We start from the raw sequence: 57,671 nt of genomic DNA on the forward strand, positions 1-57,671 counted from the left end.
CTATAGTCTCGCACAAGCGGCTCACACGGAAGACCACCGCTACTACGTCTATGCCGAAGACGTGCAAGGCTCGGAAGTGTACCGGATTCAGGTCAAAGACCTCTCCACTGGCACGCTCTGCGCCCCCGCCGTGGAAAGCAGCACAGGCAGCTTCACCCTCTCACCGGATAGCCAGTATCTGTTCTGGATCTACCGAGACGATAATGGCCGCCCCTCCCGCATCTATCGCCGCCCACTTCTGGGTGGGGAAGACACACTCATTTTTGACGAGACAAACCCCGGCTTCTTCCTCAGCATTGGCGTTAGTGCCTCCCGGAAGTGGATTGCCATTGAGCGAGGCGACCACGACACGAACGAGACCCTGCTCATCCCGGCTTCCAATCCGACAGCTCCGCCAAAAGTCGCCGCACCACTGGTGCGAGGGGAACGCTATAGCCTGACCCACTGGAACGACCGCTTCATCATCCTCACCAATGCGGGGGGTGCTGTGGACTTCAAGCTGATGACAGCCCCAGAAGCCACACCCGACCGTGCCCACTGGCAGGAGTTTCTCCCTTATGAGGATGGGCACTTCCTGCTTGGCGTCAGCACTGGAAAAGACCATCTGGCATGGATGGAACGGCGCAACGGCAATACGGAAATCTTCACCCTTAGCCGCAAAGATGCCGACAAGGGCGACATCCGCCATCACGCTCGCCATATCAGCATGGATGAGCCCGCCTATACGCTCAGCCTACTGGGTGTTCTGGAATATGAACAACCTGTTCTGCGTTATATCTACCAGTCCCCCACCACACCGGCCCACTGGTACGATTACGATATGCAGACCGGTGAGAAGATGCTTCGCAAAATCCGCGAGGTTCCTTCAGGGCATGATCCTGCCGCTTATGAGACACGCCGCCTCTTTGCGCAGGCCGATGATGGTGCCTTGGTACCTATCACCGTCCTCATGAAAAAAGGCACGAAGCTGGACGGAAGCAACCCCATGTTGCTCTACGGCTACGGCTCTTACGGCATCTCCATGGAAGCCAACTTCTCCACCACGGCCCTCAGCCTCGTGGATCGCGGCGTGATTTACGCTACGGCCCATGTACGGGGTGGCAGTGAAAAAGGCTGGAACTGGTTTCTTGAGGGGCGGGCCACCAAAAAAACCAATAGCTTTACCGACTTCATCAGCTGTGCCCGGCATTTGATTACCGAAGGCTACACCGCCCCCCGCCGCATCGTGGCGCATGGAGGCTCTGCTGGTGGGTTGCTGATGGGTGCCATCGCCAACATGGCCCCGGAGCTATTTGCCGGTATCGCTGCGCAAGTGCCGTTCGTGGATATGCTCAACACCATGTCGGACACGTCCCTGCCACTCACACCACCGGAATGGCCGGAATGGGGGAACCCGCTGACGGACCCGGAGGCTTATGACCTCATCGCCAGCTATTCTCCCTATGACAACATCCGTCCGGTTGCTTATCCGGCGATTCTGGCCATGGGGGGACTATCCGACCCACGGGTAACTTACTGGGAACCTGCCAAATGGATTGCCCGCCTGCGTGAAGAAGCTCGAGGCGGCCCCTTCCTCTGTCAGATCAATATGGAGGCAGGGCATGGCGGGTCTTCAGGACGCTTTGCCCGCCTGAAGGAAGTTGCCCTCGTGCAGGCTTTTGCCCTCTGGAGCCTTAAACGCGCTGAAGGCTAAGACTCCATTATAAAAAAAAGCCCCCTGCTCACCTCATGGAGCAGGGGGCTTTTTCATAACCGCCTCATCAATTCACTGAAGATCGTCACTCTGCTCATCCGAATCGAGTTCGGAAAGCTGGGAACATATTTTGCTTACCCGTGCATTCTGCTCAGCAGCCCCTCCCTCACAGGCCGTACGAGCATCTTTGCCGCAGCTAGAAATGACGCTCTCCATGTCCGATTCCAGCACATCCCGTACCAGACCAATATCAACACTGCGCTGGGCTGTTTCTTCTACATCAAGCTGCTTCTGCACCTTGTGCATCTCATCCAGATTCTTCAGGCAGGACTGGCCGGCTGAGTTTGGACTAACCCGCAGAACAGCGAGGATATTGTTCACGACAACACCTTTGGCGTTCACTGATGGATCATCATCATCCGTCCGGGCAGAACCACCCGCCCATGCCGGGCTGGCAAGACAAACAGCCCCCAACACCAGGACAGACACAAGGTGACGAAAGGACGAAAGAGAAAAGGATGGACACTGGCTCATGCCCGCTACCATAATCCGAAATCGATCAGGAAGAAAATGGGGTTTTAGGCCACATAACCTTGACTCGCCCCCTTCTGACAGGGTATGCGGACCCCAAGTTTCGCGGGCGTTTTAGCCCTGCACTGTAAGAGCCGCCAACCGCAAGGCTGGCTGGCCTGTCTTTTCTGTCGGGGAGCCTGAACATCATGAAGATCCGTAACAGCCTGAAATCCGCCAAGGTTCGTGACAAAAACTGCCGTGTCGTGCGTCGTCGTGGCCGCGTGTACGTCATCAACAAGCAGAACCCGCGCATGAAGGCCCGTCAGGGCTGAGCTGACAGACTGATGGGATGGTGCGGCATGTCCATGGCTCCGCTGCACCGCTCTGTCTGTAACGCTCTGCAGCGTACAGCCTCTTTCGAGAGGCTGAAGCCTCCTGCCCTATGGCTGGGGGCTTTTTTTATGGTTCTCATCAGCATAGCCCCTAGGGTCACGGCTGCCTCTCCAGCGCATGAGCAGGCAAAAAACCATGTGACGCCCCACGCTACGTCTACTCCCCCGCATGATAAGCCTGCTGCAACGCCCCCTAAGCCGCACAGTCTGAGCTTACAAGAAAAGCTTGAGCAGACTGAACAGGCCATCGCCAGCGAGCAAGATGACCAGAAAGCGCAAAGCCTGATGAAAAAGGCTGATACTCTGCGACTCTATAGCGTGAAGAACAGCGGCCGCATCCTGCTCAATGAAGCACAGGACAACCTAAAACAGGGCCATATAACTGAAGCTGAGAAGACCCTCTCTGCTGCCCTGACACTTCAGCCAGATAATGCATTTCTCCGCCGTCAACGGGCCGCCATACGTTTTCTCGGTAACGACCTGACAGGAGCCGTGCAGGACCTACAGGTTGCTCTCGTCCATGATCCCGGCGATGCCCAAAGCTGGGATATACTGGCCCACACGCAAGAGCATCTCCACCACCCCCATCAGGCTCTCCACGCCTATACCGAGGCCCTAACACACGCCCCTCTGCTCCCTAACGGGCAAAAACGCTACAGACAGCTAGAACAACAGGCCAACGGCACCCCGGACTGATCGATCCATCCTCATTTACATGAAGGATACCGGGTCCACATCCACATCAATGCGAGCATCATTCTTACGGGGTGCGCCATCCAGCCAACGCCGTAGCAGAGGCTGCAAGGCAATGTCGCGCCGAGTTCGCAGTAAGAGGCGGAAACGGTAGCGATCCCGCAGCAGGGCTAACGGAGCGGGAGCTGGCCCCAGAACCTGAATCCCCTCCCCCCGTGGGGCGTGCATGGCCAGCAAACGGGCCAATTCCTCGGCCTGCCGCTCCTTCGGGGCACTGACAATCACCGCCGCCAGCCGCCCATAAGGTGGCCAGAAACCGGGGCGTCTCTGGGCGGCTTCCTGTTCCATGAAGCTAATGAAGTCGTTAGCCAAAAGGGCCTTCATCACCGGATGATCGCCCGCATAGCTCTGCAACATAACCTGCCCCGGCTTGGTGCCACGCCCTGCACGCCCCGCCACCTGATGCAGCAGCTGCATGGTCCGTTCCGCCGCCCGCAGATCACCCCCTCCTAGCCCAAGGTCAGCATCCACAACACCAACGAGGGTCAAATCTGGGAAATGCCATCCCTTGGCCACAACCTGCGTACCAATGATCAGGTCCACCTCCTTATTGGAGATTTTCCGCACCGCTTCTTCCATCGCCGTGGGAGAGGTTAGCGTATCAGATGCCATACTCAGCAACCGGGCATCCGGGAAGCGGGCCTGCGCCTCCTCATGGATCCGCTCCACCCCCGGCCCAATCGGCACCAAACTGTCCTGCGCCCCACAGGCCGAACAAGAGCTGATAAGCGGCTGGGTATATTCGCAATGATGACAGGCCAGAATCCGCCGCCGCCTGTGTTCCACCATCCATGCTGAGCAATGGGGACATTGCAAACGATGCCCACACGCCCGGCATATCGTCATCGGCGCATAACCACGCCGGTTGAGGAACAGCATACTCTGCTCCCCGGCCTTCATACGCTCTTCGATACTTTCACACAGCAAAGGCGACAGAAACTGCCCCCGCTCCGGGCCATTCTCCTTCATGTCAATCAGGCTGATCTCCGGCATCTGCGCCGCCCCATGCCGGGCCTCCAACACTTCGTGACGAAAGCGGCCTTTCTGCACATTCACCAATGTTTCCATGGAGGGCGTAGCAGAAGCGAGAATTACCGCCCCTTGCACCAAACGGGCCCGCACAATGGCCATATCCCGCCCGTGATAGAGAACACCCTCCTCTTGCTTATAGGTGTTCTCATGCTCCTCATCGACCACCACAAGCCCAAGGTGAGCAAAGGGAAGGAACAGGGCAGAGCGTGCCCCTACAACAACCTGCTGCCGCCCTTCTGCAATGGCGCACCATGTTTCACGCCGTGTCTTCTGCCCTAGCTCGGAATGCCAGATAGCGGGCCGGATACCAAAACGCCGCTCAAACCGGTCTGTCCACTGGGCTGTCAAAACAATCTCCGGCAAAAGTACCAACACCTGCCGCCCTTGCCTCAGACACGCCGCCACAGCCTCGAAATAAACTTCCGTTTTGCCAGACCCAGTCACCCCCTCCAGCAGCGTGACATTAAAGGCCCGTTCCTCCACCCCAGCCACCAGAGCCTCGGCAGCTTCGGCCTGCTCATCGGACAAAGTCGGGGGGGCATGGTCTGGGTCAGCCCGCTCGGTAAGGGTAGGTGCCTCCATGAGACATTCTTCCAGAACCCCCGCATTAGCCAGACCACGAATCACCGCTGCACTGGCCCCACTCTCCTCGCTCAACATGGCCGTACTGCTAGGGCTTCGACTCTCCAAAGCCGCCAGTACTGCCTTGCGGGCTGGTGTCAAACGCAGTGACTCTGGCAAGGGACCAGCTTTTCGTACCCACCCCATAGCGGGCTTCATGTTGCCTGCTTGTGCTGGAGCACGCAGGGCAATTGCCAAAACCATGCCCGGCGCACTCAGCCCATAAGCCGCCACCCAGTCGATGAACCGACGCAAATCTTCCGGCAGGGGCGGTACATGCTCTAGCACTCCCGTAATGAAACGCAGCTTCTCAAAGGCAATCACTCGTCCTTTAGAAGGAGGCCTAAAATCCGCAGGAAGGTGGGAAGGCTGGCTATCCCAGACACAGCCCGTCAGCTCCTGCCGCCCCAGCGGCACACGCACCAACGTACCCGGTGCTAAAGGCCTATCCGACCGGTAATCCAGCGGACCATCAAAAGGGCGGGGCACTAGAACGGAAAGACGATGACCGGCTCCCATTCTCCTGCTATGGGGAGGAAGGCTGTTTTCTGCCATGTCTTCATCCTAACCTCTCCGGCAGGGAAATACCATGAGCCTTCCATCAGGAAGCCCCTCCTCCCACTCTATGACCGTTCATACAGCCCATGATGCCCTTATGGCCTGGCAAGATTGGCTGACCTACGAGAAACGGGCCAGCAAAGCGACACGGGCAGCCTATCTGCATGATGTCTCACTCGCTCTTGGGTTCTTTAGTCGTCATTTTGGGGGGGACCTACCACTGAAATCACTCGGCAGCCTGACCCTGTCTGATTTCCGCTCATGGTTGGCCTATGAGACAAACCGGGCTGAACAGGAGGCCCGCCTCCACCCGGGGAGCCGCCATACAACTGATGGTCACGCCCGTAGCCGTGCCCGCCGCATCTCCGCCTTACGAGCCTTTTACCGCTATCTGGAAAAAGAACACCACATCACCAATCCGGCTCTTACCCTCCTCCGCAGCCCCCGCCTGAAAACCCGGCTCCCCCGCCCTCTAACACCAGAAACTGCCCAGATGGCACCGGATGGCATTGCCGACCAGACGATCAATAACGGCTTTGCCTTGCGGGATGCCGCCCTCTTCACCCTGCTTTACGGAGCTGGCCTTCGCATCAGTGAAGGGCTGTCTCTCAATGTCGGGGACATTGAGCGCATCAGCGATGATATTCTGTTCGTCACTGGAAAGGGTGGGAAGGAACGAGCCGTGCCTGTTCTGCCACAAGTTCGGCAAGCTCTGGAGAGCTGGCTGGCTGTCCATCCATCACCTCATGCCAGTGCACCACTTTTCTGCGGTGTACGGGGGGGACGTCTCAACCCGGCAGTAGCCCAGCGGGCAATGAGGCAATGGCGCATGTCCGAAGGGCTACCCGACTCCGCTACACCCCATGCGCTGCGCCATGCCTTTGCGTCCCACCTGTTACAAAATGGGGCAGACCTTCGTACAATTCAGGAACTTCTGGGCCATGCCAGCCTGTCCAGCACGCAGATATATACGCTGGCAGACGAACAACACCTCATGGAAGTCTGGCAAAAGGCGCACCCCCGTGCCGACCGCTGACAGCTCCTTTCCGATCAAACCTCATACATCTTCAGTCCCCGCCAGCTCTGGGCAACCCCATCATCATACTATGACAATTTCTTTCCCCCGCTTTCTCCCTCTTCTCGCTAGCCTCGTACTGGCAGCAAGCAGTCTTGCCATATCCACGGCCAAAGCCTCCGGACCAGAAACAACCTGCCGTCAGACGCACATCACCACGCTATCCCTCAAGGAAACAGGCTATTACCTGACCACCGTGGCACAGATTCATGGCCGGTCCCTTTCCATGATTGTTGATACTGGTTCGGAAGGCAGCCTGCTGACACCTGATGCTATCGGCCGACTCCACCTCACGCCTAATGAGGAAGATGCCACCATCATCTCCGGGCCAGACGGGCGGGGGCATGTCGTACCGACCATTCAGCTAGCGGCCATCACGCTTGGCCAGCTCACCTACCGTCATCCTATCCTGCCACTGGGTGCCCTACCGGGGTTCCCCGCCATACAACCGCCCGTGCTGGGGCTGATCGGTATGGACCTACTCGGTCATTATGATCTGGACCTCGACCTGCCCCATCATAAACTTAGCCTGTGGGACATCCACAGCTCTTCCATACTCTGCCGTCAGCCGCCCTTCTGGTCCACACCGGGGCAGCGTCTCACCTCCCAGCGAATCCGTAATCGCTTCTTCATCCCCTTCACGCTGGATGGCCAGAAAGGACTTGCGCTAATCGACAGTGGTGCTCGGTCCCACATCATAAGCCGGGATTTTGTTCATAAGCTCGGCATTACTAAGGAAGAACTGGACCGAGACCCCGGCGGAACCAGCGCAGGCATTGGCGACAGGGAACACCGCTACCACTGGCACCGTTTTAACCGCCTCACCCTTGGTGGTCAGACCCAGCTTCACCCGGTGCTGACTGTAACCTCCCTGCATGAACAAGCCGATATGCTGCTGGGGGCTGATTGGCTGATCCACCACCAACTCTGGCTTTCGGCAGGACCGGAAGGAGCTGTTTTCATACAAAAACCCTAAAAAATGATCTTCATGAAGAAAAACGTAAAAAAGTGATATTTCTCTATTGCCAAGGCCCCCGTATCCCGCTAGATAGACGCCATCCCAAGGGAACAACGCTTTTACAAAAAAGCGAAAGACTGCGGGTGTAGCTCAGTTGGTTAGAGCGCCGGCCTGTCACGCCGGAGGTCGCGGGTTCGAGCCCCGTCACTCGCGCCACTCCTTCTTTAGAAGGGTGGCGTTTTTTTTATCCCTTATCCCCCAAATTACAATCTGCACCTACTCGCAGGTGAGTGTTTCCGCTTCTTCACGCAAGAAAACCCTTGCATCCTGAACGAAGCTGCCCGACATCTCTGCCCATGCCTTATATCGTCAAGGAACTATTCGCCACATTACAAGGTGAAGGTGCTCACTCCGGCCGCGCCGCCATATTTTGCCGTTTCACCGGCTGCAACCTATGGTCCGGCCGGGAGGAAGATCGCTACAAAGCCCAATGCACCTTCTGCGATACGGACTTCATCGGGACAGACGGCCCCGGCGGAGGCCGCTTTGCCACGGCCGAAGCTCTAGCCGCCGCGCTGGATGACTGCTGGCAGGCCCACACCGCAGATGGGACACATCGTTATGTGGTCTTCACCGGTGGGGAACCGCTGCTCCAGCTTGATGCAGCACTAATCGCCGCTGTAAAGGCCCGTGGCTTTACCATCGCCGTAGAAACCAATGGCAGCCTCCTCGCCCCTGAAGGAATCGACTGGGTCTGCGTCAGCCCCAAACCTGGCCAGCCGCTGAAACAGACACATGGCCATGAGCTAAAGCTCGTCTACCCTCAACAGACCCTATCTCCAGAACAATTCGCTGCGCTCGATTTCCAGCATTTCTGGCTCCAGCCCATGGATGGGCCAGAACGCCTTGCCAATACAGAAAAAGCCGTGCGCTATTGCCAGAGCCATCCACAATGGCGGCTAAGCCTGCAAACCCATAAACTGATCGGGATTCCCTGATGACGACATCCTCCTCCCCTTCCGCCAGCCATCAGGCCGCTCAGAATCGCCGTGCGCTTGTCCTGTTCTCCGGGGGGCAGGATTCCGCCACTTGTCTGGCGTGGGCCCTGCACCATTTCGACCATGTGGAAACGGTTGGCTTTGCCTATGGGCAACGCCACGCTGTGGAACTGGACTGCCGCACCACCCTCCGGCAGAGCATCAGTGCCCAGAATCCCCACTGGGCCAAAAAACTGGGGGAGGATCATACAATCGACCTTGCCAGCCTCGGTGCCCTCTCCGACACCGCCCTCACACGGGATGCAGAAATCAGCATGGGGGAGAACGGCCTACCCAACACCTTCGTGCCCGGCCGGAATCTGATCTTCCTGACATTTGCCGCTGCCCTCGCCTTCCGCCGCAGTATACGGCACATCATCACCGGCGTGTGTGAAACGGATTACTCCGGCTATCCGGACTGCCGAGATGATACCATCAAGGCCCTACAGGTGGCTCTTAATCTGGGTATGGAACAACGTTTCGTCCTCCACACGCCGCTCATGTGGATCAACAAAGCACAGACATGGCAGCTTTGCCACGATCTGGGGGGCAGTGCACTGACAGAAACCATCCGCCATGAAAGCCATTCCTGTTATAAGGGAGACCGCACCCATGAACATGCGTGGGGATTCGGCTGTGGAGACTGTCCCGCCTGTACCCTGCGTGCCGAGGGGTGGCGGCAGTATCAGGAGGGGGCATGAGCGACATCACCCGGACAGAACTGATTTTCACACGGCGTTTCTGCATGGGGCACAGGCTCATTTCAGGCTGTAGCGAGCGTTGTGCGATTCCACATGGGCATAATGAATACGTCACCGTCACACTGGTTCCCGGCCCCAATGCACCGCAGCAGAACCAACGGTTGGATGGACACAGCAACATGCTGCTGCCCTTTGCCGAGGCCAAAGGCCGCTGGCACCGCTTTATTGACGAGCGGATGGATCACAGTTTTCAGCTATCCGAGTCCGACCCGTTACTGAATTGGTTTGCCGAGCATGAACCCCAGCGGCTGGACCGCCTTGTCGTCACGCCCGGCGACCCGACAACGGAACTGCTCGCTGCCCTGCTGATGAGCAAACTTCAGGCCTTTCTAACCGCACAGGGCGGGCTGTTAGCTCCTGCCTCGCTCGAGATTAAGGAGACACCCACCAACACAGTGCGCCTGCATGGCGATCCGGCCCTCTACCTCCCACTGGTGGACCGGCCGGAAGATCAGTGCTGGTGGCACCGAGCAGACGATACCACCCGGGACTGACGCCAGAATCAGTCCCGCATCAGGGCCATGATTTCCTGACGGGCCTGTGCATCCTCAGCCCAAAGACCGTAAGACCCCGTTGTTACGGTCGTGGCACCGGGACTACGCACACCCCGCAAACTCATGCACATATGTTCAGCTTCCACCACGACCAAAACGGCCTTAGGGGCTAGCACTTCTACCATCGCCTGCACGATCTGGTCTGTCAGACGCTCCTGAAGCTGCGGACGGCGGGCGTAACCCTCCACAACACGGGCCAGTTTGCTTAGCCCTGTTAGACGGCCACCTTCGGGCAGATAGGCCACATGAGCCCGCCCCATAACCGGCAAAAGATGATGCTCACAGGTGGACTGAAAGCGAATGTCCTTCACCAACACCATGCCGCCATGCTGGTCGGCACTGAACTGCTTTTTCAGATGATCCCGCGGGTCCTCATACAAGCCGGAGAAAATCTCCAGATACATCTTTGCCACACGCTCTGGCGTGTCCCGTAGTCCCTCACGGGATGGGTCTTCCCCTATGGCGAGCAGAAGCTCCCGCACACCGCTGGCAATGCGGCTGATGGCATTCTCTGGTCGGGTTATGGCACCTGCGGCTCCCTCCGGTGTTGGAGCCTGCGCCTTTGGCGTCCCTGTTTTACTGGCTGACATTCAGCATCCCCTCAACTTCATCCACCCTGCCCCGGCATACGCCGTGTGACATCCCCAGCTATACGATCCAACTCTGCTAACGCTTCCGTAACGGAACGTCCAGCGATCTCAAGGTTCGGCTCTAGCTCAGCAAGTGGCTCCAACACGAAGGCCCGATCAAAAAGATGGGCGTGAGGAAGAGTCAGGAGCGGATGTTTCACCGGTCTCTCCCCATGAAAGAGCAGGTCAATATCCACAGCCCGCTCTCCCCAACGCCGCCCCGGCACACGACCCAACGACCGTTCAATCTCCTTGCAGAGACCCAGTACGGCTTGTGGGGGCAAGATCGTCCGCCCGAGGGCAGCGATATTCACAAAGGGTGGCTGGTCTTCCACACCCCACGGGGCACTATCATAGAAGGACGATACCACATCAATCTCCACCCCCGGTTGATGGCCCAGAGCCCCCACAGCGGCCCGTAAAACGGCCTCACGTTCACCCAGATTCGCCCCTAGTGAGAACCCGACCCGATGCACCCGCTGCTGCGTCACCGTGACAGACACATCCTCCACCACATGCGGCACAGGTGCTGAAGGTTTCCGCACCGTAACGGACACATCTTCCACTGCAGGACAGTCCACCAACACAGCCGCACAAATACGCCCTGCCAATGTTTCAATCAGCTTGCAGGGTTCAGCCTGAAAGACCCGTTCAGCACTCTGGCAAAGCTGCCCATAGCAAACGGCCTGCGTGTAATCATCTCCAGCAATCGCCGCCGAAAGATCAGCCTGTACCTCCAGCGAAATATAAAAACGCTGGCCAAGGCGGGTTTCTTCCTCATGCACGCCATGATGGCCGAACAGGCAGAGATCATGCACCCGAACATGGGTCAAAGCTGGCGTTATCACTCTGCTTCTCCCCTCAGTATCCCATTCACGGATAACAGGGCGGTCATATCCATCATGTCCCGATGCGCCTGCACGTCATGCACCCGTACCATGCAGACCCCCTGCGTGGCCCCATAAAGATTAACCGCAAGGGTTGCAGGGAGACGGTCACCTACTTCCCGCCCCAGAAGCTTTCCAAACATAGATTTCCGGGAAGCCCCGAGCAAAATAGGCAGGCCGTAATAAGCCTCTAGGCGGCGCATATTCTGCACAGCCCAAAGATTTTGCATCACTGTCTTACCAAACCCAATGCCGGGGTCCAGTAGAATAGCCTCCCGGGCAATACCGGCCCGATCAGCAATCTTCAGGGAGCGGTCAAAAAAACGCCGCCAGTCATCCCACAAGTCAAGACTGACATCGACCACTTCCCGATTATGCATCACCGCCACGACCGCCCCAGCAGATGCCACGACAGAGGCCATATCAGGGTCGGCTTGTAACCCCCATACATCGTTAATCATCTGCACCCCGGCCACCAGTGCCCGCCGGGCTACAGAAGCCTTTGTTGTATCCACAGACAGGGCCACCCCTTCCCGGGCCAGAGGGATAAGGACCGGCTCTAGACGATGCCATTCCTCATCAGCCTCCACGGGGGTAAATCCCGGCCTCGTGGATTCTGCACCAATATCCAACAGGTCCGCCCCTTCGGCTAGAAGGGTGTGTGCCTGCTTCAGGGCAGCTTCCTGCGTGAAGAACTGCCCACCATCCGAAAAAGAATCCGGCGTAACGTTCACAATCCCCATCAAGAGGGGATGTCTCCATTCTGGAGAAGGGCGCGCCGTCTGCCAAACAGCTAGCTGCTCTGCAAGGGTCTTCATGTCAATCCTCCACCCGCAGGTGAGGGTCAGCCTTTCCGGGCTGCCTCAAGAAACTGCTCCATCTGCTCCATACCCAACGCACCCGGAGCAACAGCAGCCTGACCAAACAGGAAGGTCGGCGTACCCTGCACACCCACGCTCTGCGCCTGACCGAGATTCGCTGCCAGAAGGGCCATAACGGCCGGTCCCTTCATGTCCTTCTCAAAGCGGGCAACATCCAGCTTCAGGCTCTTTGCGACATCACGGAGATGCGCCATGCCGGGTTTAGCTGTCTCTTCCATCAGGCGGCGGCGCATAGCGTCATACTGCCCCTGAAACGCCGCCGCATAGATGGCTTGGGCATCCAACAGGCTAGCATCCCCCAGAACAGGAATGACCTTCTCCACCAAACGGACATCCGTATGCTTGGCAAGGAACTGATCCACCACCGGAGCCATATGACGGCAATACGTGCAGCGAGGGTCTAAAAATTCCACAACCGTAACCTGCCCCTGCGGATTACCACGCACCGCATAGGATGGTGCCGTGGACAGTGCCTGCCAGTTGGCCCGTACAGCCGCCTTTACATGAGCTTCCTGCTGGGAACTGGCCTGCTGACGGATGGACTGGATGGCATCGGACAGGATGCTCGGGTCTGTCTTCAGTGCCTCACGGACGATCTGCACGATCGCCGCCCGCTGTTTTTCGTTAAAAACTGCCTCATCTGCGGCATGAGACGTCCCCACGAAGGACAACCCCATGACAGGAAGGCCGGCCAGCACCGCCAGAGAAAATGACTTTACACGCTGTTTCATGGTCGTGCCCTCCGTGGGATCGAAATTATGGTAGCAAAACTGCCTATTTTTAAAGAGCCCGGCAGCCCTCCCTCCCGCATTACTCATGCAGAAAGACGGCCCCATGACCAGCACCGTTAAACAGCAAACCAGCCTTTTTTTGAAGCCCCACTAGCCCGGACAAGGGAGCAACGCCCCGCTCCCAGGCTTACAGCCCCAATATGAAGGAGCCGTTAAAACCACCAGATGCAGACTTGCCCTCCCATCCCCGGCAGTTTAACGCTATGATGCTTCATTATGGGGCATATCTACGGCATAACGCCACCCCCATCATATCGCCTTGTTGTGACCCGAAACACTGGAGAGCTGCCACCGTGGTAAAGCATGACAGCCGGACCCCTCATACCCCCTGCCTGTCTGACAGACCCGCCCCCCGGTGGGCACGCAGGCTCTGCCTGCTGGCTTCTCTTAGCCTTCTAGGGAGCAATCTTGCTGCGTGTTCTGGTGGCAGAAGCCTCAAACATCACCTGTTCGGCCATACAACGCCCGCTGCTAAGACAAATACAGGCATTGTCGTAGCGGATGAGCCACAGGCCGCCCTGATTGGCCGTGACGTTCTGGCCCGTGGGGGCAATGCTGCGGACGCCGCCACGGCAACCGCCTTTGCCCTGTCTGTCACGCTGCCTTCCCGTGCGTCTCTGGGAGGTGGGGGTGCCTGTCTAGTCTCCCGCCCCGGACAGCCCGCTGAAAGCATCTCCTTCCTACCTGTCGATGGGACCGGCCCCAGTGGGGACCGACCCGCTACCGTACCCATGGTGGCCCGTGGGCTGTTCCTGCTCAATCTCCGTTACGGCTCTGTTCAGCTTGGCGACACAATCGACCCGGCCATCACTCTTGGGCAGCAGGGCATTACCGTCAGCCGCCAGCTGGCCGAGGACATCGCCGCTGTTCAGGGGCCGCTCCTCTCCAATGAGGGCATGAAGTCTCTCTTCAGCAAGGGAGATTCCGAGGTAGCTGTCCGGGAAGGGGACCAGCTAACCCAGCCCCGCCTAACCTCTTTCCTCTCCCGCCTAAAGCTGGTCGGAGTGGGAGACCTCTATACTGGTGCCTTGTCTGATGTTTTCGTCACACAGGCCAACAAGGCTGGTGCTGCCCTAACACGGGATGACCTGCGCCGCTCCCTGCCCGGCGAGACATCCGCCCTGCACTTTACAAGTGGCCCGTACCAGCTCAACTTCCTTGCGCCTCCTGCTGATGGCGGGCTGGGTAGTGCTGTGGCCTTCCGCCAGAACCTACGGGCCGAAAATGTCGTCAGCGCATGGCGGCGCACGGGTCGGACGACCCTTCAGGAAGGGCAAATCTTCATGGCTTCTGGCCAGAGCGATGCCACTGGGTTGCCCCCTCTGCCCGCCTCCACCTCTTTTGTCGTGCGGGATGGCCGTGGCCTGAGTGTTGCCTGCACTCTGACAGAGAACAACCTCTTCGGCACCGGGCGGCTGGCAGGCAACACGGGCGTCATTCTGGCAGGGTCTTCCCGCTATTACCCCCGCCCGCTCCTCAGTGCTGCCATTCTGGATGCACCGCACAAACGGATGCAGGCTGTGCTTGCTGCCTCCGGGCAGAATGATGCAGCACAGGCTGTTGCTGATGCGCTGCGCCAGCTCACACAGGGGCAAGACATCCCCGCTGCTACGGGCACGGGGCAGCTCAACAGCATTATCTGCTCTGGTAACGCCTGTACTGGTCGGGCCGCCCCTAATGGCAAAGGGCTAAGTGCCCAGACTACCACCGCACGATAACCGGCATAAAAAACCCCAGACAGGTCATGAGGGCTTGTCCGGGGCCTTTCTGAACGCCATCTGATGGGGCAGGCACATGCCCCGCACGTCTTCTCTGCCCCGAGGTCCGGGGCCTGTCAGTCACGAGGTCTTCATGTCAGCAGACAAGAACGCAGAAAAAAGCAAAGCACTAGAGGGCGCACTCAGCCAAATTGAACGTTCCTTCGGTAAAGGGTCCATCATGCGCCTGGGCCAACGGCCCAAGGAACAGGTAGATGTCATTTCCACCGGGTCACTGGGGCTGGATATTGGGCTAGGCATCGGTGGGCTACCACGAGGCCGCATCATCGAGATTTATGGGCCGGAAAGTTCCGGTAAGACCACGCTGGCCCTCCACGCTGTAGCAGAAGCGCAGAAGAAAGGGGGCACGGCCGCCTTTATTGATGCTGAACATGCGTTGGACCCCATTTATGCCCGCAAGCTGGGTGTGGACATCGACAATCTGCTGCTCAGCCAGCCAGATGCTGGTGAGCAGGCTCTGGAAATCGCCGATACGCTCGTCCGCTCCGGGGCGATCGACATTCTAGTCGTGGACTCTGTCGCTGCCCTTGTGCCTAAAGCCGAGCTGGAAGGGGAAATGGGCGATAGCCACGTTGGCCTCCATGCTCGCCTGATGAGCCAAGCCCTGCGGAAGCTGACAGGCTCCGTTTCCCGCTCCAACACCACCATCATCTTCCTGAACCAGATCCGCATGAAGATTGGTGTGATGTTCGGCAACCCGGAAACCACAACAGGAGGTAACGCCCTAAAGTTCTATGCCTCCGTCCGTATGGATATACGCCGCATCGGCTCCGTGAAGGACAAGGATGAGGTTGTGGGCAACCAGACACGGGTGAAGATCGTTAAAAACAAGATGGCCCCGCCCTTCCGGCAGGTCGAGTTCGACATCATGTATGGCGAAGGTGTCAGCAAGATGGGCGAGCTGCTGGACCTTGGTGTAAAGGCTAATGTAGTGGAGAAATCCGGTGCATGGTTCTCCTACGATAGCACCCGCATTGGTCAGGGCCGGGAAAATGCCAAACAGTATCTGCGCGAACACCCGGAAATGGCCGCCGAGATTGAAAAGCGAGTCCGGCAGGGTGCGGGCATCATTGCTGAGGACATGATGGTTGGTGAATCCTCGGAGAATGGTGCTGATTCAGCCAGTGAGCTGCCGTTGGATAGCAACCCCACCCCCGCTAGCAGCGGCGGTAGCCGGCGCAACAAAGATAAGAGCTAAAAGGGCTATCTCCCCTTTCTCCTGTAGTGGGGAGAGGGGCAGGTCATAAAAAACCCCGCTCTCGGGAAACCGGAGCGGGGTTTTTTATATCAAGCCAGAGGCCGAAAAGAGACCTCAAGCGGCCTGCTGTGCATCGGTACCTTTCTGACCACGCAGGCGGCGCCAGAGCTTGACACCACGCAACGCCAGACGGGCCGCAAACGGTGCCATCTGCGGACGCAGCAAACGGGGATCGTACCCAGCAAAGCGGCGTTCATTCTCCTTGAGGCACAGCTCCATCAGCTCAACAAAATCAACCTGCTTATCCGTCATGCTCTGCGCACCGGTCACAGTGAAGTTGTTGTCCTGAGTATGTTCCACACCGTTATCATCAAAGCTGCGCACGAGGCTCAGACGTTCATAAAGCAGGAAGAACAGCACGCCGATTACACGCATCTCGAACCACGGACGACGCCAGAGCGGCATAACGGCACGATGATAGGCCAGCCAGTTGGCAAATAGCAGAATGTGACGACACTCCTCCTGCATCACCGGCTCGAATGTTTCGATCAGCTCCATCGGGAACAGACCTGCCTTCTCTGCAAGAGAGAACAGCCCGAATGCAAAGAAGCTATCCCAACATTCGGAGAAACCCGTCACCAGATAGGCCCATTCCGTATCCCGTGGCTCGATATACGGGTCTTCTGGGGCCAGCGGAATACCATAATGCTCCACCATGCGGGCCAGAACTTCCTTATGGCGGTTCTCTTCCCACGCATTGCGAGCGATAGCATCCTTCACATCCGGGTCGTCCAGCATGTCGGCATAAGCAGCCATACGCAGGCGAGCTTTACCCTCGGTCTGCACAGCGATATCCCAGATTGGCAGGGATGTGATGCGGTGCAGTGTCTCCGGGTCCAGCTCCGGCCAGGGGATAACAGACGGCTTATACGGGTTAAACGTCTCCCGGAACATATCGGCCATAGCCTTCTTATGTTCTGGCGTGCCCGGCTTCAGCGGTCCTTTTACGGGGCTGCTCCAGTGGCGGGCATCATAGTCCACCTGCTCCAGAGTTTTCTCTGATGGGCTATCCGGCAGATGAGAATAAATATCTGCCAGAGAGCTCTTCCCGGCTGCTTTATATGCCTCGCTCACGACAAAGCTCCTTTCCTTGCTGGGCCTCAGGCCTGTTCGAGGTCGGATGCCGAAGAAATGATACGGCCAACAAGCCCGTACTCAACCGCTTCCTTCGCCGACATCCAGTAGTTGCGGTCCGTATCCCGGGCCACTTTCTCGTAAGGCTGCCCTGTTTCACGCGCGAAAAGCCTGTTCAGACGTTCACGCATTTTGATGATCTCGCGGGCTTCGATATCAATATCTGTCGCCGGTCCACGCACGCCACCCATCGGCTGGTGCAGCAAAAACCGGGTATTAGGAAGACACAGGCGCCGCTCCGGGCGCCCCGCTGCAAAGATCAGCGCACCAGCGGAGGCCACCCAGCCCGTACCGATAATGTTGACTGGGGCAACGGAATCCACAAAGCGGATCATATCGTGGATGGTGTCGCCACTTTCCACATGGCCACCGGGAGAATTGACGTAAATATCAATTGGCTTGTTCGATTCCCCAGCGAGAGCCAACAACCTGCCCGTTATGTCCCGGGCCATACGGTCATTCACCCCACCGAAGATCAGCACCTTGCGCTGCTCAAAAAGGTGGCGTTCCACCTCCGGAGCGGCACCGGCCTTTTTCTCTTCTTCCGTGGTTTCTTCCGGCTCATCCTCCATGACGGGATGCATCATAGCGGCATCATACTGGGCATCTTCTCCAGCAGAGGCAGAAGCCCGCAGGCGGGCAGCGTTATGGGTGTGGCGTTCATCATGTGTCATCATGCCGCTATCCTGCCCCTCCCTGCACGCTCTGCCAAGCCTTAAAAAGACGCTTTCGGGCAGCTTTTTCATCGTTTTTCATGATCAAATCAGGACCTTTTTTCTCCCTTTCTCTACCTGTGAGGAATTGCGTCCGAAGAAAGAGATACATATTCTGCCCCTCATCCTTCCATTCTGGGGCTTTCCTGTTTTGGCCCTGCCCCTCCCCGCTCTGTTGCACGCCGGACCATGACACCCAGCCTTTTCATCCGCTCTTTCCGTTCCGTTTCCACCGCCATCATGCGTGGTAGCAACCTGTTCCAACTTGGGGCCTGCCTATTGGCCCTCCCTGCCCTGACAGCAGGCTGCCAGCACCGTGATGCCATCGACACCACACGGGATGTTGCACACGACATCATGGGCGGTGAGATCAAACGGCTGCGTCCACCGACCCCGGGCTACGATCAGCCTGCCCCCAATATTGCCCTTATCCCCACCACCAGTCCCGAATTTCCAAGCAGTGATGCTCGAGCGATGATCACGAATCGGTTAGAGCGGGACCGTAATTACTCCCAGCGTGTTTCCGCTGCGGGAGGGGCTCTTCCCATCGGCATGATGAATCCACCACCACCCCAGCCGCAAAATGGCGGGGCTATGACATTGGGCAGCCAAAGCAGTGGACCAGCCGCCGACAGCCACCCGGCGATCATCAGGCAAGAACGTAACCCCGGCTCGACAGACAGCAACAGCCTGATCTATCAGCCCATTGCCCATACGCTACCCGTCCATCTTCCGGACCCCGGCCAGCCGCCGCAGCCTCTGCTCTTCTCCGGCTTTAGCCTCCCAAGTACGGCTCTGCCCATCATCCCAGATTTCGACACACGCACACCGGCGGGGGCGTTAATCCGCTTCCAAGCTGACAGCGACCATTTGGATGGGGACCAAAAAGACACATTCAACCAGATTGTCGCCCAGCGTCACCGCCACCTCCTGCTCATCCGGGGATTTGGCACGACCTTGAGTGCCCAAAGCGGCCTCTCTCCTGATGAACAGACACATGAAATTGGTCTGGCCCTACTCCGAGCTCGCGCCACAGCCCAGCGTCTGGCCCGCCTTGGTGTCCCGCAAGAAGATATGCGTTTAACGGGTGAGGCCATTGGTGATGGTGTGCGTGTCACCTACGAGAAAAACATCGGGGCTAAAACGACACCATCCCATTAGGACCAAGACCTGTCCGCTGGCCCTACTCAGCACCAATGGAAAAAGGGGGAATAGGAAAAGATAGGTAAAATTTCTGTCTTTATCTCCCAAACCCCCTTGTCGGACCGACCTGCCTCATGAAACATGGGCTGCCCCTTTTCCGGGGAGCCCTGCAAGGCTCCCCTCCTATTGATTGATTGAGTGTCATGACTGAAGAGTTCCACAAAATTCGCCGCCTGCCGCCTTATGTCTTTGCAGAAGTCAATAAAGCCAAGGCCGCCGCACGAGCTGCGGGGGAGGATATTGTGGACCTCGGCATGGGCAACCCAGACAGCCCCCCGCCGCAGCATGTCATCGACAAGCTGGCTGAAACGCTGCGTAACCCTCGTGTGCATGGCTATTCCGTCAGCCGAGGGATTCCTGGCCTCCGCAAGGCACAAGCTGCCTATTATGAACGCCGCTTCGGCGTGAAGCTGGACCCAGAAACAGAAATCATCGCTACGCTCGGCTCTAAGGAAGGGCTGGCCAATCTGGCCTCAGCCATTACAAGCCCCGGCGATACTATTCTGGTTCCCAACCCCTCCTACCCTATCCATCAGTTCGGCTTTATCATCGCAGGGGCCTCTGTCCGCTCCGTCCCGGCTGCGCCAGATGATACCATGCTGGAGGCCCTGTACCGGGCCGTGCGTCATTCCGTCCCCAAGCCGACAGCCCTCATTATCAATTTCCCATCCAATCCGACTGCCTATCTGGCCTCGAAGGAATTCTATAAGGAAATTGTCAAATTCGCCCGGAAGGAAAATATCTGGGTTCTGTCCGACCTTGCCTATTCGGAAATCTATTTCGGTAATGAACCCCCTCCCTCTATCCTCTCCATCGAAGGAGCCAAGGATATTGCGGTGGAGTTCACTTCCATGTCCAAGACCTACTCCATGGCGGGGTGGCGTATCGGATTTGCCGCAGGGAACCCTCGTCTCATTCAGGCCCTGACACGCATCAAATCCTATTTGGATTACGGGGCCTTCACCCCGGTGCAGGTTGCTGCCACCGCCGCCCTAAACGGCCCGCAAGATTATGTCGAGAACATGCGCCTGCTTTATAAGGACCGGCGAGATGTTCTCATCCGTGGTCTCCATGCGGCCGGGTGGGATGTACCTACGCCGGAAGGTTCCATGTTTGCATGGGCACCGATTCCGCCTCAGTTTGCCCATCTGGGCAGTGTCGGCTTCTCCAAGCTCTTGCTGAAGGAAGCCAAAGTCGCCGTGGCACCGGGGTTAGGCTTCGGTGAACATGGGGACGGGTTTGTCCGCATCGGCCTAGTGGAGAACAACCAGCGTCTCCGGCAGGCCACACGCTCCATCAAAACCTTCATGAACCAGCATAACGCCTCCAAACCGTAATGACCCCGGCCCCATTCCTATGGGGCCTTCAGCCTGACAGGAAACGACTTCATCATGACTTCCGTGCATCACAACACTGTATCATCCTCCGCCACATCCCCGCTCCGGCTGGGCATTGCCGGCCTCGGGACAGTGGGCACAGGGGTTATTCGGCTCATCCGCCAACATGACGGCCTGCTGCGCAACCGCACGGGCCGCCAGATTGAAGTCGTAGCTGTCAGTGCCCGCAACCGCACACGGGATCGTGGGATCGACCTTTCCGGCCTGCGCTGGCATGACGACCCTACCGCCCTGGCGAATGACCCGGATGTGGACGTTGTGGTGGAATTGATGGGCGGCGCAGAAGGTGCTGCCCGTACACTGGTGACTGAAGCGCTGAAAGCAGGCAAGGCAGTCGTGACAGCCAACAAGGCTCTAGTGGCCCGTCATGCTCAAGAGCTTGCCCATCTCAGCCATGAACATAAGGCCCCCTTGCTGTTTGAAGCCGCCGTGGCTGGGGGCATCCCTGCCATCAAGATGGTTCGGGAAGGTGTAGCTGCTGATGCCCTCACCCGTCTGGGCGGCATCCTCAACGGGACCAGCAACTTCATCCTCACAGAAATGGCCGAGACAGGCCGTGCCTTTGAGGACGTGCTCAAAGAAGCACAAGACAAAGGCTATGCCGAAGCGGACCCCTCCGCCGATATTGATGGATGGGACGCTGCCCACAAACTCAGCATTCTGACGGCTATTGCCTTCCGCCCGATCGTGTTCGACAGTCTAGCCGTCAGTGGGATGCGCCGCATCACAACCGATGACATCCATCAGGCCCGCAAGCTGGGCTATGCCATCAAGATGCTGGGCGTAGCACGCCGCTTGCCAGAAGACCGTGTGGAAGCATGGGTACAGCCGTGCCTCATTCCAGCCCGCTCCGGTCTGGCGCAGGTCAATGGGGTCTATAATGCCCTGACGACCGAAGGCCCCTTCAGCGGTCCCATCACCATCTCCGGCCAAGGTGCTGGGGAAGGCCCCACGGCCGATGCTGTCATGGCTGATGTGATCGACCTTGCCCGTGGCCACGGTCTCCCCCTCTGGGGCCGGGTGGACGAGCAAGCCCCCATCCCCTGCGAACCAGTGGGCAATCTAGCCAGCCGCTTCTATCTTCGCATCACACTCACAAACAACGTGAATGCAGAAACAACCCTAGGCGAACTCCGTACCATCCTTGGCAATGAAGATATCGCCGTGGAGCAAGGGCACCACCACACATCACAGGGCGGGGCCACACAGATTATCCTGCTGACCAAGCCTGTTACACTAAACGACATCGACCGTATCCTGCCTATCCTTGAGGAAATGCCTATTGTGCAGGGCACGCCGCTGGCTCTGAAAGTAGAAGACCTGCCATGACAGCGAAACAGACCCAGCATGTCCCCCATGAGTACCGTGTCACGGGCCGCAATCTGGGGCTGGACCTTGCCCGTGTGACTGAGGCTGCCGCCATCGCCTCTGCCCGCTGGACGGGCCGGGGCGACAAGAACGCCGCAGACGGTGCCGCCGTCGAAGCCATGCGCAAAGCCTTTGATACGGTGGCCATCAATGGCACCGTCACCATTGGCGAGGGGGAAATGGATGAAGCCCCCATGCTCTATATTGGCGAAAAAGTAGGCTGCGGCGGGCCGGAGATGGATATCGCCGTAGACCCGCTGGAAGGCACCAACCTCTGCGCCCGCAGCCTGCCCAATGCCATCACAGTTGTGGCCTTGGCACAAAAAGGCTGTTTCCTCCACGCTCCTGACATCTACATGCAAAAGATTGCCGTAGGCCCCGGTTTACCGGAAGGTGTGGTGGATATTGATGCCTCCATAGGCCAGAATCTGGCCAGTCTCGCACAAGCCAAAAAATGTGACGTCAGCGACCTGACCCTCTGCGCACTAGAGAGGGAACGCCATAATGAACTTGTCGCCAAGGCACGGGAGGCCGGGGCCCGTGTCCGGTTGCTCAGCGATGGTGATGTAGCTGCTGTGATTGCTACCTGCCTTCCCGGTAGTGGTGTCGACATTTATGCTGGGAGTGGCGGTGCCCCGGAAGGCGTACTGGCCGCTGCTGCCATACGCTGCATGAACGGGCAGATGCAAGGACGCCTTCTTTTTGAAAATGAAGAGCAGATTACCCGGACCCGCAGCATGATCCGCCCCGACCTCGACCCGACGCAGGCCCTCAGCCTGACAGACATGGCCGCTGGGCCGGTCTTCTTCTGCGCCACCGGCGTAACCACAGGGGACCTACTGCGGGGGATTGAATATCCCTCCAGCAATTATATCCGCACCCATTCCGTCATGATGCGCTCAGAGAGTGGTACCATCCGCTATATGGAGACCTATCACCTCCTCGACCCCCACGCCGCCTGATCTCGCCACATCCGATGCATCCAGCCGTTCCCTCACAGCCGCTTCCTGCCCTTGTTCTGAATGTCCAACATAGTGCGGGGCTACGGCGATGGATCTGGCGGCATCCCATTTTGGCAGAAACAGATAACCGGCTCGCACTAGCCCTTGCCCAGAAGATGGACATATCCGAGCTAGCGGCCCGTATTCTGGCCGGGCGGGGTATTTCTGCCGAGACAGTAGAAACTTACCTTCAACCCCGGCTACGGGATGCCCTTCCTAATCCCTCCACACTGAAGGACATGGACGCTACGGCACTACGACTGGCGGCTGCCGTAAAGACCGGCGAAACAGTTGGGATTCTCGGGGATTATGACGTGGACGGAGCCTGCGGTACGGCTCTGCTCAGCTCTACCCTCACCGCTCTGGGCTGCACAGTTCTCACCCATATTCCTGATCGCTTAGCGGAAGGGTATGGCCCCAATATCCCCGCTCTGGACGCTATGCTCAACAAGGGAGCCACTCTGCTTGTATGTGTCGATTGCGGCACAGCAGCCATTGAGATTCTGGATCATTTTGAGGGGCGTGCGGACCGGATCGTTTTAGACCACCACAAGCCAGATGGTGTACGTCTACCTAAAGGGCTGGTCGTGAATCCCAACCGGCTGGACTGTGAGTCCGGTCTTGGGCATCTTTGTGCGACGGCTGTTGCATTTCTGACGGTCATAGCCTTGCAACGGACCCTTCGCCAACAAGGCTGGTTCGACACACACCCCGCACCAGACCCTTTAGCCCTGCTCGACCTAACCGCTCTGGCTACCATTTGTGACGTCATGCCGCTACGAGGCCTCAACCGCGCCCTTGTAGCGCAGGGGCTAAAGGTTATGAATCGTCGCCAGAGGATTGGTCTCGCAGCACTGGCTAATGTTGCTGGTGTCAAAGCCAACGCGAGTGCCATGAGCTGCGGCTTTGCCCTTGGGCCCCGCATCAATGCTGGAGGGCGCATTGCCAAGGCGGGACAAGGCTTACAACTCCTTCTTAGCCAGTCCGAGCACGAAGCGCAGGCCATTGCTGAGGAGCTGGATGCCGTTAACAAAAAACGTCAGACTGTGGAAAGCCATATTCTGGATACCGCCATGGAGCTAGCCCAGAAGCAGATGGACGCTGGCCATGCTGTCATTTTTCTACATGATAGCAACTGGCACTCTGGCGTGGTTGGCATTGTGGCCGGACGACTGAAGGAACGTTTCAATCGCCCCGCCCTAGTTGGTGCCTTGCAAGATGGTGTGGTGAAAGGTTCTGCCCGGTCTGTCACGGGGCTGGATATTGGGGCAGCCATCATTCATGCCCACCAGTCTGGTCTATTACTGACAGGGGGCGGCCATGCCATGGCCGCTGGCTTCTCCGTAAAAGAAGAAAATTGCGCCGCCCTCCATGCCCAACTAGATGAAGACCTCAAAGCAGCCCTAGAACTTCCCCCGCAAGATGATTTGCTGCTGGATGGCGTTATCACCGTCAAAGGCGCCACGCCGACATTGGCAAAGCAGATCGCCCTACTGGCTCCGTTCGGGCCGGGCAATGAAGAACCCCTATTGGCCATACGAGATGTTCGCTGCGTAAAGGCTGACCGAATTGGGCAGGACGGTAATACATTACGGGTCATTCTACAGGATGCTGACGGCTATAGCCGGATCAAAGGGCTTGTCTTCCGTGTTGGAGACAAACATTTCACCGACCTGCTGGAAGATCGTAATCGCCCGCTGCTGCATGTAGCCGGACAGCTACGTCTTGAAACATGGCAAGAACGAGAAAATCTTACTTTCTTCATTTTTGATGCTGCAAGGGCTTGACCTTTTCCCCTTTCCTGCCTATTAACCCCCTCACGCCTTTAGTCCCGTTCGTCTAGAGGCCTAGGACACCGCCCTTTCACGGCGGCAACACGGGTTCGAATCCCGTACGGGACGCCAGATCATATTCTGTGGCTATTCATAAACTACCCCTCCTAAATTGCTTATTGGATTACCGTTTCACTTAGGTGAAAGTCTGAAGCTGTCTATTTTTAGACAAGGCAACAGAGGTAAGTAGAATTTTATCCACTCCCCCAATAACCATTATCCCACAAACACCCCTTCAACCTCCAAAAGCAACTCCGCCCGGCAGATGTCAGCGATGAAAAGCGGAGCCTGATCTGGTGGGCAAGGGAAGGCCTGCGCAATGGCCGTTCGTACTGTCGAAGCATCTTCGGCATGGCGGACATAAAGCTTCATGCTCTCAAAACGGCCATTGCCAAGACGGGAAAAGCGTTTTCCAGCGGCATCAAGCAAGGAATTGATTGTCTCAATTGTAACAGAAAGCTGTTCTTCTACAGTCTGCCCGATAGATTCGTGTCCCCGAATGCTTGCCGTACCAGAAAGATACAAAACCGTCCGCTCTGCTCCCTCCATCACAGTTGCACGGGCAAAAGATGGTGAACGCCGCCCATAACGGGGCGGATAATGATAAGCGGGAAGCTGGCTGGGGTTCTCCAGATTCACGCCGCTCACCTGCCGGTGGGCAATCAGAAATACGGCTACACCGCCCGAGGAAAGGCCGATACCTGTCGCCGCAGGCAGCTCATCAAGACCAACATTCATGGCCTCAAAAGCTTGAGAACGGCCACTACAGAAGTCTCGGTAACGCTCTTCTCCCCGGACATTATCCCGATTAATAGCCCCCAAGTAATTCCACATCCGATATATATGGCCAAACCCTTTAGTGCGCGCCAAAGTAATCAGACGTTCGTAATGGGACTGCACTGCATCACATAACTCCGGCTGGTCCTGTACCCAGAAGGCCGCAAAGAACAGATCACCTTCACTGCTCCAACCAATGCCGCCTTCTATCCCAGCCCGCCGCTCTCCTGAGGCGTTTCCCCTCAAGGGCATCTCCGACAAAGAGGCTGGGCACCAATGCTCGTATACTGCAGGCATAGGGCCGGGCAATGTCATGCAAACACGGCCATTCCTTACCTCCAGATCAGCCCTGGAACCCCCATAGCACAGAGTGGCCAGAGAAGACGTCTCCGCCTTCTCCTGTCCGAAATGATAGACGGGCAACAATACCATCATGCTTCATGCCACTCCCTGAAAACGATCCACGACTGACCTGTTACACAGACCATCTCAGCAGTCTGCTTCTTATGCGAAAGCCTTGCCGAATGACAAACTCTAATACCGACAAGAAAAGGCCCGCCTTACTTTAAATCTTTCCTCATGAATACTGCACGGCCTGCCATGAAATTTTGTTTCAAAGTAGAATGATCATAATTCCGGATGACAAGACGCCGTACTACCATTTCCACAGCAAAACAAACAAAGGTAGCCAGAACAGTTCCGCCCTCAAGCGGCAGACGCCACAAATTTCCCCGCATTGCACACAGCCATAATATAAGCGGAGCCAAAAGGGCGAGAATGAAGAACAGGCACCATGCCCATGTCAGCCTCACCGTATAACGCTGCACATCTGGTCGCAGGGGAGAGCCATGCACGGCCTCGGCTAGACATGTCACCAACGGGACCCGCCCCTGCCTGAGAGAACGCGCAAAAACTCTCAGCATCCCCAACAACATCAGCTCATAAATGGCAATCTGATCATACAGCCGGAAACAGGCTGGGAAATACCACCCTAATACCCCCATAACCGGTACCAACAATAACCCTGCCAAAGACCTACCAGAGAGCAGGCCCACTAGCTGCATCATGACCCCAAGGCTGATGCAACCAGCAAATACGCCCCAACTAGACGGCACCAGACCAACCAGCCCTATCCCCCCAAATAGTAGAGCAAACCGCCACAATCGCCCGACCTGCCCCTTGCTGGATAGTAAACCCGCTGCTAAATTGTGATAGACCTTACCTATCATCAATGGATTAACCTCTTAGTGACGACAGTTCCCTCTTCTCACGATCAGACAGCTCTGGAACGTGAATTGGCTGCCCATTTAACAGAGGCCGTCCAGCTGGATATGGATCCTCTCGATATTGATCCCAACATGCCCCTCTTTGGGGAAGGACTGGGGCTGGATTCCATCGATGTGCTAGAAATAGCCCTCATGGTCAACACGCAATACGGGATCAAGCTGGAATCGCACGATGATAATAACCGCGAGATATTCCACTCCCTCCGCTCGCTCGCACATTATATCAGTACACACCGTCCGGGCTGATGCCTGCCCCACCTGACCTCTCTCTCATCACCGCACCAGAGCGTCCTGTCTTCCATACGACCACAGGCCCCCTGTACGGCACACAGCTGCTCTCCCTCGCTTGGGCACTAGCGGAACAACTACCAGCTCGCCCGGTCATCAACCTTCATACTAATCCGCTACAGTTCACTCTCGTCTTTCTTGCGACCCTCATGAAGGGGCAATATTGCCTGCTCTCCAGCAATCATGCCCTCTCCCAGCTTGTCGCCCTTCAGAAAGACCATGACGCCCTCTGTACAGGCCCTTCCCTGCCTGCCCCCCTAACCGGTTTTTCTCTCCCGCCACTCTCCGATCTCACATCACCCCGTCAGGACAATATCCGCCTGCCTACCACCTACGAAGCGGCCCATGTCTTCACATCCGGGAGCACGGGGCAGGCCCGAGTTCACAAGAAATGCTGGGGAGAGCTGGTAGCACGCAGCCATGCTGCCCTCCCGCTACTCGCCCCCTCATATCCAAAAGACACAACTCTGCTGGGAACAGTGCCACCCTATCACATGTATGGCTTTGAGACGCTGATCCTGCAAAGCCTGCACACCCCCACGGCCACGGCCAGCGGCCCCAGCTTTTTTCCCGGCGATGTAGAGAAACTACTGGGCAGCACACCGGGCCACCACACCCTTATCACCACCCCTGTCCATCTACGATCCCTCACGACAGCAAAGGCCCTATTACCGGGACTACAACGCATCATCTCCGCCTCCGCCCCACTGCCCCGAGAGCTGGCACTGGAAGCAGAAGACCGTTTTCATGCCCCTGTCATGGAGATTTACGGCTCAACAGAAACCGGGTCCGTTGCTAGTCGCCGGACAATCAGCTCCGATCCATGGCAGCTCTATGATGGCATCACCCTAACGGACATACCGGATGACGGGCAGGGCCAAACCCATATCTGCCACGCCCCCCATGCCACATCTTATCCGTTAAACGATATCATCACCATGGAAGGCCCACGCCATTTCCATCTGATAGACCGCAAGGGTGACCTACTGAAAATAGCCGGTAAGCGAACATCCTATGGGGCTCTCAACAAGGCCCTGCTTCAGACTAAAGGGATCATTGATGGCTGTTTTGCTCCCCTTTTCAGCGAGGAAGAGCTAAAAGAAGTAAAAGCAGAGCCGACACGTCTACAGGCCTTTATTGTCACCGGAGCAGATGAGACCACCACCATCATGAGAGCTCTCCGCCAGCATATTGATCCGACCTTCATGCCACGGCGGCTTGTCCGCCTGCCTAGCCTACCCCGCAATCCTGTGGGCAAACTGACACGCCAGGCACTGGAAACGCTCGTCCGGGACTATGCGGAAAAACGCTCCCATCCACCTTTCTCTATTCCAGCCGACCACCCAGCCCTACCCGGCCATTTCCCCGGAAATCCCACCGTTCCGGGCATCGTCCTTCTGGAACGCATCTTCGCCCTGCTGGATGTGCCTGTTCGTACCATCAGCAGCGTAAAGTTCCTCTCCATCGTCAGACCTGATGAACCCCTCCAGCTACTCTCCAGTGCGCTGGGTGGCGGACAGATACGCTTTAGCCTCCATCATCTTTCCGGCCCTCTGGAAGGAACCGTCATTCTCCGGGGGCAGATCGGAAGTCCATCCTGATGCGGCGCAATACATGGCTCCGCCCAGAAAAAGGCAACAGCCTGAGTATCCGGCTCCTGATATGGGTTGCCCTAACTCTGGGCTACCGCTTCACCGCCCTTCTGCGCTGGCCGGCAACACTCTATTACGCCGCCGCCTATCCCACGGTCCGGCGTGCCTCATGGCACTATCTGTCCCATCTGCACCGGGCCGGAAAGCTGCACTCCCCCCGCTGGACCATGGTGCTGGCCCATATCCATGCCTACAGCACCAATATTCTGGACCGCATCTATCTGCTCAGCGGACGTTTCCCGCCACAGAACATCCACATCACCGGGCAGGACCTCCTGCATGAGGCACTCCAGCAAAAAACGGGCTGCATCATCATGGGGGCTCATATCGGATCGTTCGATGCCCTGCGCCAGTTCGGCCTAAATGCCTCTGTACGGTTCCGCATGCTGATGTATCGCCGTTTCATCGGGGCGGCATCCCGCTTCATCGAAGCCCTAGCACCGGGGTTCCATGAAGACATCATAGAGCTGGGCGAACCCCACAGTATGCTGACAGCCCTCAAAGCACTACGAAATGGGGAATTCATCGGCATTCTAGCTGACAGAGCCCATGATGATGGCCGGTCCATTCCCATCAATTTCCTAGGGCAGGATGCCCCCATCCCGGCAGGTCCGTTCCATCTAGCCCAACTGACGGGAGCACCGGTTATTCTCGTCTCGGCGATACGACAGAAAAATGGCACCTACCATATTGCCTGCAAACGTCTGGCTGATACCCTTCCCTCGGAAACAAAAGCAGCATCCACACAAACAACGCTCGTACCATACATGCAGGCCTATGCCCGCTGGATGGAAACACTGTGTCAGGATCATCCTTATGCGTGGTTCAATTTCTTTGATTTCTGGGAAGAAGGCCTCTGATCTCATGAAACGCCTGCCCCTCATTCTTCTTGCCATAACAATTTTCTGGCCGATGGCACACGCAGCAGTACCTGCCATCGCACCAACTAATACTCCTCCGACTTCTGCCCCCTCGGACGGGGAGGCTCTGGCTGTTGATATCCTGCATCGTATTGGTCTGGTCTCGCAGAGAGAGAACCACTTTACCGAAACCCGGCAACTACATGCCCTCCGGGCCCCACTCCATAGCGAAGGACAGCTTCGCTTCATCCCGCCTGATTATGTGGAAAAACTCACCCTTACCCCCGTGCGGGACAGTTTCATCATGCAGGGCGATACAGTGCGGCTCCAGCATGGCCAGAGCCCGGAGCGGACCATCTCGCTGCATGTAAGCCCAGTCCTACAGGTGATGGCAGCGACAATCAGAGGGCCTTTGCAAGGCGATGTCACCCTACTCCAGCATTATTATACACTCTCCGCTACAGGAGATGCCGGACGCTGGACACTGACATTGACCCCCCGCACGGCAGAAACGGCCCATGTCATCCGGCTTGTCCAAATAGAAGGCCGTCATAATACGCTAGACAGTACACACCTTGTTCAGGCTAACGGTGATGTAACCGACACGGCTATCACCTCACCATGAAATGCCGCCTTCCCCTTCTACTGGCTCTACTCTGTGCCATCATTGTAGCTGCGGCGACATTCTCAATCATTCCCCTCCGCATGGGGATGCAGGCTTTCCTACCCCGCCCGCATGATGAAAACTCTCAATTCCTGCTGGATGAGCTAAATCACGGGCCAACCCAATCCATCATGATCGCCTCTATCAGAGGCAATGATACAGAAAGCCTACTCCAAACCGGACACCGGTTTCATCACGCTCTAGAGGCAACAGGACAGTTCAGTCTCATTCTGGATGGTCCGGCGTCCCTTTCTTGGCAAAAGGATCAGCCGCTCTTTTTCGACCACCGGTACGGGCTGGCTCCCCATGACCGAACACGTCTTTTCTCACCGGACGCTCTGAAAGCCGATACGACCCGGCTTTATGATCTTCTCCAGTCCATGGCGGCCCCATTGGTAGAGGAGATCGGACTAAAAGACCCAACCGGTGCCTATACCGATTATCTGGCTAGTCTGGAGAGTAGCACACCTCCCGCAAGCATAGACGGCCTTTGGCTGACAACAGACCATCACGCCACGCTCATGCTACTCCAACTCCACCAGCCGAACCTCGACCCTGCACAGCTAGGGCGGCTTCATCACGCCATTCAAAAGGCCTTTGAAAATAGCCGCCCCCCCAATGCGGACTGCCAACTTTTACTCACAGGATCGCCTGCTTTTTCCTTCTTCGCTGCCCAGTCCCTCCGGCATGACATGGACCGCCTCGCCCTGTTGTCCCTTCTTGTCGTGGTCGGCATACTATATTGGCGTTTTCGCTCTCTGTGGGTTCTGGCAACGCTGGCTATCCCTTTCCTGCTCTCGCTGTCCGTCTCTATGCTCGTGGTCAAGCTCTGTTTCGGCTGGGTTCATGGCATTGCTGTCGGGTTCGGCATGACCATGCTGGGCGTCTCGCTAGACTATCCCGTCCTACTGCTGGGGCATCGGGATAAAGGCGAGGGCATCCCTGTTGTGCTGGGTCGTATTGGTACCAGCTTAAAACTGGCTACACTCACAGCCATTGTCGGACTTTTAAGCATGATCTTCTGTGGGCTACCCGGCCTCATGGAGCTTGGCTTATTCTCTGCCACGGGTATTCTAACCGCAGCCTGCATTACTATCTGGGTTCTACCCCATCTCGTCACACAGGCCGATCTTGCTGCCCATCATCAAGGTGTGTCGCCCTCCCTGCTACGCTGGGAGACTCTCCGCCGCTATCGTGGACTCTGCCTGCTGGTGGCTCCGCCAGCTCTGGTCCTGCTCCTACTGCATCCCTTCCATATTGAAAAACAGGGGGAAATCCTCAACCCCATTCCTCCTGCCTTACTAGAAACAGACCGACAGCTACATCAGCAACTTGGTTCCCCACAGCCCAGCCTAATGGCTGTTATCCATGCACCTGACAGTGAGCACGTCCTACAACAGGAAGAGACCCTCCTTGGCCAGCTCCCTTCCAATCAGGACATGGACCATGCAGCCCGCCTCCTGCCCAGCAAGGCCCTCCAGCAAAAACGGCTGGCCATGTTGCCAACAGCAGATAGCATAAGTGCCAGTCTTCGCATGGCACTTCAGGCCTCTCCTTTCCAGCCGGATGCCTTTACCAGCTTGCCCGGTGATGTGGAGCGTGCCCGGCACCTCCCCCCCCTAGGGTTAGACGATATCGCCGGTACGGCCCTTGCTCACCGCATGGACCTCCTCCTTATGGCACAACATGGCCTCTGGTATGGTCTCATTCTACCCCGCTCGCCCCAAGCCATAGCGACACTGGAGCATCTACACCAGCAGCGGCCCGACCTTCTGCTCATCAATATGAAAACAGCCGTAGGAGACCTACTACACCCTTATGTTCAGAAGGCCGCTGTCTGGTTAGCGGCGGGGATCGTCCTTGCCCTACTTACCCTCTTGATCTGCCAGAAAAACCCGGCCCGTACCGGGCGGCTCGCCCTGACTTTGGGCCTGACAGGCCTAAGCGTACTAGCTTTCTTGCGCCTTCATAGCCCGGTTTTTTCCATCATCCATATTGTGGCTCTGGCCTTTGTGCTGGGTGTTGGCATAGATTACGCTCTCTTCTTCAGTCGGCCCCAGCTTGATGAGGCCGAAAGAACCCGAACCCTCCGCACCCTGCTGACCTGCAACCTGATGACCATTCTTTCCTTTGTCATTCTGGCGAGCTGTCAGACGCCACTTCTACGGGAACTTGGCCTCACCATTTCTTCTGGAGCGTTATTTGCCATGATGTTCAGCTTCCTGCTGATGGGCACCATCCCAACCTCCTCCCAGCAGGGAGACCATTCATGACCGACCTAATCATCACCGCTGGAACGGCCATAAGTGCTATGGGGCGTGGTGTAGATGCCACCCGGGTCTGCATATTAGAACAGCATCAAACCCTTCAGCCTGATACATTCCAGTCCCCCGGGCATGGCTATATCGGGCGTGTTGCTGGCGTAGAAACCCATCCATTTCCAGCCGCACTGACCCAATTTGACTGCCGCAACAACAGGCTGGCCGACATGGCCTTAACGACTGATGGCTTCACGGAAGCTGTTCTGGAGGCCAGGGCACATTATGGTCATCATCGTATTGCCGTCATCATGGGCACCAGCACATCCGGCATCCTAACAACGGAAGAGGCCTACGCCGCCCGCCCCTGCGAAGATGCCCCACTCCCCCCCAATGTGCTCTATGAGAACACGCAGGACCTCTCCTCCCTGCCACGCTATGTAGCTGCCCGACTGAATATTACCGGGCCTACACTGACCATCTCCAATGCCTGCGCCTCCTCCACCCGTGCCTTCATAGACGCAGCCCATCTCATTGCCTCTGGCCTCTGCGATGCGGCTATTGTTGGAGGGGCAGACAGCCTCTGCCACATGACACTACAGGGCTTCGCCTCGCTTGGGCTGGTTTCAGCCTCGCCTACCAGACCCTGCGATGCGAAACGCAGCGGTATTTCCATTGGCGAAGCTGCTGGCTTTGTCCTGCTGGAACGCAGCAATGGTCGCCCTCGCTCTATAAAACCCGCTGGTTATGGTCTTCGCCTTCTGGGGTATGGTGCCAGCAGTGACGGCCATCATATGTCCTCGCCTGACCCAACAGGCAGCGGAGCCGCCCATGCCATGAAGAAAGCTCTAGACCGAGCAGGACTGGCACCAGAGGCCATAGACTACATCAACATGCATGGCACGGGGACACAGGCCAACGACCAGATGGAAGACAAGGCCATGGCGTCCCTCTTTGGCAGTTCCGTGCCCTGTTCCTCCACCAAAGGCTGGTCTGGGCACACATTGGGAGCCTCTGGGATTCTGGAAAGTATGATCTGCGCCATCGCTATGCAGGACCAGTATCTGCCCCATTGCATGAATAGTCAGATGGTTGATCCTCTCTTCCAGAGTGATATTCTTCTTGTACCCCGTCATGGCAAGCTGAATTATGTCATGAACAATTCTTTTGGCTTTGGCGGTACGAATAGCAGCCTCATCTTCGGACCACTGACATGATCATTTCCATAAACGGTATCGGATGTTGGGGTGAAGGGCTGCATGGCTGGGAAGAGACAAAAGCAATTTTACAGGGGCAGGCCCAGCATGACCGGACCAGCCTAAAACTACCCCCACCGGAAAGCCTCCCCGCCAATGAACGCCGCCGGGCCAGTCAGGTCATCCGTCTGGCCATACTCTGCGCAGAAGAAGCCTGCCAACAGGCCGGCTGCCATGCCGGGGAGCTACCCGCCATTTTTGCTAGCTCCAATGGTGATGGTTATATCATCAACCGTATTCTGAATTCCCTCGCAAGCCCGACGGGGGCTGTATCGCCCTCATTATTTCACAATTCAGTCCATAATGCCCCTGCCGGCTACTGGATGATAAGCCACAAAAGCCACCAGCCCGCTGTTTCACTAGGGTTGTATGATGAGACACTCTCTGCCACACTTCTAAAGGCCGCTGCCGAGGCTTATGCAGAGGAAAAACCCGTCCTTTTCTGCATCTATGATGCACCCATTCCCGGCTCGCTGGGGACAATCCGCCGGACTGGATCATCCTTTGGTTGTGCTTTCATCCTAACCCCAGCTTCAGGACCGGGACCGATGGGTCAACTGGCACTCTCCTTGAAAGAGGGCCAGTGCACTGATGATCCATTCACGTCCCTACCCGAAAGCTTGGCAGATATGGCCCGCCACAATCCTGCTGCCCAGATTCTTCCTCTGTTACAAGCCATTGCCCAAGGGCAAGACCTTTCCTTCTCCCTGCCCTACGGGGCCAATCATCTAACAATTGATCTGACCCATGCTCACCCGTGATGACATCCTCCGCCATATTCCTCATCAGGGAGCAAGCTGCCTGCTGGATGCTGCGACACGCTGGGATGAAACATCACTTGAGGCCACAACCCGGCTCCATAACGTCCCCGCCAACCCCTATAGGGTTGCCGACCATCTTCCTCCGATCACAGGGATAGAAATGGCCATGCAGGCCGCAGCCCTACATGGTGCTCTAACAGCCCATGAAACACGGCAGGGATGGTTAACCAGCGTCCGGGATGTCCTGATCCATTGCGACAGGCTGGATAACCCAGCATGGGACAGCCTCACCATCATCGTGACACGGAAACATCAGGCCCATAGTGGCATGATCTATGATTTCACCCTGACTGCCCCCTCTGCCGGGCTTCTTCTTGGCGGCACAGGCACCGTCATGCTTCCAACGGATAAACCATCATGACCCAGTCTCCTACTCCTTGTGATGTTCTGATCATTGGCGGCGGCCCCGCTGGCAGCACAGCAGCAACCGTTCTGGCCCGGCGGGGGCTGGATGTCATCATGCTGGAGAAAGACCAGCATCCCCGCTTCCATATCGGCGAGTCCCTTCTGGCCTGTAATCTCCCTATTCTGGAGCAAATCGGCGTACTGGATGAAGTCGCCGCTATGGGGGTTTACAAACCCGGTGCTGAGTTCGTGACCGATACCGGTGAGGGGCGGCTATCTTTCCCTTTCCGCTACGCCATAGACCCCAAGGCTGACCATGCCTATCAAGTCCGCCGCTCCGAGTTTGACGAGCTGCTCTTCCGCAATGCAGCCAAAGCTGGAGCAAAAACCTTTGAGAAAACCCGTGTCATAAAGGTTTCTTTCCCCATCCCGGATGCTCCTCTTGTCGAGGCAAAAACGGAAGGCGAAAGACCCCGCTTCTTTGCCCCCCGTTTCATTCTTGATGCCTCGGGCCGGGATACGCTCATGCTCCGCCAGCATGGGAAGAAATATAGCGACCTCCGCAACAACAAGGCCGCCATCTTCAGCCATTTCCGCAATGTGCCCCGTGCAGAAGGCGAAGGAATGGAGGGGTATATCTCCGTTCATCTAGTCAAAGGCGGCTGGTTCTGGATGATTCCCCTGCCTGATGACATCATGAGCGTTGGCTTTGTGGGCGACCATGACAGCTTCAAAAATCATGGTGGCTCTCTGGACACCCTCTTCTGGAAAACTGTGCAATCCAGCCCTAGCGTACGGGAGCGGATGGCTAATGCGGAGGCTCTAGCACCGCTCACGACTACCGGGAACTACTCGTACAAAGGGGACAAAGCCTGGGGCGAACGTTATTTCATCATCGGGGATGCCTTCGGCTTTCTGGACCCTGTTTTCTCATCAGGCATCATGCTGGCCATGCAAGGCGCTCTTCGTGGCGCCGATGTTGCCAGTGCGTGGCTGGCCGACCCGGCACAGGGGCGCAAAGCTGCCCGCAAAGCGGAACGCCAGACAAGACGGGAAATGCGGCTCATCGGCTGGCTTGTCTATCGCATCAATGACCCACTGCTGCGTTATTTCTTCATGCGGCCAAAGAATAGTCCACTCCGGATGCGGGATGCCATTATCTCACTTCTGGCTGGCAATTTCTCACCATCATGGCGGATCATGCTTCCCTTCCGAGCCTTCACAATCATTTTTGGCCTGACAAAGCGTTTTGGAAAACACAAACGACCCAAAGCCTGAGCGAGCTGTTTCTCTTTCCTGTATCAGAGAAGCAGAATCATGCTGTTTCCAGCCAGTCTGCCGCCACCCGCTGGACATTCTGACTCAGTCGATTCAGTGCCGACCCGTACAACCTCGGCACTGACCAAAACAAAGGTACGGAAGGACGATGCCCCGGGCTGATTTCAACAAGCTCCCCCCGTTGCAAATACTCTTCCACCAAGGGCAAGGGGTGCAAAGCCCACCCCAAACCATACAAGCATAAATCCAGAAACGCCTTGGAAGAGCCTACCCAACAGGCTGGGGCTCCTAACGTGACACCATGCACAGCCTCAGCCCAGCGGGCCTGAAACAGATCGCTCCTATCAAACCGCAAATAAGGTGCGCCCTGTAACGCTTCAGCCGTTACACCCTGCGAGAAATGCGCTGCAATTAAGCTCGGGCTGGCACAAGCTACATACGCCATACTGCCCAACGACACCGTTCTGCACCAGGGCAGCGGGTCGGAGGAAGCCGTCACAGCTGCCATGACATCGCCCGACCGTAGGCGTTCTGCCGTATGCTGTTCATCATCAATGGAAATATCCAACGTAATGGTAGGCTCCTGCTCGGCAAAAGCCATCATGGCACGGGAGAACCATGTAGTAATACTATCCGCATTCACGGCAATCTTTACCGTTGCTGGGAGTGTCGCCGTCCTATCTTGCCAAGCCAGACGGGATGCTAAATCACTCTCCAACACCCTGACACAATCAAAATGGCGACACAGCATTGTCCCCAACTTGGTTAATCGACAGGGCTGCCCACGAATAACCAAGACACCGCCCAGACGCTCCTCAAACCCTCGTACACGCTGAGAAACAGCAGAAGGTGTCAGCCCAAGTGATGCCGCTGCTCGCTCGAAACTGCCTTCCCGTACGACAGCACTGATAGCCGCCAGAGCAGCGTAGTCGAACATGATGAAGTTTTCCTTCATTTAGTGAAATAAAATAAGCTGTCCTGTATATACCTCACCTGTCATAGACGGGCCATGCACACGATCATCACCCCCATCATCACTGGTTTCTGCCTCGGTGCCTCCGCCATTATCGCTGTTGGAGCGCAGAATCTTTTTATTCTACGTCAAGGCCTGAAAAAGGAGCATGTGCTGCCCATCCTCCTTCTCTGCGCCAGTGTAGATGCCATCTTCATTACCGCCTCGGTGCACGGAGTGGGAAAAATTGTCAGGGCTATGCCGTTTGTTACGGACATTCTGACCTACGCCGGAGCGGCCTTTCTCATCTGGCAAGGGATTTCCGCCCTACGCCATATGGCAACGAACAGCCAAATCTCTCTGGAAGCTCAACCCCCGCAAAGCCTGAAGAAAGTCATGGCTATGACTTGCGGCTTCACCCTACTGAATCCCCATCTCTATTTAGATACAGTCCTACTTATGGGGTCAGTCAGCCTATCCCAACCTGAAGAAAGCCGATCATGGTTCGGGTTTGGTGCCGTGCTGGCTAGCTTCGTCTGGTTCCCTCTACTGGGTTACGGAGCACGGGTACTACGCCCCTTTTTCAGCAATCCGCTCTCATGGCGTATTCTGGACGGACTAACAGCCGTCATCATGCTCACTCTAGCAGGCACATTGCTCTACCATACCGCACTATCCGGCTAGAATTGGATCACCCGATCATCCGAATACAGAAAAGGCCGCCCATATGGCGGCCTTTCCTTTTGTTATGATCTGGCTCTGGCCTTGGATTAGAAGGCAACCTTAACGGAACCAGTTGCCCCGCTATCCATGGAGTGCTCCCCATACTGCCCGGTGTAGGACAGATCGAGGTCCACAGAGTCGGTAACCTTAGCAGACAGACCCGCCTTAACCACGGCAGCATCACGAGACAGCAACACGCCGCTAACCCGCATATCGCTACCATCATTGAGGAAGCGTTCTGTTCTGCTGGAGCCGAGGCTACCATAGGCCCGGCGGTAAGCCCCCATGGCATGGGCACGCAGCCACATGTCACCAATCTGGAAGCTACGCGCCACACGGAAACCAAAGCTCGTGAAGCCTACGCTCCGATCTTTGGACTGACCATAGAGAGCCGCCACACCACGCTCACTGAAGCGTCCAGCGTACTGGTTGACGTAGGACCCTTCGAGGAAGGGTTCAAACTGAAGCTTACCAAAGTCAAACTTGTAGCTCAGCTCCGTAAAGGCACGGGCTGTACCGCTACGGTAGTTACTGGTCTGACGACCACCAAAGTCAGCCACCTGCACATGGCGGCGCATGTTCATCAGGTTCCAAGTATAGAACGCACCCATACGCAGATTGAACCGCCCCCAATGGGACCCCGCATAGCTACCCAGACTGATATTGTTGCTGTTACCAGAAGAGTTGCTGGAGCCATTGGTATTGAACATGGAGTGCCCATAGGCAATCATGCCACCCACACGCCAGCGGTCATCAATCGGCGTATCCACCCCCATGACGAACCCAGCTGTCTGATGATGCAGCGGGCTTACGTTTCCACCGCCATTGCGCCCCAGGCTCCCATAAGCCTGACCCCACATGATGGTGTGGTTGCTATCGCACCGTGCTCCTCTACGCCGGGTGTGGAGATCATAATGTCCCCGGGTTGACAGAATACCGTCACCATCGCTGTTACCATCACAGCTTGCATCACCCAGACGATCCAGCACAGCCTGCTCAAGCAGGTAACTGTCCTGAATCATAGCCGTACGGGCAGAAGCGTGAATATCACCAGACAGATTGTTCAGTGCATGACGTGCCTCACCTGTAGATGTAAGGCCTGTCATAGCCTGAATCACAGGGCTGCTATCACCCATACGGTCCAGCGCATTGCCAACTGCACGTTCATTCCCGCTCTGGGCAACACCGCTGAATGCTGTAGCATTACGTGTATAAATCACATCCACAGCTTGGTTTTCGAACACCAGATAAGGTGAAACGAAAGGACCTGTCTGCATGTCGCCTGTTACGGTCAGAGCATTGTCATGGTTAGCACTGACTGTCCCTGTGGCCGTGAGGATACGATAACCATCCCCAGCATAGACACGCCCGGTATCGCTTTTCACGATACCAAGGGTCGCACTGTTCAGCTGGGCATCGCCATTCACATGGACCAAGCCACTGTTAAGCTGACGGTAAGAACCTGTCAGAGAACGACCTGTCGTATCAAGCAACCCGTTACCACGGTTATAGCCCTGAACGTTGTTAAGCGTGATGTAGGAGTTGGACGTAGTCGGTGTGGAGCTAACCCCCACAGAAAGAACAGACTGATGGCCTGCGCTACCATTCATCGTAAGGGCTGTGCCCTTATTCCCGGCGGCACCGATGTTCAGCGTACCATTGCTCTGGTTCCAGTTAGACTCAACCGTACCACCGCCATCAACTGTCGTAACAGCAGCTGCACCGTTGTCTGTCGTGTTACCGGTCAGAATGGCACCATCCTCAACCTTGATCCCGGACGAAGATGTATTGTTGCTGTCGGAAGCCTGACCATAACCAGAGGCCAGAGCCAATGTCGTATTCTTACCGGAAACGACCGTCTGGCCCTGATAGCTGTTATCATGGTTGGCAACATACAGCGTACCGCCACCCGTTGCGGTCATACCGCCGGTGCCTGTCAGCTTACCTGTAAGATAGGTGTTCTGGCTGTTTGTATCGAAGGTGCCATGACGGACAGGCTCACCGGAAGGTGTGCCATCAGACAGGGCAACATTGGAATCCACATGCAGGTCGCTGCCCTGGCGGTTACGGATAATACCGTTGCCATACAGCACAAGACCGCCATTCCCCTTAGGAGAGTTCTGGTTCGTCTGGCTGGCATCGCTGCTGATACCACTGCTACCGTTCGTATCACCAACAACAAGAGTACCGGTCCCCGCACCCTTGGTGGACTGATCAGCACCACCAACGTTCAGCTGACCATCACTTTTGATCTTAATATTGCCAGCACTGTTGATGACACCACCAGCCGTGACACCAGCAGAATAGAGCGGGGCTTTTCCCTGACCCGTACCGACAGTCATACCACCCCGACCAACGTTCAGCTGACCACCAGCCTGAGTTCCCCCAGTCCCAGCATAACCAACATTGACGGAACTATTAGATGCCAGACCACCAGCGTTCTGCTGCCCACCGACAGTCACGCCGTAGGCATTCACCACACCACCCTTCTGGACATTCAGCTGGCCAGTACCCTGATTACCAACAATCAGGTTACCCGTCTGGCTACTGCCCGTCAGATTCATCGTGGACTGCGTATTGGTACCAGCAGTCTGACCGTTACCGACAGTTACCGTACCAACAGACCCAGCCTTATTCCCGATAGTGACATTACCGGCACTGGTAAATGTACCACCATTCTGGACATTAAGTGACCCCTGGCCGCCGTTACCGACAACCGTCTGTACGCTCAGACCAGCATCATTTTTAACCGTCAGAGACGAACCAGAGCCATCAACTGTCACGCTACCCTGAGAGCCCGTATCGGCACCAACGAGCACATCACCGCCCACAACGCTTTTACCACCCTGCTTGATAGCAAGGCTGCCCTCACCGCTTGCACCGACAAGCACACCACCAGCACCAACAGTCATGGCACTGCCATCACCGGTAACGGACACATCGCCCTTACCATCAGCCTGGTTACCGACAGCGACAGTCATCACACCGACCTGACCGCCATTCTGGACGATCAAATGGTTTGCCTGCTTCGTGCTGCTGGCCCCGTAGTATGAATCACCATTACCAACAATCAGCTGACCATAAGGCTGGAGAGGCTTTTTATTGGCATCAGTCTGGTTGAACAGCAGCAACACACCATTCTTATCAACCGTCAGCGTTGCAGAATCATTGGCAGCAAGACCAACAATCATTGCACCACCGTTCACACGGTTAGAGATGATACCGCCCAGCTTGTCTCCATTACCTGTCAGGGTCAGGGAGCCATTACCACGGATAATTGTACGTCCGTTATAAGAATTCTGCCCTGTAAACGTCACATTATTGGGCTGTGTCTGCTGTGTTGTATTGATAGACTCACCCGTGTTGATATCAACACCACCGGCCTGATCAATAGAAGTTGTGTTCCCCGAAGTGACAAAGATAGACCCTGAGAAAACCTGATTCGTCCCATCACCCTTAATACGGTGAACGGAATTATCCGTGATGACGTCACCCAGGCTCGACAGATTCGCTGCCTCCGTAACGTTAACGTAAGGAGGACTCTGATCGTCACCCACCACCGGCAAAGCCGCTGGGGCCTCATCCGCAGCATTAGCGGGCGTGAAAACAGGCCCGAACGGCGTCACGTCCACACAGAACAAAGCAGCCGTAAACAAAAGTTTATTCCGCATGATTTTCTCCAACGCCGAACACACCACTCCCCCTTCCGCTTTTGCAGGCACCATCACCTAGAGAGCCCTTGTCTCTAAGGGGGATCACTTAATTACTTAACGAGATATAACAACGTGTTAAAAAATTCAAATAATTTTATACTTAATTAAGCAGTTTTCCGGGGACACAGCGTGTCGATTCGCCATAATTGACAGCACCACCCCAACACATTTCTAGATGAAAATGAGGATGCGCTAGAGCATACAAAATACATGCTCTAGTAAATCTACTACACTCTAAAGTATATTAAATGGTAAATGAAATAGGAGCCTGCCTTGGACGCTCCAACCCTGAACGTTCAGCCTGCTGCAAAAGATCAGCCAAAGTAATTCCTGAGAGACGCTCTTTAATCCCGTCATTAAGCTCTGCCCATAGAGGGGCAATTACCAAAGACTGAAGCGGATTATTACCTTTCCCCTGAAAAGCAGCCACCTGGTCCCGAATACCAACAGCGCAAACAATTTCATGCAGGCTCACCACCCGCGGGGACCGCCCCAACCGGTATCCCCCTTTCGGGCCGCGTACGCTGTCCAGCAGGCCCGCCCGGGACAACGCCTGCAATACCGGCTCAATCCCCCGCCGGAGCAAGCCGCTGCGCTTTGCTATGTCTGCCCCGCTTACAACACCGGACCGCCCAGCATAAAAAGCCACATCAAGCATAATGGACAGTGCCGTTAGGATACGGTCATTTTTCAGATACATCACTCACTCTTCAGCCATCAAAGCCTATCAGGCTCTTTTAACTTATCTCACAACATAGGAAAGAAAATTATGCGAACGATTCGCGGTGCCTTGATGTTTCTATAACCAACCCACCAAAGCAGCATGACGGATACCGGATAGACCTGCTAGGGTTCTAACAATGTCCATCCATGGCAAGGAGTACCACCGATGACAGAATCACGCTCATCAGATTTTCCTTTCCCTCTTTCCAAAACGGCCTTCGCGCCTCCCCGCGGGTATGTCTATCCTTCCTTTCTGGAAGTCGTAGGCGGTACGCCTCTAGTCGCTGTTCCCCACCTGACAGAGACAGAAAAGCTGAAAGCTCACCTGCTGCTCAAGCTCGAATTCTTTAATCCTATGGCCTCCGTTAAGGACCGGATCGGCGTTGCCATGCTGCGGGAAGCACAGGACAAGGGACTTATTACACCGGGCAAATCTATCCTTGTGGAACCAACATCCGGCAATACCGGCATTGGCCTCGCTTTTGCGGCGGCATCGCTAGGCTACCAGATGATCGTTACCATGCCGGAAAGTGCCTCTATGGAACGACGGAAAATGCTGGCCTTGCTAGGCGTAACGCTGGAGCTGACACCCGCCCGACAGGGTATGAAGGGTGCTATCAGCCGAGCCCAGGAAATTCTCAAAGAAACCAAGAATGCCTGGATGCCTAGCCAGTTTACAAATCCGGCCAATCCAAAAGTCCATGCTGAAACGACCGCTGAAGAAATCTGGACAGATACCGCCGGTGCTGTGGATGCCGTGGTGGCCGGACTCGGCACAGGTGGGACAGCCTCTGGCATTGCCCATGCCCTCAAGCCACGCAAGGAAGGGCTGAAGGTCTTCGGACTGGAGCCCTCTGAAAGTGCGGTCCTCAATGGTGATGATCCCGGCCCGCATGGCATTCAGGGGCTTGGACCGGGCTTCAAACCGGATACTCTGGACATTCGGGCTTTGGATAAGGTGATTCCTGTCACCGAACATGATGCTCTGACAACGGCCCGCCTCTGCGCCCGCACGGAAGGTCTGCCGATTGGTATTTCCGCCGGTGCTGCACTGTTTGCCGCTATGGAGCTTGCCAAAAAGGACGAATGGGCCGGTAAGACCATCGTTGCCATCGTCCCTGACTTTGCCGAACGTTACCTTTCCACGCCACTTTTTGCCGGTCTGTAAGAACCACATATACAAAAAGCCTCCGTTCCCCAAAAAGGAACGGAGGCTTCTTCTTTTCTAAGGGAAGGGCTACACAGCCCCTCCTCAGATATTCACCTTATTCAGAGGTGTAACCACCATCGATCACCAGTTCGGTTGCCGTAACGAACTTGGACTCGTCAGAAGCCAGATACAGAACGCCATAGGCCACATCTTCCGGTGTACCCAGATGACCAACCGGATGGATGTCCACCAGATGCTGATAAGCAGCCTTATCAGTGTGGGTCAGCTCATCAACCAACGGTGTCTGGATATAACCGGGGCAGACGCTGTTGATGCGAATCTTGTAACCATTACGGGCACAATGCAGGGCGGCAGACTTGGTGAGCATCTTCACGCCACCTTTGGAAGACCCATAAGCAGCCAGATTCGGAATACCAACCAGCGCAGAGCTAGAACACATGTTGACGATGGAACCACCCTCACCGCCATTCAGCTCACGCATGCTCTCGACAGCGTATTTCGTACCGAGGAACACGCCATCCAGATTGATGGACTGCACACGACGCCATTCTTCCAGAGAGGTGCTTTCAATGGTGCCATCAAAGGCGATGCCAGCGTTATTGACGACGATATCCAAGCGACCATCATGCTCCTTGATGGCAGCCATCGTCTTCTTCCACTCATCTTCCTTCGCCACGTTCAGCGGCAGGAAGCAGGCCTTACCACCGGCCTTGCGGATTTCTTCTACAACCTCTTCACCACCCTTCGGGTTGAGGTCTGCCACGATGACCTTGGCACCTTCCTTGGCCAGAACTTTAGCAATTCCCTTGCCAATTCCACTGCCAGCACCAGTTACGAGTGCAATCTTCCCAGAAATCCGTCCCATCTGTCATCTCCTCAGATAAAGGGTCTAGTTTCACGCTACTCTTTTCACACAAAATCACCTTGATTTATATCAAATTAACGGGGAGACCGATCTCACTCATTACTGTTTCCGGTCATGCCCTCTGCCCTGCTCCGCAGTCTACAGCACTTTTTATATTCACTCTTCATTCATGCATATCATCCATGCCCATAAAGCATTTCCTGTCTGACTAACCGCTAACGGGCACCCTTCTCTGATCCGACTTTATAGGGTCAATTATTTAATACGAAATATAATAGTTATTATAAAATCCCCACTATCTCGCCCATAGGCTCACACCTGACAGTCTAATTTTTTCAAGAAAAACACATAAAAACAGTATGTTATGAAAAAGTTTGCTCGGGGAGCATTTTTTCACTTTTCAAACACAGAGAATACTCCATTATGACAATGAAATCTGTTGATTTAATAAACAACTATCAGACAAAGTTCTATGGAGTTCCCATCATGGCTTCCACCGCTACAGCTTTTGCGCCGGCCTTCTCACCCGTTGCTACACTGAAGGCTACACCTCTCAGCCCGGCCATCGGGGCCATTGTGGAAGGGGTGGACCTTTCCGTCCCCCTCACTCCGGCCCAGAAAGAGGACATTCATCAACTACTCCTCCGCCATCAGGTTCTCTTCTTCCGCAAGCAGAAGATCACACCGGCCCAGCAGCGGGACTTTGCACGTCATTTTGGCAAGTTGCATCTCCATCCCATCTTCCCCACAGTCCCAGATGTGCCGGAAGCCATCGTGTTAGACACGGCTAAAAATGACCTGCGGGACAATGCCCTCTGGCATACGGATGTCACCTTTCAGCAAGAGCCACCAATGGGGGCTGTGCTGACCAGCCGCCTTCTGCCGGAGACAGGTGGTGGGGACACACTCTGGGCTAGTGGCACAGCCGCCTATAATGCCCTCTCTGAGGGCATGAAGCAGCGTATTGATACGTTAACAGCCCAGCACGATTTCCTCCGCTCCTTCCCCGTTTCCCGCTATGGCCGGACGGAAGAAGAACTGAAGAAATGGGCCGAGACACGCAACAACTTCCCACCGGTGACGCACCCTGTTGTCCGCATCCACCCGGAGACGGGAGCGAAAGGGCTATTTGTTAGTGAGGGCTTCACAACAGAAATCAACGATGTAGACCCAGAGGAAGGTGCTGCCCTGTTGGCTTATCTGATCCGCCATGCCACAAAACCCGAGTTTTCCATCCGCTGGCGGTGGGAAGAAGGTGATGTCGCTTTCTGGGACAACCGCATTACACAGCATTATGCTGTGAATGACTACCTCCCTGCCCGGCGCATTATGAACCGCATTACCATCATCGGGGACCGCCCCTATGGCCCCGGTCAGAAAGGCTAACAGACCCGATGAGCCAGCCCCCTGCTTCTTTGTCATCCTCTCCCGACAGCCCCGCCGCAAGCCGTTTTAAAGGACTGCATGTAGCGATGATCTCCATTGGTGGGATCATCGGTGCCGGACTATTTGTTGGAACATCCGCTACCATCGCCGCAGCCGGCCCTGCTGTCCTGCTGTCCTATTTGGCAGCGGGAATTGTCGTCTGGCTCGTCATGCGGCTGCTCGGCGGCTTAGCCATCAGTGCCCGGGGGCAGGGCTCCTTCATTACCCATATCGCTACCCACAATGGCCCGAAAGCTGCCTTCATCACAGGCTGGAGCTACGCCTTCCTCTGGGCCGTAACAGCCGGGGCACAGGCTGTAGCAGGTGGGATGATTATTGGCAGGCTGGCGAATATTGCCCCACTTTGGGGCGCGCTTGTTCTTGTTGCCATTGCCTGGACCATAAACCGTCTTTCCCTTCGCCATTACGGTCAGGCTGAAACAGGTCTTTCCATCTTCAAGCTACTCTTTCTAGGGGGATTCATTGCTCTTGGTCTGGGTTGGCTTGCTCTCTCCGGCCATCCCTTCACCATAGCACTCAACAACATCACCTCGCATGGCGGAATCTTCCCCAAAGGCAGCTGGGCCGTCATCGGGGCTGTACCCATGATCGTGCAGACCTTCACAGGCTGCGAAATTGCCATCATCGCCGCAACGGATAGTGACCGCCCTCTACGGGCTATCGCCCATACCATGCGGCGGCTCCCTTTGCAGGTACTCTTCTTCTATGCCGGGTCGGTGCTGGTCATCATTTCCCTGTTGCCATGGAACGGCGTGCATGTTGGGCAATCTCCCTTCCTAAGTGTACTGGAATATCTCAAAGTACCACTAGCCCGCTATGCCGCCATCGCCGTGACGCTGGTTGCTGTCCTCTCCTGCCTCAACTCGGCTGTTTATGTCGTCTCCCGTACATTGCGTGAGCTGGCCGACCTCCGCCTTGCCCCGCAGAAACTGACAGAAGAAACCACTCAACAGGTTCCCATCTGGTCCCTACGGCTAACCACGCTGCTGGAGCTGGCTGTCATCGCTGCGGCCATTGGCTCACCGGAGACACTCTACCCCGTTCTTCTAGGGGCTTCCGGCGGGCTTATCCTGTTCATCTACTTCATGATCGCCATTGCCTACTGGCTTTGGGCGCGACAGTCCCAGACAGCAACCGCCCTCCCACTCGCCAAAACTCTGACCATTCTTATTCCCGTTCTGGGTGCCATTCTTCTTATTTTACCATCAGCACGAGGGGACACCCTTCTGTCTCTCGCTGTTATTCTACTGCTGACACTGGCCAGTGTGGTCTTTGTCTCCCAACGATGTTTAAGCAGGGCCTGATACACTTTTTGAACCGGGACAAGACGTTCGCCTAGCAGAACAGTCCCGGTGGCCTGTGTTTCCCATCACCTGACCGGATTTATCATGAAAACGTATCGCCACCTGCTATGGGTGGGCCTTACCGGCCTGTCCGTACCCTTCGTCGTGCCTGCCGCAGCCCAGACCATTGGTCTCCATGAACCGTCAGAAACGGATGATCATGCCCACCATGCGCCTGCCCGTCATACGAGCACTAAAACAGGCCGGGTACGGTCATCAGTACGTCACACAAACGCAACCACAGCCCGGCAGCCCCGGTCTCCATCTCTGGTAGCATCGGGAACAAGACATCGCCCCCGCAAGGCCGTTCATGGTGGGTATGAGGCCCTGTCTGTTCGCACCCATCATATTGTGCAAGGTACACAGCTTGTATTAGGGCACAAACAACTGGAACAACAGGTGCCCGGCACCAACCCACTCCGCACATTAGCCCAAATGCCGGGAGTGCAGTTCCAGTCCGATGATCCTCAGGGTATTGATACCTACTCGACCCAACTCTACATGCACGGTTTTGTCCAAAACGAGATCGGCATAACGCTGGATGGCCTGCCTCTCGGTGAGCCGACTTTCCGCAATTATAACGGACTAAACCCATTACAAGCCATTTCCTCAGAGAATGTGGAGCGGTTGGAAGTCACCCAAAGCGCAGGGGCAGAAAGTACAGCCAGCACCAACAATCTGGGCGGCAGCATCAATTACGTTTCCAGCAACCCTAAAAACAAAATGGGAGGACTGGTCGCACAGACCTTTGGCAGCAATGCGCTGTTCCATTCCTTCTTCCGTTTTGATTCCGGCCGGCTAAACGAGAGTGGAACAAAGTTCTACGTCTCCTACATGCGAAATCAGGGCGACAAATGGAAAGGTGGTGGTGACCAGTTCATGCAGCAGGTCAACGCAAAACTGGTCCAACCCATTGGAGAGCGGAGTCAGATCTCTGCCTTCTTCAACTGGGACGCCCTCCAAATGGTAAACTATCAGGATTACGCCCCCAGCTGGCTCGACCAAGCCGGGTCCCGGTTGGGCAACTTCTACGGGCAACCCGGCGCATGGGCACGCGCTTACCATGCCGCACAAGGTCAGTATCCCGCCTCCTATAATAAACTGACAGACCCCAAAGATGTCTCCTATTACGACAGTACGGCGAGTTCATCCGACCTATTCGGAGGTATTAAAGCTGACCTTGCCCTAACCGACCGCCTGACATGGAAAACCAGCCTCTATGGCCATAGCGAGACCGGACACGGCACCTATGCCAGCCCCTATACCTACCAAAATGGCGTTGATACGGTGCAGCTCAATGGTGCCCCCATTTTCGAGCAAGTCCGCCGCCCCGCTATTGAGCGGTTTGGTGGACTGACCTCGTTTGATTACCGGCTCAAGCGGCATGATCTCTCAACGGGCTTTTGGTACGAGAATAACCAGTATGACTCTTACGCCTACGCCTACCAGCAACCCAACAGCCCCGATGCTACACCTCTAAATCCCTTCGGCAGTTTTAAAGGTGTTCCCAGCCGCACACTCTGGGGCCAGCGTTATAACACCAACAGCTTTACTGCTTTCGTACAGGACACCTACCACCCCATCAAATCCGTTGCGCTGCACTTTGGTTTCAAATCTATTCTCAATACGACCCGTGTCGGCCATGCAACCAACTGGGAGCCACGCTTTCCCACTCTGGCTAGCGGGGAAAGCCTGACAACAGCCAAAGCCTTCCTGCCCCATATCAGTGGAGACTGGCATTTCCTCCATCATCATGAACTATTCTTCGATATTTCAGAAAATGCCCACGCTTATAGCCAGTCTGGCTACAACTCCAGCAACTCCCCTTTTGCAGTCTCCCAGCTAGCCTATAATGCCACGAAGAACAGCCTAAAACCGGAAACAGCTTGGACCTTCGCTGCGGGCTATCGCTACACCGACAAGCTCATCCAAAGCAGCCTGTATCTCTACCGAACGAACTTCCACAACCGCCTCCAGCAGATTCTAGGCAGTGCGGGGGCTGGGTCCATCCTTACCAACAACACCTCTACCGTGCAGAATGTAGGAGGGGTAACCATGAATGGCGTGGATGGCGCTATCACCATCACGCCGCTCCCCGGTCTCGCCCTGTTCAATAGCATCAGCTACGATAAGGCAACGTACGATCAGGACATACGCAGCGGCGGTACGCTCTATGCCACAAAAGGCCGGCAAGTGGTGGCCTATCCTAGTTTCATGTACAAGGCCCGCCTCTCCTACGAATGGCGGCATCTGCAAGCCTATGTCGATACCCAGTATTATGGGAAACGCAGTTATGACTACGTTGGCGACTACAAACTGCCAACCTATTGGCTCGCTAATTTTGGGCTTATCTACACGCTAGACATGACCCATCTTGGGATGCGCAACCCCACAGCCGTGCGAAATCTGGTCTTCGCCTTCAATATCTACAATCTAGCCAATACCAAATATGCCTCTACCGTAGGCCAAAATGGCTTTACAATGGATAATAGAGGCGGAGCAGCCTACAATAACCAGTCCATTCTTCTTGGTGCGCCTCGCCAGTTCTTTGGGTCCGTTAAGGCGGAGTTCTGAAAACGATGTGCCATACAAAACGGGCTGGAAAGAAATAGCCTTTCCAGCCCGTTTTTCTAACATTCTCTCAAAACTACCCGATCAGGTAGGGCTAATAACCGTGTTCTGATAATAGAACTGGTAACGGCCAAGCTGTTCTTCCCAGTCCTTCACATTGGCATCTTCAGACAGAACAACACTGTCGAACCCGCACCGTCTGAGATGGATAGCCTGATCTGGCAAAAGATGACCGGAAGCCCGGATTTCACCTTTATAGCCTTCATACTCCCGCAAAGACCGTGCTTGTGTGAAAGCCCGCCCATCCCGAAAGATAGGGAACTCCAACACGATCAATGACAAGCTACCGAGGTAAGAATGTAGTTCCTCCACTTCGACATCCTGCGGTAGGGAAATGGCCGTGCCCTGCCGAGCCTCCTTCCATTCCGCAAAAGAAACGGGAGAAGTAGCGTCCAGCGTCTTACGCCCGCTGAGATCAAACAGTTTCATAAGCTACCTCCTTGAAAGCTTTCAGGCCACACCGCTTGAGCATAGCAGAGAAGGTCTCACCTTTTTGACGCTGCCCAAGATAGAACTCCACAATCCGGGCCACCGCATCCACGGCTTCATCCTCCGCAAAGGACGGCCCCAGAATCCCACCAATGGCGGCATTCTCCCCAGCATCGCCACCAAGGAGAATCTGGTACGTCTCGGCTCCTCGCTTATCGACCCCCAGAAGGCCAATATTGCCTACATGATGATGCCCGCAGGCATTGATGCAGCCTGACATATGGATGCTCAACGCCCCAATCTCAGCCTGTAAAGCAGCGTCTCCAAACCGAGCACCCAGCTTCTGTGCCAGTGGCAGAGAGCGGGCATTAGCCAGATTGCAATAATCCAGCCCCGGGCAGCTCACGATATCACTGATGAGACCAACATTCGGCGCAGCAAGACCCAGTGCCCTAAGGCCCTGCCACAGCTCATGCAGCTGGTCCTTGCGGACATGCCCGAACACCAGATTTTGAAGGTGCGTGACCCGAACCTCACCAAATGAATGATGCTCGGCAAGGTCTGCCAGACCGTGCATCTGCTCGGCTGTTACATCGCCGGGGATAGCTCCCGGTGTCTTCAAGGAAATAACTGCACAGATATGGCCCTCATCCTGATGAGGGTGCGTATTGCTGGCCACCCAACGAGCAAAGGCCGGATCAGCCTTTTTATGCTGCTCCAACACATCGGCGGCTTCTGCTGGAGCCTCGAGGTTCGGCAGAGCAAAACGGGCACGGATCTGCGCTACATGTTCCGGTGTCAACCGGTAGGCAGCACGGTCCATACGGCTCAGCTCGTCTTCCACAGCCTTGCGGAAGGCTTCCAAGCCGATGGTCTGCACCAGAATCTTGATACGAGCCTTGTAGAGATTATCCCGCCGCCCAAACGCATTATAGACACGCAAAACAGCTTCTAGCGTGGCGATCAGGTCTTCTTCCTTCACGGAATCAAAGAGTTCCTGCCCAACAACCGGTGTCCGGCCCAGTCCACCACCCACGAACAGACGGAAAAGCGGGCCATTCTCACTGGGACGGGCCAGCAGGCCAATATCATGGAAGCGAGCTGCCACACGATCTTCCGGGCTGCCAGAAATGGCGATCTTGAATTTACGAGGTAGGAAGGTGAACTCGGGATGCAGAGTGGACCATTGCCGCACGATCTCGGCATGGATGCGGGGATCCATCAACTCATCCTTAGCCGCCCCGGCGAACTCATCAGATGTGACGTTACGGATGCAGTTACCACTTGTCTGGATGGCGTGCATGTCCACCTCAGCCAACTCCCGCAGGATGGTAGGAACATCCTTAAGAGCAATCCAGTTAAACTGAATGTTCTGCCGAGTGGTGAAGTGACCGTAATTCCGGTCATATTTGGCTGCAATATCGGCCAACCTATGCAGCTGGCGGCTATCCAGCACACCATACGGGATGGCCACCCGCAGCATGTAGGCATGGAGCTGGAGATAAACCCCATTCATCAACCGCAGAGGCTTAAACTCTTCCTCGCTCAGCTCACCGGAAAGACGGCGGCGGACCTGCCCTTCGAACTCATTAATGCGCTCCTGAAGGAAGGCTCTGTCCCGCTCTTCATACTGGTAATGCCCGACAGACCGTGAAACAGGCTGTGTCATAATGCACTCTCCTTTTCCCGCACCGGGGCATAATCATAAGAAAAATCAGGGTGGACACTCGGCCCGTGGGCACGGATGGCTTCCCGTGTCGTCACAGGTTCGGGCGGTTGGGTGTCTTTCGCTACAACCTCATAAATGGCCACGACTTCCTTCTGCTCCGCTTCAGCTAAAGCACGCTCCAGAGCAGGGCCTGCGTCCTCATAGGTAAAGCGAGTAGCCTCGGCAATGGCCTCATGCCAATGCCCCCCCTCACCAAGCCAGACAATACGGCCATCCAGCAGGCGGCTTGCTGTCAACAGCAGGATTTCCCCTTCTCCCGGACGGGACAGACGTTTCATCAGGCACTCTCCTTCGGTGTGCTATAATCGGGCACAGCCTGCACCACCTCGCCCCGGTGATGCACCACTTCCCCTACAATAATCAGTACGGGACTCTGAAGCCCCGCCTGACGGACATCCTCGGCTATCGTGCCCAACGTACCCGTCACGCAACGCTGGTCGGCGCAAGACCCCCGATAGACAACCGCCACAGGCCAACTTTCCGGCAAGCCATGAGCCTGCATCTGCTGGCACAGCTCCGCCATGGAACTCAACCCCATATAAATAACGACTGTCTGGCCTTTGCGGGCCAGACTGGGCCAATGCAGGTTGAGAGTGCCATCAGCCCGGGCATGGCCTGTCACAACCACGCAGCTTTGGGCACAATCACGATGAGTTAACGGAATCCCAGCGGCCGCAGCGCAACCATTCGCCGCCGTAATACCGGGAACAACCCGCACCGGCACATTTGCCGCCAGCAGGGTTTCCATCTCCTCACCCCCACGACCAAACACAAAGGGGTCTCCCCCCTTCAGTCGCAGAACCCGTTCGCCCCGCTTGGCCCTGCGTAACATCTCGGCCTCTATATCGCTTTGCGGAAGCGTATGATGGCTCCGCTTCTTGCCAACATAAACACGCTCGGCATCACGCCGCACACGGTCGAGCACATCCGGTGCCACGAGATTATCATACAAAACACTATCCGCATTCTGCATCAGGCGCAGGGCAGCTAGGGTCAGCCAATCCGGGTTACCCGGCCCTGCCCCGACAAGCCAGACCTCACCCTGCGGGCGATCCGCCTCACCTTCGGCAACTGCCACGAGCTGCTCCAACTGCTCCCGTGCCCGGTCTTCTTCCCCGGCCAGAGCGGCCTCATAGGCCGGGCCATCAACAAAGGATTCCCAGACACGTTGCCGCTGCTTCATCCCCGGCAGACGATCCTTCAGCCAACCACGCTGCTTCTGCATGAAACGGGCGGCCTCGCCCATTCTGGCCGGAAGCATGGCCTCGACCATCTGCCGGACACGACGGGCCAGAACCGGAGAGGCCCCGCCAGTCGTGATGGCCACCTGCACGGGGGACCGGTCCACTAGAGCGGGTGTGATGAAGCTAGAAAGAGCCGGAGCATCTACCACGCAGACCGGCACCCGCAGCGCATGGGCCTGATGGGCCACCATCTCATTAACAGTTTCATCATCCGTAGCGGCAAACACCAAGGCCATGTTGGGCAGAATAGCCCGGAGAGCCTCTTCTTCCACCCGACCTTGCTGGAACACCGCCTGCCCCTGCTCTACCAAAGCGGCCAATTCGGGATGCAGCGTCTCTGCCCAGATATGAATCATCCGGCATCGCCCCTTCAGCAGGCGCATCTTCTGCACGGCCACCTGCCCGCCTCCCACAAGGAGGGCATCACGCTGATCCGTCCGCAGAACAATAGGTAGATAAGAAGGGGGCTTTGTCGTCATGCAGGGAGCATGTCAAATCTTGGGCAAAAATCAACTTATTATTTTGTTGTTTCTCAAAAATAACTATATTTAGTAGTTATATGTATCTTCCATCACGGCGTGAAAAAACCGCCTTTCTGTCTACGTTCCAGACACACGGACAGCATAACAAGCAAACATCTCGCCACTTCGCACCACCATTCATCACGGGAATGTGAAAAACGCTTGCAGGGTTAAATTATCTTTTATATTTGATTGTGATAATCATTCTCAATTTAGAGAGACATTTGTGCCCTGTCCCGTTTCGTATAACCCATTGCAGGGGCTTCTTATTCTGGGAAGTATTATCCTTCCATCCTGTGTCATGGCCGCAGAGACACCCCAACCATCCCAGAACAAGAAACATGAGACACACAGCAAAACGGCCACCTCTCACCAGCACCCCATAGAATCAATCCATGTTTATGGAAAAAGCCGTCCCCTTCTGACAGGCACAGGACAGGCGGCCTTGAAAACGGCCACACCTCTGGAAACTACCCCCCAAAACCTGACGGTTGTTTCCCGGGCCAGAATGGACATGCTCAACAGCCGTACTCTGACAGAAGCCATCCGTTATAGTGCGGGTGTCTCCGACTATGGCGGGAAAGATGACCCACGGGGCTATTTCGGGACAATCCGCGGGTTCACACCGGACATCTATTTAGATGGGACACGCACCCCTAATGCCGCCACATCGCAATCTTTTTCCATCGAACCTTGGGGCATGGAGGAAATGGACATCATCCGTGGCAGCAGCTCCGCCCTTTATGGTTCTGGGCAGCTTGGGGGCATCATTAATGCCGTCAGCAAACGCCCTACAAAAAACCAAGTTAATGTCGTGTCGGTTCAGGGAGGAAGCTACGCCCGGCGTCAAGGAGCTGTAGATATTGGCGGCACTATTGATGAGCAAGGCCACTGGATGTGGCGTTTCAACGGGTTAATCCGCAAATCGGGCACCTTTGCCCATCATATCAAGAACAACGAAATTTATGTTGCCCCTTCCCTACGCTGGCAGCCTTCCTCTCGAACAGATTTCACCTTTCTAAGCAGCTATGAGCAGCTTGATGCCGGGTCCAGCTCGCAGTTTCTGCCGTATGTCGGCACGGTCGTGCCATCTCGTTACGGTTATCTACCCCGCAACTTCCTATCTGGAAACTGGAACTTTGATGTCTATTCCAAAAGGCAGATTTCCGTTGGCTATGCCCTGAAGCAAGAGATACTGCCGGGGTGGACCATCTCGCAGAATATGCGCTTTGCCCATATAAACGTCCTCTACCGGACAGTCGCCCAGCCAAAACTAATCAACACGGATACAATTTCCCGCACGGCCCTTCTACAATCAGGCAACTACAACACCACAACTTTGGATACACGCTCAGAATGGAAAGACCATTTCGGGTCTGTCCATAGCACATTACTTACGGGTGTTGATTTCCGCAGTGACTTTATGGCGGAACGACGTGGAGAAGGAAAAGCCCCCAACTTAGCCCTCTATCGCCCCATTTATTCTACAATTGCCATGCCCAGCTATGCGTCCAAGCGCAATTACAATACAACTGGCACACAGACAGGCATTTACGGGCAGGAACAAGCAGACTGGAAACGCTTCTTCCTAACACTCTCTGGCCGTGGCGACTTCACGCAGAGCCTTCAGGTCAACAATAGCAACGGCGGCCGGACCTCCCAAAAGAACAATGCCTTCACCGGGCGTGTGGCCCTGCTCTATCAATCTACTTGGGGTGTGGCTCCTTACATCTCCTACGCCACGTCCTTTAGCCCACAGCTAGGTACAACCCATGATGGCACGGCCTTTTCCCCGACACGAGGGCGGTTGCTGGAGGCAGGCATAAAATACAAACCCCGCCGGGATTCCATTTTCGGAGATAGATTCCTGCTTACGCTGGATGTCTTCACCCTGAAAGAACGAAACGAACTGGTGCAAGACCCTGTCTATTCCAGCGACAAAATACAGCTAGGCGCCCAGCGAACCCGTGGTTTTGAAGCCGAATTTGTCGGACGCCTACCCTATAAGATTGACCTTCTCGCTGCCTTTACCGTGCAGGACCCACGCGTCACGAAAGGCAGTGCTGCTACGCAAAACCAAGTCGGCCAACGCCCGACAACGGTTCCCTCTCGCATGGCATCCTTCTTCTTGCGGCGCAGTTTCGCCCTTACACACTCCCTGAGTGCCGGAATTGGTGGTGGCCTACGCTATACAAGCACAACAGCCGGTGCCCTACCCAACACCATCATCGTTCCTTCCCAATTGGTTGGCGATATTGAGGCGCATCTCGATTACCGGCGTTGGCACCTCCAGCTAAACGGCACCAACATTGCCAACTCGAAATATGTCTCCGTATGTACCAGCACGACCAACTGTTCTTACGCTCCCGGACGGGCTTTGTATGGTGATTTGTCTTACCGGTGGTAAGGAAAAACAATGAGATGTGCCTCTTGACGTCTCTTTGGCCTCTTCGCATCCACTAACTCTGATGCGGCGTGACACGGTGATAATCTGTAGGCCGTAGCTGTGGCTACCCGCCACGTGGCGCATTGCGGGGTTCGTTGCAGGCCCCGCCGCCGCATCACCTATCCGGTTCATCCCCGCACGGGCGGGGAACAGGACTGGATGCGACTGAATGACATTCGTCTGGCCGGTTCATCCCCGCACGGGCGGGGAACAGGATCCGGCTGCGCCACGTCTCTACTGGCTCAATGGTTCATCCCCGCACGGGCGGGGAACAGGTACCTCATAATTATTTCGATAATTACTTGACCGGTTCATCCCCGCACGGGCGGGGAACAGATGTGGCACTTGTTCCCGTGGGGCGGGTCAATCGGTTCATCCCCGCACGGGCGGGGAACAGGGTGCCGGTGCGAAATCGTCATAGGCACTGCGCGGTTCATCCCCGCACGGGCGGGGAACAGTAAAACAGCCGTTTTATCCGCTGCAGCTATGTCGGTTCATCCCCGCACGGGCGGGGAACAGTCGTTGCGATCAGGAAGGGATTTCTGTGGCGACGGTTCATCCCCGCACGGGCGGGGAACAGGAGTTCGGGAATGACCGGGTTCCGGCCCGTTCCGGTTCATCCCCGCACGGGCGGGGAACAGGAGATGCGAGGCCCCTGTAATAAGCTACCGAGCGGTTCATCCCCGCACGGGCGGGGAACAGGTGGATTTTCCACGAGGCACACCATAATTGAGCGGTTCATCCCCGCACGGGCGGGGAACAGAGCTGCCCAGCGGTCCCCTCAGACGGTGCGGGCGGTTCATCCCCGCACGGGCGGGGAACAGTGAACCGAGCCGGGTAATGCGGGTTGATTTTGCGGTTCATCCCCGCACGGGCGGGGAACAGTGGGGGCTGTTTCTTGGTCTGGAGCAGAATTTCGGTTCATCCCCGCACGGGCGGGGAACAGGTATAATTTTGACAACGCCCTAAAAGGAAATACGGTTCATCCCCGCACGGGCGGGGAACAGATCCCCTTCAGCACTAGGCAGATGCACAGCCACGGTTCATCCCCGCACGGGCGGGGAACAGATCTGGTAAATCAGATCAGACCTCTGCGTATGCGGTTCATCCCCGCACGGGCGGGGAACAGTTCCCCTAGTTTCCGCAAAATAGTCCCCAATACGGTTCATCCCCGCACGGGCGGGGAACAGGTAGAGAAACGTTTGTTGGCACGCTCTCTAGCCGGTTCATCCCCGCACGGGCGGGGAACAGCCGGCAATGAGTTTAGAGTTTGGCCGCCCTAGCGGTTCATCCCCGCACGGGCGGGGAACAGCAATATTTATAACGTCTTATGCACGGATGAGACGGTTCATCCCCGCACGGGCGGGGAACAGGGCGGCTGTATAAGCAGCGGTAATAGCTGTGGCGGTTCATCCCCGCACGGGCGGGGAA

47 protein-coding genes, 2 tRNA genes, 1 pseudogene and 1 CRISPR repeat array (2 of these 51 running past the window's edge) are annotated in these 57,671 nt (G+C 56.2%); of the genes and pseudogenes, 32 read left to right on the plus strand and 18 right to left on the minus strand.

Annotation, left to right across the window (positions count from 1 at the left end):
- A protein-coding gene (locus tag AL01_RS08335; RefSeq protein ID WP_077397140.1) for a S9 family peptidase crosses the window boundary here: on the plus strand, positions 1-1,693 show its 3' portion. It extends 449 nt beyond the left edge of the window; the window shows 1,693 of its 2,142 coding nt (coding positions 450-2,142); the start codon falls outside the window, past its left edge; its stop codon occupies positions 1,691-1,693.
- A 72-nt stretch (positions 1,694-1,765) separates the two neighbouring features.
- Here AL01_RS08335 and AL01_RS08340 read toward each other — a convergent pair whose 3' ends face one another.
- Entirely contained in the window at positions 1,766-2,227 is a 462-nt protein-coding gene (locus tag AL01_RS08340) for a hypothetical protein (protein WP_077397081.1), read from the minus strand.
- A 185-nt stretch (positions 2,228-2,412) separates the two neighbouring features.
- Between AL01_RS08340 and ykgO the strand changes: the two genes are divergently transcribed.
- Positions 2,413-2,538 (plus strand): type B 50S ribosomal protein L36, encoded by a 126-nt coding sequence (gene ykgO / locus AL01_RS08345; protein ID WP_043561915.1) that lies wholly within the window; start codon positions 2,413-2,415, stop codon positions 2,536-2,538.
- A gap of 27 nt (positions 2,539-2,565) precedes the next feature.
- A complete protein-coding gene (locus AL01_RS08350) occupies positions 2,566-3,294 on the plus strand; it encodes a tetratricopeptide repeat protein (RefSeq protein WP_077397082.1) in 729 nt (242 codons plus the stop codon).
- A gap of 15 nt (positions 3,295-3,309) precedes the next feature.
- Here AL01_RS08350 and AL01_RS08355 read toward each other — a convergent pair whose 3' ends face one another.
- Entirely contained in the window at positions 3,310-5,559 is a 2,250-nt protein-coding gene (locus tag AL01_RS08355) for a primosomal protein N' (protein WP_077397083.1), read from the minus strand.
- Positions 5,560-5,593: 34 nt separating this feature from the next.
- Between AL01_RS08355 and AL01_RS08360 the strand changes: the two genes are divergently transcribed.
- From AL01_RS08360 to AL01_RS08385, 6 genes are all read left to right on the plus strand, one after another.
- On the plus strand, positions 5,594-6,598 hold the full coding sequence (locus tag AL01_RS08360) for a tyrosine recombinase XerC (RefSeq protein ID WP_241502784.1): 1,005 nt from the start codon (positions 5,594-5,596) through the stop codon (positions 6,596-6,598).
- A 70-nt stretch (positions 6,599-6,668) separates the two neighbouring features.
- Positions 6,669-7,613 carry a retroviral-like aspartic protease family protein gene (locus AL01_RS08365; protein WP_158075960.1) on the plus strand — a complete coding sequence of 315 codons (945 nt, stop codon included), beginning with the start codon at positions 6,669-6,671 and terminating at the stop codon, positions 7,611-7,613.
- A 121-nt stretch (positions 7,614-7,734) separates the two neighbouring features.
- A tRNA-Asp gene (locus tag AL01_RS08370) sits at positions 7,735-7,811 on the plus strand.
- 140 nt (positions 7,812-7,951) lie between these two features.
- Entirely contained in the window at positions 7,952-8,593 is a 642-nt protein-coding gene (gene queE / locus AL01_RS08375; RefSeq protein ID WP_077397086.1) for a 7-carboxy-7-deazaguanine synthase, read from the plus strand.
- Positions 8,593-9,333 carry a 7-cyano-7-deazaguanine synthase QueC gene (gene queC, locus AL01_RS08380; protein ID WP_077397087.1) on the plus strand — a complete coding sequence of 247 codons (741 nt, stop codon included), beginning with the start codon at positions 8,593-8,595 and terminating at the stop codon, positions 9,331-9,333. Before queE ends, queC begins: the two co-directional genes overlap by 1 nt.
- A complete protein-coding gene (locus AL01_RS08385; protein ID WP_077397088.1) occupies positions 9,330-9,887 on the plus strand; it encodes a 6-pyruvoyl trahydropterin synthase family protein in 558 nt (185 codons plus the stop codon). Before queC ends, AL01_RS08385 begins: the two co-directional genes overlap by 4 nt.
- 8 nt (positions 9,888-9,895) lie before the next feature.
- Here the strand turns inward: AL01_RS08385 and folE are convergent, their stop codons facing one another.
- Genes folE through AL01_RS08405 form a run of 4 tightly spaced genes read right to left on the minus strand, consistent with a single transcriptional unit; the run spans position 9,896 to position 13,075 of the window.
- Positions 9,896-10,537, minus strand: coding sequence for a GTP cyclohydrolase I FolE (gene folE, locus AL01_RS08390; RefSeq protein ID WP_077397089.1), 642 nt, complete (start codon positions 10,535-10,537; stop codon positions 9,896-9,898).
- Positions 10,538-10,554: 17 nt separating this feature from the next.
- Complete coding sequence (gene folK, locus AL01_RS08395; RefSeq protein WP_077397090.1) at positions 10,555-11,424, minus strand: 2-amino-4-hydroxy-6-hydroxymethyldihydropteridine diphosphokinase; 870 nt, start codon at positions 11,422-11,424, stop codon at positions 10,555-10,557.
- Complete coding sequence (gene folP / locus AL01_RS08400) at positions 11,421-12,281, minus strand: dihydropteroate synthase (RefSeq protein WP_077397091.1); 861 nt, start codon at positions 12,279-12,281, stop codon at positions 11,421-11,423. The genes folK and folP overlap by 4 nt, the downstream gene beginning before the upstream one ends.
- Positions 12,282-12,307: 26 nt before the next feature.
- Entirely contained in the window at positions 12,308-13,075 is a 768-nt protein-coding gene (locus AL01_RS08405; protein WP_077397141.1) for a DsbA family protein, read from the minus strand.
- A 200-nt stretch (positions 13,076-13,275) separates the two neighbouring features.
- Between AL01_RS08405 and AL01_RS08410 the strand changes: the two genes are divergently transcribed.
- Together AL01_RS08410 and recA are read left to right on the plus strand one after the other, a co-directional pair.
- Positions 13,276-14,853 (plus strand): gamma-glutamyltransferase, encoded by a 1,578-nt coding sequence (locus tag AL01_RS08410; protein ID WP_241502785.1) that lies wholly within the window; start codon positions 13,276-13,278, stop codon positions 14,851-14,853.
- A gap of 133 nt (positions 14,854-14,986) precedes the next feature.
- Positions 14,987-16,030 (plus strand): annotated as a pseudogene (gene recA / locus AL01_RS08415) (recombinase RecA); the annotation flags it as partial.
- 195 nt (positions 16,031-16,225) lie between these two features.
- Here the strand turns inward: recA and AL01_RS08420 are convergent.
- Together AL01_RS08420 and AL01_RS08425 are read right to left on the minus strand one after the other, a co-directional pair.
- Entirely contained in the window at positions 16,226-17,245 is a 1,020-nt protein-coding gene (locus AL01_RS08420; RefSeq protein WP_077397092.1) for a hypothetical protein, read from the minus strand.
- Between the two features lie 26 nt (positions 17,246-17,271).
- Positions 17,272-17,892, minus strand: coding sequence for an ATP-dependent Clp protease proteolytic subunit (locus tag AL01_RS08425; RefSeq protein WP_077397144.1), 621 nt, complete (start codon positions 17,890-17,892; stop codon positions 17,272-17,274).
- Positions 17,893-18,207: 315 nt separating this feature from the next.
- On the opposite strand from AL01_RS08425, the gene AL01_RS08435 reads away from it, so the two are divergent.
- The 6 genes from AL01_RS08435 (at position 18,208) to AL01_RS08460 (ending at position 24,891) form a co-directional block, all read left to right on the plus strand.
- Positions 18,208-19,179 carry a hypothetical protein gene (locus tag AL01_RS08435; protein ID WP_077397094.1) on the plus strand — a complete coding sequence of 324 codons (972 nt, stop codon included), beginning with the start codon at positions 18,208-18,210 and terminating at the stop codon, positions 19,177-19,179.
- A gap of 185 nt (positions 19,180-19,364) precedes the next feature.
- Positions 19,365-20,558, plus strand: a complete 1,194-nt coding sequence (locus AL01_RS08440) for an LL-diaminopimelate aminotransferase (protein ID WP_077397095.1) — start codon at positions 19,365-19,367, stop codon at positions 20,556-20,558.
- A 54-nt stretch (positions 20,559-20,612) separates the two neighbouring features.
- Positions 20,613-21,947, plus strand: a complete 1,335-nt coding sequence (locus AL01_RS08445) for a homoserine dehydrogenase (RefSeq protein WP_077397096.1) — start codon at positions 20,613-20,615, stop codon at positions 21,945-21,947.
- A complete protein-coding gene (gene glpX / locus AL01_RS08450) occupies positions 21,944-22,948 on the plus strand; it encodes a class II fructose-bisphosphatase (RefSeq protein ID WP_077397097.1) in 1,005 nt (334 codons plus the stop codon). Before AL01_RS08445 ends, glpX begins: the two co-directional genes overlap by 4 nt.
- A 14-nt stretch (positions 22,949-22,962) precedes the next feature.
- A complete protein-coding gene (recJ, locus tag AL01_RS08455) occupies positions 22,963-24,774 on the plus strand; it encodes a single-stranded-DNA-specific exonuclease RecJ (protein WP_077397098.1) in 1,812 nt (603 codons plus the stop codon).
- A gap of 41 nt (positions 24,775-24,815) precedes the next feature.
- Positions 24,816-24,891, plus strand: a tRNA-Glu gene (locus AL01_RS08460).
- A 144-nt stretch (positions 24,892-25,035) separates the two neighbouring features.
- On the opposite strand, the gene AL01_RS08465 is transcribed toward AL01_RS08460, so the two are convergent.
- On the minus strand, positions 25,036-26,031 hold the full coding sequence (locus tag AL01_RS08465) for a chorismate transformation enzyme, FkbO/Hyg5 family (RefSeq protein WP_077397099.1): 996 nt from the start codon (positions 26,029-26,031) through the stop codon (positions 25,036-25,038).
- Between the two features lie 125 nt (positions 26,032-26,156).
- Entirely contained in the window at positions 26,157-26,828 is a 672-nt protein-coding gene (locus tag AL01_RS08470; RefSeq protein WP_143280744.1) for a COG4648 family protein, read from the minus strand.
- A 15-nt stretch (positions 26,829-26,843) separates the two neighbouring features.
- Between AL01_RS08470 and AL01_RS08475 the strand changes: the two genes are divergently transcribed.
- Genes AL01_RS08475 through AL01_RS08515 form a run of 9 tightly spaced genes read left to right on the plus strand, consistent with a single transcriptional unit; the run spans position 26,844 to position 36,304 of the window.
- Complete coding sequence (locus tag AL01_RS08475; RefSeq protein WP_077397101.1) at positions 26,844-27,128, plus strand: phosphopantetheine-binding protein; 285 nt, start codon at positions 26,844-26,846, stop codon at positions 27,126-27,128.
- Positions 27,128-28,771: an AMP-binding protein gene (locus AL01_RS08480; RefSeq protein ID WP_077397102.1), complete on the plus strand. Its 1,644-nt coding sequence runs from the start codon at positions 27,128-27,130 to the stop codon at positions 28,769-28,771. The genes AL01_RS08475 and AL01_RS08480 overlap by 1 nt, the downstream gene beginning before the upstream one ends.
- Positions 28,771-29,682, plus strand: a complete 912-nt coding sequence (locus AL01_RS08485) for an LpxL/LpxP family acyltransferase (RefSeq protein WP_077397103.1) — start codon at positions 28,771-28,773, stop codon at positions 29,680-29,682. The genes AL01_RS08480 and AL01_RS08485 overlap by 1 nt, the downstream gene beginning before the upstream one ends.
- 4 nt (positions 29,683-29,686) lie before the next feature.
- Positions 29,687-30,307 carry a LolA-related protein gene (locus AL01_RS08490; RefSeq protein ID WP_143280745.1) on the plus strand — a complete coding sequence of 207 codons (621 nt, stop codon included), beginning with the start codon at positions 29,687-29,689 and terminating at the stop codon, positions 30,305-30,307.
- Positions 30,304-32,619, plus strand: coding sequence for an MMPL family transporter (locus tag AL01_RS08495; RefSeq protein ID WP_077397105.1), 2,316 nt, complete (start codon positions 30,304-30,306; stop codon positions 32,617-32,619). Before AL01_RS08490 ends, AL01_RS08495 begins: the two co-directional genes overlap by 4 nt.
- Positions 32,616-33,821 (plus strand): beta-ketoacyl-[acyl-carrier-protein] synthase family protein, encoded by a 1,206-nt coding sequence (locus tag AL01_RS08500; RefSeq protein ID WP_077397106.1) that lies wholly within the window; start codon positions 32,616-32,618, stop codon positions 33,819-33,821. The genes AL01_RS08495 and AL01_RS08500 overlap by 4 nt, the downstream gene beginning before the upstream one ends.
- Positions 33,818-34,621, plus strand: a complete 804-nt coding sequence (locus tag AL01_RS08505) for a beta-ketoacyl synthase chain length factor (protein ID WP_077397107.1) — start codon at positions 33,818-33,820, stop codon at positions 34,619-34,621. Before AL01_RS08500 ends, AL01_RS08505 begins: the two co-directional genes overlap by 4 nt.
- The gene (locus tag AL01_RS08510) at positions 34,608-35,042 is read left to right on the plus strand and encodes a hypothetical protein (RefSeq protein WP_077397108.1); all 435 of its coding nucleotides are present in this window, start codon (positions 34,608-34,610) and stop codon (positions 35,040-35,042) included. Before AL01_RS08505 ends, AL01_RS08510 begins: the two co-directional genes overlap by 14 nt.
- Positions 35,039-36,304 carry an NAD(P)/FAD-dependent oxidoreductase gene (locus AL01_RS08515; RefSeq protein ID WP_077397109.1) on the plus strand — a complete coding sequence of 422 codons (1,266 nt, stop codon included), beginning with the start codon at positions 35,039-35,041 and terminating at the stop codon, positions 36,302-36,304. Before AL01_RS08510 ends, AL01_RS08515 begins: the two co-directional genes overlap by 4 nt.
- A 37-nt stretch (positions 36,305-36,341) precedes the next feature.
- On the opposite strand, the gene AL01_RS08520 is transcribed toward AL01_RS08515, so the two are convergent.
- Entirely contained in the window at positions 36,342-37,241 is a 900-nt protein-coding gene (locus tag AL01_RS08520; RefSeq protein WP_077397145.1) for a LysR family transcriptional regulator ArgP, read from the minus strand.
- Positions 37,242-37,313: 72 nt separating this feature from the next.
- Here AL01_RS08520 and AL01_RS08525 point away from each other — a divergent pair, with 72 nt between their 5' ends.
- Positions 37,314-37,940 carry a LysE/ArgO family amino acid transporter gene (locus tag AL01_RS08525; RefSeq protein ID WP_077397110.1) on the plus strand — a complete coding sequence of 209 codons (627 nt, stop codon included), beginning with the start codon at positions 37,314-37,316 and terminating at the stop codon, positions 37,938-37,940.
- 86 nt (positions 37,941-38,026) lie between these two features.
- On the opposite strand, the gene AL01_RS08530 is transcribed toward AL01_RS08525, so the two are convergent.
- A complete protein-coding gene (locus AL01_RS08530) occupies positions 38,027-41,650 on the minus strand; it encodes an autotransporter domain-containing protein (protein WP_158075961.1) in 3,624 nt (1,207 codons plus the stop codon).
- Positions 41,651-41,936: 286 nt separating this feature from the next.
- Positions 41,937-42,392, minus strand: a complete 456-nt coding sequence (locus AL01_RS08535; RefSeq protein WP_077397112.1) for an RrF2 family transcriptional regulator — start codon at positions 42,390-42,392, stop codon at positions 41,937-41,939.
- A gap of 189 nt (positions 42,393-42,581) precedes the next feature.
- Here AL01_RS08535 and cysK point away from each other — a divergent pair, with 189 nt between their 5' ends.
- Entirely contained in the window at positions 42,582-43,583 is a 1,002-nt protein-coding gene (cysK, locus tag AL01_RS08540) for a cysteine synthase A (protein WP_077397113.1), read from the plus strand.
- Between the two features lie 97 nt (positions 43,584-43,680).
- Here cysK and AL01_RS08545 read toward each other — a convergent pair whose 3' ends face one another.
- Complete coding sequence (locus tag AL01_RS08545; RefSeq protein ID WP_077397114.1) at positions 43,681-44,451, minus strand: SDR family NAD(P)-dependent oxidoreductase; 771 nt, start codon at positions 44,449-44,451, stop codon at positions 43,681-43,683.
- A gap of 486 nt (positions 44,452-44,937) precedes the next feature.
- Here AL01_RS08545 and tauD point away from each other — a divergent pair, with 486 nt between their 5' ends.
- The 3 genes from tauD (at position 44,938) to AL01_RS08560 (ending at position 49,814) form a co-directional block, all read left to right on the plus strand.
- Entirely contained in the window at positions 44,938-45,837 is a 900-nt protein-coding gene (gene tauD / locus AL01_RS08550; RefSeq protein WP_077397146.1) for a taurine dioxygenase, read from the plus strand.
- An 8-nt stretch (positions 45,838-45,845) separates the two neighbouring features.
- Positions 45,846-47,201 (plus strand): amino acid permease, encoded by a 1,356-nt coding sequence (locus AL01_RS08555; RefSeq protein WP_077397115.1) that lies wholly within the window; start codon positions 45,846-45,848, stop codon positions 47,199-47,201.
- Between the two features lie 84 nt (positions 47,202-47,285).
- Positions 47,286-49,814, plus strand: a complete 2,529-nt coding sequence (locus tag AL01_RS08560; protein WP_077397147.1) for a TonB-dependent receptor — start codon at positions 47,286-47,288, stop codon at positions 49,812-49,814.
- An 81-nt stretch (positions 49,815-49,895) separates the two neighbouring features.
- Here the strand turns inward: AL01_RS08560 and AL01_RS08565 are convergent, their stop codons facing one another.
- Genes AL01_RS08565 through cysG form a run of 4 tightly spaced genes read right to left on the minus strand, consistent with a single transcriptional unit; the run spans position 49,896 to position 53,752 of the window.
- On the minus strand, positions 49,896-50,300 hold the full coding sequence (locus AL01_RS08565; protein ID WP_077397116.1) for a DUF934 domain-containing protein: 405 nt from the start codon (positions 50,298-50,300) through the stop codon (positions 49,896-49,898).
- A complete protein-coding gene (locus tag AL01_RS08570; RefSeq protein ID WP_077397117.1) occupies positions 50,287-51,969 on the minus strand; it encodes a nitrite/sulfite reductase in 1,683 nt (560 codons plus the stop codon). The genes AL01_RS08565 and AL01_RS08570 overlap by 14 nt, the downstream gene beginning before the upstream one ends.
- A complete protein-coding gene (locus tag AL01_RS08575; RefSeq protein ID WP_077397118.1) occupies positions 51,966-52,307 on the minus strand; it encodes a DUF2849 domain-containing protein in 342 nt (113 codons plus the stop codon). Before AL01_RS08575 ends, AL01_RS08570 begins: the two co-directional genes overlap by 4 nt.
- Positions 52,307-53,752, minus strand: coding sequence for a siroheme synthase CysG (gene cysG / locus AL01_RS08580; RefSeq protein ID WP_077397119.1), 1,446 nt, complete (start codon positions 53,750-53,752; stop codon positions 52,307-52,309). The genes AL01_RS08575 and cysG overlap by 1 nt, the downstream gene beginning before the upstream one ends.
- A gap of 487 nt (positions 53,753-54,239) precedes the next feature.
- Between cysG and AL01_RS08585 the strand changes: the two genes are divergently transcribed.
- A complete protein-coding gene (locus tag AL01_RS08585; RefSeq protein ID WP_241502786.1) occupies positions 54,240-56,201 on the plus strand; it encodes a TonB-dependent siderophore receptor in 1,962 nt (653 codons plus the stop codon).
- A gap of 163 nt (positions 56,202-56,364) precedes the next feature.
- Positions 56,365-57,671: a CRISPR direct-repeat array (repeat unit 29 nt; unit sequence CGGTTCATCCCCGCACGGGCGGGGAACAG); it runs 430 nt beyond the window's last position.

The organism is Bombella intestini (assembly GCF_002003665.1).
GTDB lineage: Bacteria > Pseudomonadota > Alphaproteobacteria > Acetobacterales > Acetobacteraceae > Bombella > Bombella intestini.

Coding starts and splice junctions, on each gene's coding strand:
- AL01_RS08340 (WP_077397081.1), bottom strand. CDS start 2,227: ATGAGCCAGTGTCCATCCTTTTCTCTTTCGTCCTTTCGTCACCTTGTG.
- ykgO (WP_043561915.1), top strand. CDS start 2,413: ATGAAGATCCGTAACAGCCTGAAATCCGCCAAGGTTCGTGACAAAAAC.
- AL01_RS08350 (WP_077397082.1), top strand. CDS start 2,566: ATGTCCATGGCTCCGCTGCACCGCTCTGTCTGTAACGCTCTGCAGCGT.
- AL01_RS08355 (WP_077397083.1), bottom strand. CDS start 5,559: ATGGCAGAAAACAGCCTTCCTCCCCATAGCAGGAGAATGGGAGCCGGT.
- AL01_RS08360 (WP_241502784.1), top strand. CDS start 5,594: ATGAGCCTTCCATCAGGAAGCCCCTCCTCCCACTCTATGACCGTTCAT.
- AL01_RS08365 (WP_158075960.1), top strand. CDS start 6,669: ATGACAATTTCTTTCCCCCGCTTTCTCCCTCTTCTCGCTAGCCTCGTA.
- queE (WP_077397086.1), top strand. CDS start 7,952: ATGCCTTATATCGTCAAGGAACTATTCGCCACATTACAAGGTGAAGGT.
- queC (WP_077397087.1), top strand. CDS start 8,593: ATGACGACATCCTCCTCCCCTTCCGCCAGCCATCAGGCCGCTCAGAAT.
- AL01_RS08385 (WP_077397088.1), top strand. CDS start 9,330: ATGAGCGACATCACCCGGACAGAACTGATTTTCACACGGCGTTTCTGC.
- folE (WP_077397089.1), bottom strand. CDS start 10,537: ATGTCAGCCAGTAAAACAGGGACGCCAAAGGCGCAGGCTCCAACACCG.
- folP (WP_077397091.1), bottom strand. CDS start 12,281: ATGAAGACCCTTGCAGAGCAGCTAGCTGTTTGGCAGACGGCGCGCCCT.
- AL01_RS08405 (WP_077397141.1), bottom strand. CDS start 13,075: ATGAAACAGCGTGTAAAGTCATTTTCTCTGGCGGTGCTGGCCGGCCTT.
- AL01_RS08410 (WP_241502785.1), top strand. CDS start 13,276: ATGAAGGAGCCGTTAAAACCACCAGATGCAGACTTGCCCTCCCATCCC.
- AL01_RS08425 (WP_077397144.1), bottom strand. CDS start 17,892: ATGATGCATCCCGTCATGGAGGATGAGCCGGAAGAAACCACGGAAGAA.
- AL01_RS08435 (WP_077397094.1), top strand. CDS start 18,208: ATGACACCCAGCCTTTTCATCCGCTCTTTCCGTTCCGTTTCCACCGCC.
- AL01_RS08440 (WP_077397095.1), top strand. CDS start 19,365: ATGACTGAAGAGTTCCACAAAATTCGCCGCCTGCCGCCTTATGTCTTT.
- AL01_RS08445 (WP_077397096.1), top strand. CDS start 20,613: ATGACTTCCGTGCATCACAACACTGTATCATCCTCCGCCACATCCCCG.
- glpX (WP_077397097.1), top strand. CDS start 21,944: ATGACAGCGAAACAGACCCAGCATGTCCCCCATGAGTACCGTGTCACG.
- recJ (WP_077397098.1), top strand. CDS start 22,963: ATGCATCCAGCCGTTCCCTCACAGCCGCTTCCTGCCCTTGTTCTGAAT.
- AL01_RS08465 (WP_077397099.1), bottom strand. CDS start 26,031: ATGATGGTATTGTTGCCCGTCTATCATTTCGGACAGGAGAAGGCGGAG.
- AL01_RS08480 (WP_077397102.1), top strand. CDS start 27,128: ATGCCTGCCCCACCTGACCTCTCTCTCATCACCGCACCAGAGCGTCCT.
- AL01_RS08485 (WP_077397103.1), top strand. CDS start 28,771: ATGCGGCGCAATACATGGCTCCGCCCAGAAAAAGGCAACAGCCTGAGT.
- AL01_RS08490 (WP_143280745.1), top strand. CDS start 29,687: ATGAAACGCCTGCCCCTCATTCTTCTTGCCATAACAATTTTCTGGCCG.
- AL01_RS08495 (WP_077397105.1), top strand. CDS start 30,304: ATGAAATGCCGCCTTCCCCTTCTACTGGCTCTACTCTGTGCCATCATT.
- AL01_RS08500 (WP_077397106.1), top strand. CDS start 32,616: ATGACCGACCTAATCATCACCGCTGGAACGGCCATAAGTGCTATGGGG.
- AL01_RS08505 (WP_077397107.1), top strand. CDS start 33,818: ATGATCATTTCCATAAACGGTATCGGATGTTGGGGTGAAGGGCTGCAT.
- AL01_RS08510 (WP_077397108.1), top strand. CDS start 34,608: ATGCTCACCCGTGATGACATCCTCCGCCATATTCCTCATCAGGGAGCA.
- AL01_RS08515 (WP_077397109.1), top strand. CDS start 35,039: ATGACCCAGTCTCCTACTCCTTGTGATGTTCTGATCATTGGCGGCGGC.
- AL01_RS08520 (WP_077397145.1), bottom strand. CDS start 37,241: ATGTTCGACTACGCTGCTCTGGCGGCTATCAGTGCTGTCGTACGGGAA.
- AL01_RS08525 (WP_077397110.1), top strand. CDS start 37,314: ATGCACACGATCATCACCCCCATCATCACTGGTTTCTGCCTCGGTGCC.
- AL01_RS08530 (WP_158075961.1), bottom strand. CDS start 41,650: ATGCGGAATAAACTTTTGTTTACGGCTGCTTTGTTCTGTGTGGACGTG.
- AL01_RS08535 (WP_077397112.1), bottom strand. CDS start 42,392: ATGTATCTGAAAAATGACCGTATCCTAACGGCACTGTCCATTATGCTT.
- cysK (WP_077397113.1), top strand. CDS start 42,582: ATGACAGAATCACGCTCATCAGATTTTCCTTTCCCTCTTTCCAAAACG.
- AL01_RS08545 (WP_077397114.1), bottom strand. CDS start 44,451: ATGGGACGGATTTCTGGGAAGATTGCACTCGTAACTGGTGCTGGCAGT.
- tauD (WP_077397146.1), top strand. CDS start 44,938: ATGGCTTCCACCGCTACAGCTTTTGCGCCGGCCTTCTCACCCGTTGCT.
- AL01_RS08555 (WP_077397115.1), top strand. CDS start 45,846: ATGAGCCAGCCCCCTGCTTCTTTGTCATCCTCTCCCGACAGCCCCGCC.
- AL01_RS08560 (WP_077397147.1), top strand. CDS start 47,286: ATGAAAACGTATCGCCACCTGCTATGGGTGGGCCTTACCGGCCTGTCC.
- AL01_RS08565 (WP_077397116.1), bottom strand. CDS start 50,300: ATGAAACTGTTTGATCTCAGCGGGCGTAAGACGCTGGACGCTACTTCT.
- AL01_RS08570 (WP_077397117.1), bottom strand. CDS start 51,969: ATGACACAGCCTGTTTCACGGTCTGTCGGGCATTACCAGTATGAAGAG.
- AL01_RS08575 (WP_077397118.1), bottom strand. CDS start 52,307: ATGAAACGTCTGTCCCGTCCGGGAGAAGGGGAAATCCTGCTGTTGACA.
- cysG (WP_077397119.1), bottom strand. CDS start 53,752: ATGACGACAAAGCCCCCTTCTTATCTACCTATTGTTCTGCGGACGGAT.